The sequence below is a fragment of the Ruegeria sp. BC3 genome (assembly GCF_056539265.1).
Genome location: NZ_JBQFUP010000001.1, coordinates 845596 through 899694, shown reverse-complemented (window position 1 = coordinate 899694; position 54099 = coordinate 845596). Strand labels below are relative to the sequence as shown.

Below are 54099 nucleotides of genomic sequence, written 5' to 3'. Positions count from 1 at the left end.
CTGACCTTCTGGGCTTCGGTCTTCGGAACGCGGGATATTCAACCTGCTCTAGATGCCTTTGAACTGAACGAGTTATCCGACCGCCATGCGGGAAACCTTTCAGCCGGTCAAAAGCGCCGTCTTGGTCTGGCCCGGATGTTGGTCACCGGACGGCCGATCTGGATGCTTGACGAACCAACCGTGTCACTGGACAAGAACGCCGTACAAATGTTTGCCGACGCCGTGCGCGCGCATCTGGGGCAGGGTGGTTCGGCCCTGATTGCGACCCATATCGACCTTGGCCTCGAAGGCGAAGTTCTGGATGTGGGCCCCAACAAGGCCAAGCCAAAGCCCATCGACGATTTTGACGGAGGCTTCCTGTGATCGCCCTTTTGTTGCGCGACCTGAAACTGGCCTTCCGTGCCGGTGGGGGCTTTGGGCTGGGCCTTGCCTTCTTCCTTATCGTGACCGTTCTGGTGCCGTTTTCGGTGGGCCCACAATCCTCGCTGCTATCCACTATCGCGCCCGGCATCCTGTGGCTAGGCGCGCTCTTGGCCTGCCTGCTGTCGCTGGACCGACTGCTTGCATTGGATTGGGAGGACGGATCGCTGGACCTGCTTGCCACGGCTCCGTTGCCGCTTGAGGCTGTCGTGTCAATCAAAGCGCTGGCGCATTGGTTGACGACCGGTTTGCCATTGGTTCTGGCCGCGCCGTTTCTGGGTGTTCTGCTGAACCTGCCGGTACCTGGGTTCTTCTGGTTAGTGATCTCACTGCTGATCGGCACCCCGGCCATGAGCGTGATCGGAACCTTTGGTGCTGCCCTGACCGTGGGCCTGAAACGCGGCGGGTTGCTTTTGTCCCTGCTGGTTCTGCCGCTTTACGTTCCAACACTGATTTTTGGGGCCGAAGTCGCCCGTCGCGGGGCCACCGGGATGGAAACGCAGACACCTTTGCTTATGCTGGGCGGGATCACCGCGGCTACGATTGCGTTGCTGCCGTTTGCCAGCGCCGCAGTGTTGCGGATCAACCTTCGGTGACGCGGTCGCAGTTTGACTGATGTCAATTGAGAACAAGCACGACTCGGACTAAGTAAGGCCCATGTCTATAGCAGCCAAAGCCAACACCCTCTGGGAATACGCCAACCCACGAAAATTCCTGGCAACCAGCGAACGGGTTCTGCCGGTTTTCTGGATTTCGTCCGCCATTTGCCTAGTCGTTGGCCTGGTCTGGGGGTTCTTCTTCACGCCGGATGATTACAAGCAAGGCTCAACGGTCAAGATCATCTACCTGCATGTGCCTGCGGCGCTGATGGCGATCAATTGCTGGCTGATGATGCTGGTAACTTCGCTGGTCTGGCTGGTGCGACGCCACCATGTCAGTGCGCTGGCCGCGCGTGCTGCAGCTCCGGTCGGGATCGTGATGACACTGATCGCTCTGGCAACCGGCGCGATCTGGGGTCAGCCGATGTGGGGCACATGGTGGGCGTGGGACCCGCGTCTGACGTCGTTCCTGATCCTGTTCCTGTTCTATCTGGGCTACGTCGCCCTGTGGGAAGCGATCGAAGATTCTGACACGGCGGCTGACCTGACCTCTGTCCTGTGTCTGGTGGGGTCGGTTTTTGCGCTTCTTAGCCGATATGCCGTGAACTTCTGGAACCAGGGCCTGCATCAGGGGGCTTCGGTGATGCGTGCCGCAGCGGTGACCGGTGCGGATACGGAAGAAAAGGTCTCGAACATCTACTTCTACCCTTTGCTGCTGTGCATGGTCGGGTTTGTTCTGCTGTTCATTGCGCTTGTGCTGTATCGGACCGGAACTGAAATCCGGGCACGGCGGATAAAGGCGCTTTTGGCACGGGAAAGGGTTAGCGGATGATGCCCGATCTTGGAAAATATGCGGACGCTGTCCTGTGGTCTTATGCGGCCTCTCTGGTGCTGTTGGTTGCCCTTGTGGTTTTCTCGGTCCTGCGTGGCCGTAAGGTCCGGGCCGAGATGGAAAAGGTTGAAAACAGGATGACGCGCAATGGCTAAGATTTCACCATTGATGATCGCTCCGCCGTTGATCTTCGGTGCTTTTGCCGTACTGGCGGGGATCGGCATGTTCCGCGAAGATCCCAATGCGCTGCCATCAGCGCGCGAAGGTCAGCCTGCCCCGCCGGTCGTTCTGACCGAGTTTCCGGGAAAGACGCTGTTCGACGATGCCACCTTGCGCGATGGCGAGGTCAAGCTGGTGAACTATTGGGCCAGCTGGTGTGCACCGTGCCGGGCCGAGCACCCAAACCTTGAGGCGCTGTCGGAAGAGGGCATTCCGGTCTATGGCATTAACTACAAGGACCAACTGGCCAATGCGGATGCGTTCCTGACCGAGCTGGGTGACCCTTACGAGGCCATAGGGCGGGATGAGCAGGGTCGCATGGCGCTGGACTGGGGCCTTTATGGCGTGCCCGAGACCTATGTTGTGGACGGAAATGGCACGATCATTTTACGTTTCGCTGGCCCGATCACTCAGCGTGTGATCGAAAACACCATTCGCCCGGCCCTGGAAAAAGCCGGTCAGTAAACCGAACCGTTACTAGGCGGTGCGTGCCTTCGGCACGCGCTCTTTTCTTGGGTCTGGACGTGAGGTCCTGAATGCAAAAGCCCCGGCGCAGAGGCCGGGGCTTTGGTCTTTTAGCCTGCTTTCGCCAGGTTCCTAAGGACGTATTGCAGCACACCGCCGTTTTCGATGTATTCGATCTCGGGCGCGGTATCGATCCGGCATTTCAGCGTGATCGTCTTCTCGGTGCCGTCGCCATAGACGATGGTACAGGGCACCTCTTGCAGCGGTTCGACCGTGTCCAGACCGTGGATCGAGACGGTTTCGTCGCCCTTCAGGCCCAGCGTTTTGCGGGTGTCACCGCCAGTGAATTCCAACGGGATGACGCCCATACCTACCAGGTTCGAACGGTGGATGCGCTCAAAGCTTTCGGCTATCACGGCCTTCACGCCCAGCAGCGCCGTACCCTTGGCCGCCCAGTCCCGCGAAGACCCCGCGCCGTACTGTTCACCGCCGAATACCACCAGAGGAACGCCCTGTTCCTGATACGCCATCGACGCCTCATAGACCGAGGTCTGCTGACCATCGGGGCCTTTGGTGTAGCCGCCTTCGACACCATCCAGCATCTCGTTTTTGACACGGATGTTGGCGAATGTGCCACGCATCATGACTTCGTGGTTGCCGCGGCGCGAGCCGTAAGAGTTGAACTCGCGCGGTTGCACCTGACGGTCGGTTAGATACTTGCCGGCCGGTGTGGTCGTGGCAAACGATCCTGCGGGTGAAATATGGTCGGTGGTGATCATATCGCCGAGGATCAGCAAAACCTTCGCTCCGTCGATATTCGAGATCGTGCCCGGTTCGGCGCCCATGCCCTGAAAGTAAGGCGGGTTCTGGATGTAGGTCGAGGTCGGAGGCCAGTCATAGGTTTCCTGTTGCGGAACTTCGACGCCCTGCCATTTGTCATCACCTTTGAAGACGTCAGCGTATTTGGATTGGAACGCCTCGCGGGTCACGGTTGCTTCGACCAGTTCGGCAATCTCGCTCTGGGTCGGCCAAATGTCTTTCATGAAGACATCATTGCCGTTCTTGTCCTGCCCAATCGGTTCCGATGTCAGGTCGATATCCATCGTGCCTGCCAGCGCATAGACCACCACCAGCGGCGGAGAGGCCAGATAGTTGGCGCGCACGTCGGGAGAGATCCGGCCTTCGAAGTTTCGGTTGCCTGACAGGACCGAAGTAGCGACCAGATCGCCCTCAGAAATCGCCTCGGAGATTTCACGCTGGATCGGGCCGGAGTTACCGATGCAGGTGGTGCAGCCATAGCCCACAAGGTTGAACCCGATGGCGTCCAGATGCTGCTGCAGACCTGCGGCCTCAAGATACTCGGACACAACCTGCGAGCCGGGGGCCAGAGATGTCTTGACCCAAGGCTGACGGTTCAGGCCCAGCTCATGCGCCTTTTTCGCCACCAGACCGGCCCCGATCATCACATAGGGGTTCGAGGTGTTGGTGCAGGAGGTGATCGAGGCGATCACGACCTTGCCCGACTCCATTCCGTATTCTTCGCCTTTGACCTCGACCTGTTTGCCCATCGGGCGCTTGAAGGTCTCGGCCATCTCTTTGGTGAAAGCCGCCTTGGCGTCAGTCAGGGCGACATAGTCCTGCGGGCGTTTGGGACCCGAGATCGCAGGGACGATCGTGCCCATGTCCAGCGTCAGCGTGTCGGTATAGATCGGGGCGTAGTTCTCATCACGCCAGAGACCGTTTTCCTTGGCGTAGGCTTCGACCAGCGCCAGACGCTCCTCATCCCGGCCGGTGTTGCGCATGTAGCGCAGGGTTTCACCGTCGATGGGGAAGAAACCACAGGTCGCGCCATATTCGGGGGCCATGTTGGCAATCGTCGCGCGGTCAGCCAGCGGCAGACGGTCCAGACCTTCGCCGTAGAACTCGACGAACTTGCCGACGACTCCCTTTTCGCGCAGCATTTCAACGACCTTCAGAACAAGGTCGGTGCCAGTAGTGCCCTCGACCATCGAGCCGGTCAGTTCAAAGCCCACAACCTCGGGGATAAGCATCGAGATTGGTTGACCCAGCATCGCGGCCTCAGCCTCGATCCCGCCGACACCCCAGCCCAGAACGGCCATGCCGTTGACCATGGTGGTGTGGCTGTCGGTGCCGACCAGCGTGTCAGGGTAGGCGACCTCATCCCCGTTCTGGTCGGTGTCGGTCCAGACGGTCTGGGCCAGATACTCCAGGTTCACCTGGTGACAGATGCCGGTTCCCGGAGGCACAACGCGGAAGTTGTTGAAGGCCGACTGACCCCATTTCAGGAACTGATAACGCTCCATGTTCCGCTCATACTCGCGGTCCACGTTCATCTGGAACGCGCGCGGGTTGCCGAATTCGTCGATCATGACCGAGTGGTCGATGACCAGATCCACGGGGTTCAGCGGGTTGATCTTTTGTGCATCACCACCCAGCCCTTTGATGCCATCGCGCATCGCGGCCAGATCGACAACGGCCGGAACACCGGTAAAGTCCTGCATCAATACGCGGGCAGGGCGATAGGCAATCTCGCGTGGGTTCTTGCCGCCGTTGGTCGCCCATTCGCCAAAGGCTTTGATGTCGTCGACCGAGACGGAAAAGCCATCATCCTCAAACCGCAGAATGTTTTCCAAGACCACTTTGAGCGCGGCGGGAAGGCGCGCGAAGTCGCCCAAACCTGCCTCTTGCGCGGCGGGGATCGAGTAATAGGAAATGGATTTACCGTTCACGCTTAGGCTGCGGCGTGTTTTGGCAGTATCTTGTCCGACTTTGATGGGCATCTGTGGCCTCCCTCTGAAATGACTTAGGTCTCGGGATTCGCTAAGTGATATCTGCATCACCAAAGCCTTTGGTTCAAGAACCAAGGCGATGCGCTGCGCCTAATGTATACCATTGCACACAGATTTTAAGAGGCGCGAGGGTCGCATGTCTCAAGAAACCTTGATTGGAGGTTGAACGGGCATGCCGCTAAACCAAACTGTGCACCCAGCCAAAAACCTGAGACCCATAATGATCAAATCTGTTCGCGCAACCGCACTTGTTTCCTTTTTCCTCGCCACCGCCGCTGTGGCCGAGAATGACCCGGTTGTGGTCGAACTTTTCACCTCGCAAGGGTGTTCGTCGTGTCCGCCGGCGGATCGGATCATGCATGATCTGGCCAAACGGGATGACGTGATTGGTCTGGCGCTACACGTGGATTACTGGGACTATATCGGTTGGAAAGACGAATACGCTGACCCCGATCACACACTACGTCAGCGCGCCTATGCCCGCGAGGGCGGGCGGTCGATGATCTATACGCCTCAGATGGTGGTGAACGGGCAACAGGACGTGGTCGGGGCGCAATCGCGCGAGTTGGACCGTCTGATCAACGCGCACCTCAAGGCGGCAGCACAGGCTTCGGTCTCGGCAACGCGGTCAGGGGATGATGTGACAGTGAGCGTTACGCCGGTCGAATTGCCTGCCGGTGAAACTTACAACGTGCGGGTCATCCAGTATTCGCCGATGCGCCATGCATCGATCCGGCGCGGAGAGTTGGCTGGGCATGAGCTGGATTATGCCAATGTGGTCGAAGACTGGCATATGGCCGGACAATGGGATGGGGCAACCCCTCAGGCGTTTTCAGTCACGTTGACGTCGGATCTGCCCGCTGTGGTTTTGGTCCAGAGGGCCGGGCATGGCCCGATCGTTGCGGCCACGCGGGTCAAGTGATCAGGGCATGTCCTCGGGCTGAACGCCCAGCCCGTTCCACGTCTTCCAGCGTCGGTGAATCCAGAACCACTGCCCCATGTGCTTCTTCACCATGGCTTCAAGGTCATCATTGGTGAACTGGGTCATTGTCTTGGGGTCCGTGTGCGGAACCGGGTCGTGCAGGACGATTTCAAAGTCCACACCATTGGGCTGACGCACGGCATAGCACGGGATCAGAACGGCGTTGTACTTCATAGCCAGCTCTGCATTCAGCACCGAAGTCACAGCGGGTTTGCCAAAGAACGTCAGTTCTTCGCCACCATGTGCGTGCAGATCCGAGACAATCGCAATGATCTCGTTTTTCTTGAGCGAACGCACCATTTCGACCATGCCGCGGCGGCCCTGTTCGAACATGGGTGAGCCGGTCTTGTAGAACGCCTCGACATACATGTCGTTAAAGTACGGGTTTGCCATGCGCCGGTACAGGCATCCGATTGGTTGGCCGCTGCGCTCTTGCAGGGCGATGCGGGCCGCCAGGTAGTGACCGAAATGCGCCGTGATCATCATGATCGGGCGGCCTTCGGCAATGGCCGCATCAAAGGCCGCAACGCCGGAGCCGCTGACCTTCGCATTGCGCTGGCGCTCGGTGAAACCTTCGGGCGAAAAATGCTCCATGATTGCGCGGCCTGCATTGTCGGGCACGGCGCGGCAAATCCGCTTGACCTCATCCTCGGGGAGGTCCGGGCAAGTCAATTTCAGATTGCTGCGCACCCGCTTGGTGAAGCCAATCAACGGAGACAGACCCCGCGCAATCGCACCCATGGTCGCCAGGCGGGCTTCATAGGGCAGCAGTCGCATGGCCCCGATGACGCCTTTCATGAACAATCCGGTGATGTAGTATTTTCTAAGCTCTTTGCGGCTTAGTTCCGACTTTTCGACGGGCATATTCTGGTCTCACCGGCTGTTGCGATTTGCCGGGTCAGACATACAAGGCAGAAACCACAACCACAAGCGTTGCGAAGCACATGGGTGGAAGTCAGTCTTCACTGTCCTCCTCGATAAGGGTTATGGCCCCTTCATCAACCAGCGTGCGAATAGCGCCAACGATCTGAGTCATGGCGTCCTCAGCCTCGGAGAGTTTGACCTTGCCGCGTTCTGAAATTTCCTCGCGCAGATTGTCGGCCATGCGGCTGGACATATTGGACAGCATGAAATCGACCGCGCCCTTGTCTTCGTCAGTGGCGGCCCCGGCCAGTGCGGTCACAAGATCAGCCTGAACCACACCACGCAGAACCGCGGGGACATCACGTGGCAAGATGCGCGCGGGGATGTGGGCAAAGGTAAAGATTGAACGGCGCACCACGGCGGCAAAATCCGTGTCTTCTTCGTCCAGTGCCGTCAAAAGCCCGTCGCGCGTGGCGGCTGCAGATTGGTTCAGGATCGCCCCGACCCGCACGCCGGGACCATCGCTGAAGGCTGTGGCTGGACGCTGATCAAGTTGCGCCGCCAGCGACCAGCCAATCCGCTCGACCGCTTCGGGGGTGATGTTTGCCGTCTTGGACACCGCATAGGTGATGCGCCGGGCGATGGGGCCGGGCAGATGTCCCAGCAATTGTGCGGCCTTGGCCGTTTCCAGTTTGGACAGCATGACGGCGGCGATCTCGGTGCTTTCGGCCTGCGCCATATCGGCAAGGTCTTCGGTTGGGATTTCGCGTAACCTTTGCCAGGGATCACCGATTTGGCGCACTCCAGCCTCTTTGCGTAACCGGGCCGCAGTTGCAGGGGCGATCCGGTCGCTGACCGCATCCAGCGCTCCGGCCAGCCCATGGGGAAAGGACAGACCGATGCTGTCCAGCGCTTCGGCAAATTCATGCGCGACGGATGCCAGTGTGACCCGGTCCACAAGACCCATCTGCCCAAGCTGATGGGTCAGCTTTTCCTGCAGATTGTCTGGTAATTCCTCCAGGGGAATATCTGCGCCCTCATTCAGCAGAAGGCGTACAACGACGGCTGCCTTTTGCCGATTGCTCAGCGCTTTGGGAATGACACGGGGTGCGTCGACATCCCGACTGTCCGCGACAGGGGCGGATGCCCCCGGCGCAAGTTGTACCAAAGAGTTTGTGTCCTGCATCTGCCTGTGGTGCCAAGATTCTGTTCCACAGGCAGAGTATCGGGAAACGGGTAAAGAAAGGCTGAAGCCTAGTAGCTGTAGGTCAGCCCTGTCTGGATCGCTTCGCGCAGGGATGCTTCGGCCCAGGTACCTTCACCGCCGCGCGCCTTGATTTCGCGCCACTGAGCGATTGCCAGATCGGTTTTGCCTTCGGTCACAAAACCCTGCCCCATGTAGCTGCGGGCCAGCAGGTTGTCGGGGTTCGCCGCAATGGCATCCGAGTAATAGGCGTTTGCCAGATCAAGCTCGCCCATTTTGCGAAAAGTAAAGCCCCAATAGGTCAGAACACGGTCGTCGTTCTGATCCATGACACGCAGGATTTCCTGCGCGTTTTCGAGTTGACCGTCATAGGCCAGTTCGCGCACGGCATCATACAGCTCGTCTTGGGAGAAGTTGGTTTTGTCGGGCTTCACGCAGCGTCCGGCGTCTTTGTCATAGACGCGGCCGAACAGGCACTTCTTGGTGGTGTTGGTCGGTTTTGGCGGGCTGCTGCTGTCACCTCCGGCAGCCAGCGCGACCGGCGCGACGGCAAAGGCCTGAAGGGCGATGGCTGAAGCGAGTACTAGACGCATTTTCCTACTCCGTTTTCGGGGCTTCTTTAAGAAAGCATAGTGCGATCTTCAAAAAAGCTAACAACCGAAGGCTCGCGTTTATTCACGAATAGGAAAATTTTTTCTCAGCTGTTTACAATTTTGGCGCAAGTTTGGGTTTCAGCATCCCAAAATGTGCCAGGCGCGCAGGATTGAGTTTGCTTGGAATGACCACTGCAGGCCAGTGCGACCGAGGCTGAGCAACCAAGGGCCAGTGCGCAGATCAAAGTACGGATCATGTCGGATCTCCTGTATCGGACATTTCCAAACATCATAGCCGGTTTTGCGCGATCTGGCAAAAGAACAAGGCCCGGAACGCGCTGTGCGAACCGGGCCATGCGAACCGTTTGATCAGGCGAGGTTTATTCGCCGAATACCCGGGCGAAGATCGTGTCGATGTGTTTGGTGTGATACCCGAGGTCGAATTTTTCTTCGATTTCTTCAGGGCTCAGCGCAGCGGTGACATCCGGGTCAGCCAGCAGTTCCTCTTTGAAATCGGTGCGGTGTTCCCAAACCTTCAACGCGTTGCGCTGAACCATGGCATAGGCGTCTTCGCGGCTGACACCAGCCTGTGTCAGGGCCAGCAGTACACGCTGGCTCATCACCAGGCCGGGGAACTTGTTCATGTTCTCGAGCATGTTCTCGGGGAAGATCAGCATCTTGTCGATCACACCGGTCAGGCGGGCCAGCGCAAAATCCAGCGTGATTGTAGCATCGGGTCCGATCATCCGTTCAACCGAGGAATGCGAGATATCGCGCTCATGCCAGAGCGCCACGTTCTCCATCGCGGGGATCACGGCAGCGCGGACCATACGCGCCAGACCGGTCAGGTTCTCGGTCAGGACCGGATTTTTCTTGTGCGGCATGGCCGAGGAGCCTTTTTGGCCCATCGAGAAGAACTCGGCCCCCTCCAGCACCTCGGTCCGCTGCATGTGGCGGATTTCGATGGCAATGTTTTCGATGCTGCTGGCGATGACGCCTAGCGTGGCAAAGAACGCTGCGTGACGGTCGCGCGGGATGACTTGGGTGCTGATCGGTTCGGGGACCAAGCCCAGCTGGTCGCAGACATGTTCTTCGACACGCGGGTCTATGTTGGCGAAGGTGCCGACCGCACCGCTGATCGCGCCGGTTGCGATTTCGGCACGGGCATCGCGCATCCGCGACAGGTTGCGGTCCATTTCGGCGTAGAAGCGCGCAAAGGTCAGACCCATGGTGGTGGGCTCTGCGTGGATGCCGTGGCTGCGACCAATACGGACGGTGTCTTTGTGCTCGATCGCGCGGCGTTTTAGGGCGGACAGTAGACCTTCGAGGTCGGCGATAAGCAGATCAGCGGCGCGGGTCAGCTGGACGTTTAGGCAGGTGTCCAGCACGTCCGAAGACGTCATACCCTGATGCACGAAACGGGCCTCTTCGCTGCCGACATGCTCGGCCAAATGGGTCAGGAAGGCGATGACGTCGTGCTTGGTAACGGCTTCGATTTCGTCAATACGAGCGACGTTGAATTCCACGTCCTTGGCTTTCCAGACAGCCTCGGCGTTCTCGCGCGGGATCACGCCCAGATCGGCCATGGCGTCACAGGCATGTGCCTCGATCTCGTACCAGATGCGGAACTTGGATTCGGGCGACCAGATGGCGACCATATCGGGGCGGGAATAGCGTGGAATCATTGGCAGCGGCACCTTATTGTGATTTGGCAGGATGCGATGCGGCGGGGTTTAAACCCGCGCAGGCCAACGAACAAGGCGTGAGTGCGAATATGAGACGGTTTGCCCTGATTTTGGCCCTTTGGCCCGGTTTTCTGACGGCCGAGGAGTTCTGACCGCTGACCGGGGAAGAGATTCTTACGGCATTGACGGGACAAAAGTTGGATTACGGTCAGGGTATTTGGAAAACCTTCGACGACACGATGCTGACACAGTACTTTTCGGGGCGCCCCAGTGCTGGCCGTTGGGCCGTGCGTGAGGATCGCTATTGCTCGCTCTGGCCGCCATCCGATCTTTGGGCCTGCTACGACGTGCAGCAAAGTGGTGATTTGATCCGGTTCGTGGACGATAACGGCGGCACGACGGACGGGGTTTTCACCGACTGAAACAACTGGACAAATCAATGCCGTGCGGGTCAACCTGACGGCGATCAAGCAATTAGGTTATTTCAATATGCGGATACAATTTATCTCGGCGCTGGCTCTTTGCGCCGCGTTTTGGTCGGGTGGAGGCCCGGCTTCAGCGGATACTCCGGTCACTTACACCGACAGCGGTCGTGCATTGTTCAGCTTTTCGGTTCCAGATTTCTGGGCGCTGCGCACAGGTGGCCCGCGCGAGATTGAGGACACTGAACTGGCCGATCCCCGCGCGGTCGCCCGCGTGATGGGGCTGCGGCCCGTCACTGACGATAGCGTCTGGATGGGCTTTGTATCGCCGGTGGGTGTGGCCTCGATCGACGATGGTCTTCGGTATCTGCAGGACATCGACAAGTTTCTGGTCAAAGACCCAACAGTGACCGGGACCAGCACGACGCGGATTGGCGGTTTGCCTGCGCGTGTGATCCGGGGTTCAGGCACGCGGGAAAGGCGAGGCGTGAACTTCACCGCGACTGTAATTGACCTGCCAAACGGCCGGGTGGCCGTTGCCGTCGCGATCCTGCGCGACGGGGCCGATCCGGCTTATGTGGACGACCTGAACGCCGTATTTGCGTCGTTCCGGTCCCTACAGTGAGGAGGCGCAAATGACTCGCAAACTGATCAAGCGCGCAACCCTTGCCCTTGGACTTGGAGCGGCCAGCCTGACACTTTCGGCTTGTGATGGCGTGACCGTTGGCGTGGGGTATGGGTACGACCCGTTCTATGACTCGATGCTGTGGAACGACTACTATCACGACGTCAACGTGGATATTGATATCGACCGCCCGGATCGTCCCCGGCCGCCCGACGGTCGTCCCCCGGCGCGTCCCGTTCCGCCCATTGCGAAACCGCCCAACAGACCGCCGATCTCGCGGCCGCCGAACCGGCCCCGACCGCCTGTTGCACGGCCTCCGGCGGCGAGACCGCCGATCCACCGTCCCGCGGGGCGACGCTGAGGCATCGGGTCAGTCCAGCAGCTCGGTCGTAATCTGGGCTGACCCTTCCAGTGTTCTATGCACCGGGCATTTGTCCGCGATTTCCAGCAGTCGCGCGCGCTGATCCGAGGTCAGCGTGCCTTCAAGACGGATTTTGCGACGGAACTGATCAACCTTGCCTTCGCCAGCAAGTCCGGCGTCCTGCGCGTGGACCTTGTTGTGGCATACATCGACTGTGATGCCCTTAAGGGGCCAGCGTTTGCGCCGCGCGTACATGCGGATTGTCATCGACGTACAGGCACCTAAACCTGAAGACACGAAACCGTAAGGCGACATGCCCCGATCGGTGCCGCCGTAGGACGCGGGCTCGTCCGCGACCGCATGATGCCGTGGACCGGACTGAATGTCTTGCAGAAAGCCTTCGGGGTCCGCTTCGGTTACGCGCACAACGCCCTCTGGTGCGCCCGGAGGCGGGGCTGGCGGGCAAAGTTTGACATAGCGCTTTACCCAGGCCGCAATCACATCCGCCGCGTATTCAGCATCTGAAGCGCGGGTGATCAGGTGATCGGCGTCATCAAGCGTCACAAAGCTTTTGGGGTGTTTGGCCGCCAGGAAAATTGTGCTGGCGTTCTCGATGCTGACGGTCTCATCCCGCGGAGCGTGCAGGATCAGCAAGGCGGCCTTCAGTTCCGCAATCGCCGGGAGCAGGGCCGTCTCGGAGATATCGTCGACGAACGCTTTGCCAATGCGGAACGGACGCCCGCCCAACATGACCTCGGCAGAGCCCGCCTGTTCAATTTCCGGCAGCGCGCCTTCAAAGTGATGGGAGACGTGGCCGGGATCGGCCGGCGCTCCCAATGTCACCACGGCGTTGACGCTGGGAATCCCGGCACGGGCGCGCAGTACTGCAGCGCCACCCAGCGAATGACCGATCAAAAGAGCAGGGGCCATATTGCGGCCCGCGAGATATTGCGCCGCCGCGATCAGGTCTTCGACGTTTGAGGTAAAGGTGGTGTTGGCAAACTCGCCACCGGAATGCCCCAAACCGGTGAAATCGAACCGCAGCACAGCAATGCCCATAGCGGCCAGCCGCGCGGCAATCCGGCGTGCGGCTGGGATGTCTTTGGAACAGGTGAAGCAGTGTGCAAACAAAGCCGTCGCCAGAACCGGCCCATCCGGTAAATCCAGGCGCGCGGCCAGTTGGTTGCCGTCGTGACCGGCAAAGGTAATGCGTTCGGTGGGCATGGCGGTTCCTTACTTGGCGGGATGCCCTAATACTGAGTGCATCCGTATGGGCTCTCAACCCCATTGTAAGACGCGTCACGGGAAGGTGAGGATTGGATACAGGTTTGCGTGTGAAAGTGTGAGCTCGATAAATCAATATTTGTGATGGTTAGTAAAATAAATATTCGTTTCACTTATTTTTAGAACGCCCCCATGTTGCGGTCATGGCACTTATTCAGCTCAGGAGGCTCACATGGCACATACCGTATCTGAACCCAGGGGCGTGGTGCTGCGTCCGGACGTTTTGATAGCGATCGCGCTGACCGGAGTGATCGGGTTTTCGATTGGTCAGAACTGGCCGCTCGCTTCGTCGGGCACAACGGAAATTGCCGCGCCCGTGTCCGAGGACTGGCACGGCAATGTCCGGCGGTCGCATTGGCCCAACTGAGACGTTAGCTCAGCCCCATGAGCTGCGGATCAAAGGGGTAGGTGGTCAGGTTCTCATATCCGTCTTCGGTGATAAGAACCTGATCTTCCAGCTTAATCGAGAAATCGCCACCGACCTCGCCAACGGCGGCTTCGACGCACAGGACCATGCCGGGTTCCAACGGATAGTCGTATGATCCTGCCACTGCCTTGTCCGGATAGGCGACCAGAGGCCACTCGTCACACAGACCGACACCATGCATGAGGCAGCCGTATTTCTGCGCCTGGAATTTGTCATCCAGTTTATGCGCATTGGCCGTCAGCTCGGGGATCATCACGCCGGGTTTCAGCATTTCCATATTGGTCATGATGTGTTCATGCGCGTGTTGCATCGCGTAGACCATGTCCGCACGGGGCTTTTCGTCGCCGATCCACCACGTCCGAGAGATATCAATGCAGATGCCGTAGGACCCGATCAGGTCGGTGTCGAAGGCGATGATCTCATTTTTCTGCGTGATCCGAGGCCCGCATTCCTGGAACCAAGGATTGGTGCGCTGACCCGAAGCCAGCAGGCGGGTTTCGATCCACTCACCGCCGCGACGGATGTTTTCGGCGTGCAGGACAGCCCAGATGTCATCTTCCGAGGTCTTGCCGTCACCCACGTTGGCGCGGGCGAATTTCTCCATCTCGGCAACGGCGGTCTCGCAGGCGTGGTTGGCGCAGCGCATGGCAAGGATTTCATCCGGACCTTTGATGGCACGGGTCTTTTCGGTGAGCTCTTCACCCTCCATGATCTCGAAACCCTGCGCCTCAAGCGATCGCAGGCCGTGCAGCATGATCTTGTCGACAGCCAGACGCTTGTTGCCGCCGCCGTGTTCTTCGATCAGAACGCGCACCTCGTTCGAGAATACATCGGCGGCCACGTCCACTTTGTCGCCGCGATCAAAATAGAACAGATCCGCGCCTGAGCGTTGCTCGCGCACCAGGGGGTTGAACTTGGACAGGAACGGAGAGTTCTTGTAGTCCCAGATCACCATGTACCCGTCGGCGCATAACAAAACCGCGCGGAACGGGTTATGCGTGTTCCACAGCTGCATGTTGGTGCTGTCCGTCGCGTACCGGATGTTGAGCGGGTCAAAGACCAGCAACCCCCCATAGCCGCGATCCACGATGGCCTGGGTCAGCCGTTTCCAGCGGTATTCACGCATGCGCGCCAGATCGGGCAGGGCAAGCCCGGCCTGCTCCCATTCGGAAAACGCCAGCTGGGTCGGGCCGATCTCGATCCGATCATTTTCGTTCGGGGTGCCGTCGCCAAGGGTTGCGCCCTTGGTTGGGTCAATTTTGCGAGTGTCACGGTAATGCTGATTCATGGCGGCCTCCCTGCCTGTACTCAGCGTGGAGAATCAATCGAGCGCCGTCTTGAAAAATTGCGACCGCGCGATCGTCGCTTTTTGACCGACAGGCCGGATTTCTGATGATAGGTCATCTTCATGACCTGCATTCTACAGACCACGATCCCGTTTAACCCATTGGAACAGCGTCCCTTGCCCGGCATTCAGCCAGCCAGCATGGACAGCTGGTTACACTGCGACGACGCGTTCGCCGCACAGATGCAACACCGCGACCGGCTTTTGTCAAGCCGACGTTCGGATGTACTGGCGCAGGATCCTGCTGCAATTCCCGCTGCGCAAGAGCTGTTGGATCTGGTCCTTGCCCAAGTCTATCCAGACAGCACCGATCACGTGACCCGCCCGGACGGGCAGAGCGTGTCGGTGGACCGCGATCGGCCCTTGGAGACGCTCTGTCGACTGGTGCAAGAAGACTTCTGCATCCTCCAAAAACATGGCGACGAACATGTGCTTACAGGTGCGATTCTTTGTTTTCCCGCCAGTTGGACATTGTCCGAAAAGTTCATGCGGCCCCTCATCGACATTCATATCCCCGTGGACAGCTATGACGAGAACATTGCCCGACGCGTTCAGCGGCTGTTTGACGGGATACAACCGGGGCGCCCGTTGTGGCGCTTCAATGCGCTTTGGTACGAGGATGCTGAGCTGCATCAGCCGCGTAGCGCAAATGAACGTCGCGACCCGCAGACCGCCAGTTCGGCGAAGTATCTACGTAGTGAGCGGCAGACACTGCTGCGCCTGCCGCAAACGCAGGCGGTTGTGTTTTCCATTCATACCTATGTGCTTTCAGCGGAGCGGGTGGCCCAAATGGAAAACCCCGCCTGACGGCGGGGCCTCCAAGGAGGGTCATTGATAACTGGGCTAGAGGCCCAGAGCGCCGGCGACGCCCGCGAGTGCTCCGCTTGTGCTGAGAGCGGAGATCGCGACCGTATACGCCAGCACCTGAGTATTCAGGCGAAAGTCTTCGCCCTTGATCAGGTTTACAGCGGCCAACGAGACCGCAATCGGGACCGACACGCTTGCCACGGCACCCGTCAATCCCCAGCTGGATAGCCGGAGAATGTCACTGGGTCGCTCATGGTCGAGGGGGGGCGTGTCGTCCCGATCGGTATTCTGCTCGATAGGTTCTGTCCGAAAAGCGATGCTGAGCAACTGCTCATCCGACAGCTGGATCGGCCGGGCTACTGGTTTCAGCGCCTGTTTTTCTGGCTCATCCAGGTCTTCTGCGTCAGTAACGTCCAGCCCGGCAAACGGGCCTGTCACTGCCTCGAAAATCTGCTTTCTGTTGCGCGGCTTGCTGGGGGTCAAAGAGTCAAACGCGCTCATGAATTGTTCGATGGTCAAAACGGTGTTGGGCGACAGCCATTCAACACGCTGCGTCGCACAAACGTCGACCATTCGGTAGAGGATCACCACCAGCATCAGTTCAGAGACTTCGCTGTCATCCAGTATGGGGGATACCGGAGTTACGGTGATTGTCAGTCGGTTCTTCGGAAGCGTTACGACGGGCTTTGGGATCGTCTTCAGGCCGGCCGCGCGGTTAAGGCGTTCGTACCGGTCTTCGGTATCCACAACGCGAGTGTCCAAGGTCAGGCGTACCAGATACTGACTGGAAACGATGCTGGCTTCGGTGCTGTTCAAAAGGGTTTTGCGCTCGATCAGGTGACCGTAGTCCTCAAGGGTCTTGGCAACGATATCGCTGAACCGCTCAATGGCGTCTTCGGCCTTACCGCTGAATTGCAGACCACCGTGATAGCTGTGCTTCGGAGTCACTGCGCTGTCCTTTGTCGCATCCTGTCGTGGAAACAATCTAACAAGCGATCTGGGGCAGATTTGGGCAAAAATGGAAAAAAATGAGAAATCGCCGGGATTGATTACGCTATGGAAACCTAGGCTTTTTAGGGGCCGTTTAATGTCTGTGGCGACAATGTGGCCGAAATCTGCCGCAATTGCCCGATTGTCTGGGCTGCCTCAACCGTCGATTCGGGCGGCCATAATTGCGATGGATTGCTGGTAAACCGAGGCTGCGTTCCACTGTTGTATCACGGCAAAGTTTGGCTGACCCGGTTGATAGCCACGTCCCGGTTTCCACCCCTTCTTACGTAGAAAATTGGCGGTCGAGGCCAATGCATCGGTCATATTGTAAAAATCCACGCGACCATCGCCTGTGGCATCAACACCGTATTTCATCGCGTTGCCGGGCAGAAACTGGGTGTGCCCAAGTTCGCCATGTTTTGCCCCTTTTGTGGCGGTCGTAATGCTGCCTTGATCGACCAGTTTCAGCGCCCCGATCGCGTGGGGGATAAAGAAATCGGACCGTCGGCAGTCATAAGCGAGTGTTGTGATTGCGGAAACAACCTGACTGTCGCCCATGAAGTTCCCGAACCCCGTTTCCATCCCGTGAATGGCGATCAGAACCCCGGCAGGAACTCCATACTGGCGTTCAAGCGCCGCATAGAATTGCGGGTTGCGCGCCTTTCGTTTGCGCCCTTGCGCCACGATCGTATCTGCACCGCGAACACGCATGAACTTATCCAGAGAATACTTGAAGCTTTTCTGGTTTCTGTCGGCTGCAATCGTGCGCGTGGCATATTGCGTCTGCGCCAAAGCCTGCAGCCCCTTCTTTTTTACACCCGCACGCTTGGCCTGCCTGGCAAAGTCGCTTTTCCATGCCTCGAACCCGCTGCCGGTATTGCCACAGGTGGCGGCTGTACCGAGGGTCGGCGTGGCCAAAAGGAAAGCAATCAGAACAGCAGGGCGTAGCATGGGGTCCTCAATCTTTGCAGTTACAAGCGGTTTATAATGCGCGTTGGAGGTCAGCCGACGTTAACACAGGTTGGATTTCGATGCTTGCATCCAGCGCGGCAAACAGCGGTTCGTTGATAGAAGGCATGCGGGCCTGATCGGTTTCTTCAAAAATGACGATCCCCATGCGTTTGCCATTTTCAAGCGCGAAATAGGCAGCTTCGGCATTCACCTGTTTTACCAAAGCGTCAATCGCCGGGCCAAGCGTGCCGTCTTTTTCGGCCTGATTACCCTTTTCGACCGGTATCGTGAATTTCAGCGTCAGGCGCATTGTCCCCTCCCGCTTTGAGCTCCATCGAAGGCTCTGACGTTATTGCGCGCCAGTCAAGCGGCGGCGGGGCGGGGAAGCGAAAAGGGGCGCCCACTGGGCGCCCCTTCAAGAATATCCTTCGGAAATTCTTGTTTAGCAGCTGTAGTACATGCCGTACTCAACAGGGTGCGGCGTGTGCTCGTAGGTTTCGACCTCTTCCATCTTCAGTGCGATGTAGCCGTCGATCTGGTCTTTGGTGAACACGTCGCCCTGCAGCAGGAAGTCGTGATCGGATGCCAGAGCTTCCAGAGCTTCACGCAAGCTGCCGCAAACGGTCGGGATGTCGGCCAGTTCTTCGGCAGGCAGATCGTACAGGTTTTTGTCCATGGCTTCGCCCGGATCGATCTTGTTCTTGATGCCGTCCAGACCAGCCATCAGCAGAGCGGCAAACGCCAGGTAGGGGTTTGCGGCTGGGTCGGGGAAGCGAGCCTCGACGCGCTTGGCTTTCGGGCTTTCGGTCCACGGAATACGGACACAACCCGAACGGTTACGGGCCGAATAGGCGCGCAGAACAGGTGCTTCAAAGCCCGGGATCAGACGCTTGTAGCTGTTGGTCGACGGGTTGGTGAAGGCGTTCAGGGTCTTGGCGTGCTTCAGAACACCGCCGATGAAGTACAGCGCTTCGTCCGACAGGTCGGCGTATTTGTCGCCAGCGAACAGAGGCTTGCCGTCTTTCCAGATCGACATGTTCACGTGCATACCGGTGCCGTTGTCACCTGCGATCGGCTTCGGCATGAAGGTGGCCGATTTGCCGTAGGCGTGTGCCACGTTGTGGATGACGTACTTGTACTTCTGCAGCTCGTCCGCCTGCTTGGTCAGGCTGTCAAAGATCAGACCCAGCTCGTGCTGACAGGAGGCAACCTCGTGGTGGTGCTTGTCGACCTTCATGCCCAGACGCTTCATGGTGGACAGCATTTCCGAACGCAGGTCTTGTGCTTCGTCGATCGGGTTGACCGGGAAGTAACCGCCCTTGACGCCCGGACGGTGGCCCATGTTGCCCATCTCGTACTCGGTGTCGGTGTTCCACGACGCGTCGGTTGCATCAACTTCGTAGGATACCTTGTTGATGCTGTTCGAAAAACGGACATCGTCGAACAGGAAGAATTCAGCTTCGGGGCCCATGTAGGCAACGTCACCGATACCTGATGCTTTCAGGTAAGCTTCGGCCTTCTGAGCGGTGCCGCGCGGGTCACGCTCATAGGCTTCGCCGGTGTCGGGCTCAACAACCGAGCAGTGAATGCAGATGGTCTTTTCCGCGTAGAACGGATCGATATAGGCGCTGTCGGTGTCGGGCATCAGTTTCATGTCCGACGCTTCGATCGACTTCCAGCCCGCGATGGACGAACCGTCGAACATAAAGCCTTCTTCCAGGAAGTCTTCATCAACCTGATCGGCCATGATGGTCACGTGCTGAAGCTTGCCGCGCGGGTCGGTAAAGCGGATGTCGACGTACTCGGCGTCCTCATCCCGGATCAGCTGAAGAACTGCGTCCTTGCTCATGTTTTTCTAGTCCTCTGGTTTGAGATTGTTCGATTACAGCGCATCCGGGCCGGTCTCACCGGTCCGGATGCGAATGGCTTGTTCGACAGGCGAGACAAAGATCTTGCCGTCGCCGATCTTGTCGGTTTTGGCTGCCGCAACGATGGCGTCGATGGCCGCATCGACCTGATCGTCATCCAGGACGACCTCGACCTTCACCTTGGGCAGGAAATCTACGACGTATTCCGCGCCGCGATAGAGTTCGGTGTGACCTTTCTGACGGCCAAAGCCTTTGACTTCGATCACGCTGAGACCCTGGACGCCGACGTCCTGCAGCGCTTCTTTCACTTCATCGAGTTTGAACGGCTTGATGATCGCTTCGATCTTCTTCATCCCGGGCTCCCTTTAACTCTTGTCAGTTTGGCACTGACCACGTCTAAATTCGGTCGGCAATGTGATTGCGAAATTGGCCATGGTCGGGCGCTTAGAAAACAGGCGGTAGGTCAAATTTTGATCGAGTTGCGCAAAAAGTAAGCGAAATTGAATCGCTGAGGGAAATAAAATGACGGAATTGCTGACTGCAGCGCAGATGCGGGCCATCGAACAGGCCGCGATCAAGTCCGGTGAGGTCACCGGTCTGGAGCTGATGGAACGGGCTGGCCGCGGCGTTGTTGAGGCAATTTTCGAAGAATGGCCGGAACTGGCAAAAACCTCTGGTCGCGCGGTGGTTCTGTGCGGCCCGGGTAACAATGGCGGCGACGGGTTCGTCGTTGCGCGGTTGCTGAAAGAGTGGGGCTGGGAGGTCGAGGTATTTCTGTATGGCGATCCCGACAAGCTACCCCCAGACGCGCGAGCGAACTATGAGAGATGGAACGCACAAAACAAGGTCGCAGTTCATAAGCTCAATCCACCTCCTTTTGTCGATGACTACCTAAAATTTCCGCCGGAATTTGATCTTCTTGTTGATGGATTGTTCGGAACCGGTCTGACGCGTCCTTTTCAGGGGGTTTTCACGCTATTGGCGTCTGAAGACGCAAGGCACCTGATGCGGAGCCACGGCGCACGCGTTGTCGCAATCGATATCCCAAGTGGATTATGCGCCGATAGTGGCCGAGTTCTTGGGAATACTATCGCAGCTGACCTCACTGTTACGTTCCATGACAAAAAGGTCGGCCACATGATCAGCGACGGCCCCGTAAATTGCGGCCGAGTTCGAACCAAGCCAATCGGGCTTCAATCCAATATGTCCAGTGACGTGGCTCGGCTTGTTTCCAGAGAGTTTTTTCCATGGGCCAAGACAACAAAGGACCACAAATACTCTTACGGGCACTCATTGATACTGTCGGGTGGTTCGGGAAAGACCGGAGCAGCACGTTTGGCTGCCCGGGGCGCATTGCGTATCGGGGCTGGGCTGGTGACGCTTGGTGTTCCTCCGGCGGCCCTGCTGGAAGTCGCGACGCAAGTCACGACGATCATGCTGCAGCGAACTGAAAATGCGGATGCGCTGTCAGAAATCCTTGAAGATGAGCGCCTGAATGCTCTGTGTCTTGGTCCGGGAATGGGTCTTGCGCGGGCGCGCAGTCTCGTGCCTGTGGCCCTTGGGGCTGGGCGCTTAACCCTTCTGGACGCGGATGCGCTGACGGCTTTTGCGGATGATCCTGCCGATCTGTTTGATCAACTGCATGAGAATTGTGTTTTGACACCGCATGGGGGTGAGTTTGCGCGGCTGTTCCCGGATGTTGCTGAACAGTTGGCTGCTGTACCAACCAACGGCCCGGCCTATTCCAAGGTCGACGCGACACGCGAGGCCGCCAAGCGGGCAGGGTGCGTGGTTCTGTTCAAAGGGTCGGATACGGTAATTGCGGCACCGGATGGGCGCTGCGCGATCAATTCGGCCCACTACGAGCGTTCCGCTCCGTGGCTTGCGACGGCGGGGTCGGGTGATGTGCTGGCCGGGTTCATCACAGGGCTGCTGGCACGGGGCTTCGGCCCAATGGAAGCAGCAGAAACAGCGGCGTGGTTGCACGTGGAATGCGCGCGTCTGTTCGGGCCGGGATTGATTGCCGAGGATTTGCCCGAACAATTGCCCGAAGTCTTCCGAAATCTGGCCAAGTAACGCATGGGCGGAATTTGGCCGCTTTTTTGAGCGTTCGGCAAGAATTAGCCATACATATCCACATAAATGCATGTCATTCTTTTTGAAACGCATTCCACAGAGTGGCAGACTTGAAAAAAGAATCTCCGGCCAATCAGAGCCCTGGGGGTCAATTTATTGATAAAATTGGAAATTACGTTCTGCCAATTTGAGCCGTGAGGCAGAAGTCCTGAGTGCGAGTTATTCGGTTCTTTGGGTCGTGGGCTGTCACATTGACTTCTCTTTTTGGCGGTATCCACAACCGTAACGTTGATGGTGAAGAAAATGACAGTGAAATTGAAAGTTTTCCCGGTGGCTGCGGTTTTGTCAGCGACCACTGCGATCCCCGCCTTTGCTGATTTAAAATACCAAAACAACAGCGGTGGTTCAGTCGAGCTATATGGTCAGTTCGACCCGGTGATCGTCTCGGTCGACGATGGGCAGCAAACCGAGACCCGTTTGCTGGACAACGACCTATCCAACAGCCGCGTGGGCCTGCGCGTCATGCAACCCTATGGCAGTAATGAGTTCATGTTCCGGTTCGAGACGGGCCTGGGGCTTCCAAGTACTGCCACAGCAAACCAGAACGGAACCAACACCAATGGTTGGACACGGTCGGATATCCGTCATGTCGATTTCTCGCTCAAGGGCGGGTACGGCAAGTTCTCGGCTGGTCAGGGCAGTATGGCCTCGGATGGGGCTGCGGAAACTGATCTGTCCTACGTCGGGACGGCGCTCTATTCCTTCACGAACGACGAAAACGGTGCCTTCTTCTATCGCGGTGCAGACGGCGTTCTGAGTGATATTACCGTGGGCGACTCGTCCAGTAACTTTGACGGTGGCCGCCGGGGTCGGATCCGGTACGATACGCCGGATTTCAACGGCTTCTCGGCCGCGATCGCCTATGGTCAGAACATCCTGTCCAGCAGCGACGATGATGACTACTACGACATCGCCTTAAATTACGGGAACACTTTCGCAAATGGCATCGAGTTCGCGGCCAGTCTGGCCTATGCCGTCAGGGATTTTGACGACGGTTCAGGCGAACAGAGGGATACGATCGGGTCCGCTTCGGTCCTGTTGCCGAGTGGTTTCAGCTTTACCGCGGCTTTGGGGTCGCGGGACAATACCTCAGCCGGTGCCAGTGATCCGGATTATTGGTACACCAAGCTGGCCTATGAAGGTGACTGGGTGTCGTGGGGGAAAACCGGCATAGGTATCGACTATTTTGACGGTTCCGATTTCGAAAATCAGGGCTCCAGCACCAAATCCTGGGGCATTGCCGTTGTTCAGCGCATCGATGCGATCAACACGGATGCTTACCTAAAATACCGTAACCACGATTTCGACGACACGGTCGATTTCGACAAGAACGAAGCCTGGGTGCTGGGTGCGCTCTGGAAGTTCTGACAACATTTCCCACGAGACTGGACGCCCCGGCCTTGGTCGGGGCGTTTTTTTGTTCAAATCGGCGGCAAAACAAGGCTGATCCGGCCATTGCCCCTTGCACGTGGGCGGCTGGGCAAATAGAAGGCGTCAAATTTGCCCGGCGCGCCGTTTTGCGCGCCCCGAATCCTATGGGGACTACCATAATGCAGGTTACCGAGACGCTGAACGAAGGTCTGAAACGCGGCTACAACATCGTCGTATCCGCAGCTGAGCTGGACGACAAAGTTAACGAGAAACTGGTCGAAGCGCAGCCGGAAATCGAGATGAAAGGTTTCCGCAAAGGCAAAGTGCCTATGGCTCTGCTGAAAAAGCAGTTCGGCCAGCGCCTGTTGGGCGAAGCGATGCAGGAAAGCATCGACGGCGCCATGAACAAGCACTTTGAAGACAGCGGTGACCGTCCTGCGCTGCAGCCGCAGGTCAAAATGACTAACGAAGACTGGAAAGAAGGCGACGACGTACACGTCGAGATGTCCTATGAGGCTCTGCCTGCGATCCCGGAAGTTGACCTGAAATCGGTCGAGCTGGAAAAGCTGGTTGTCAAAGCAGATGACGCGGCCATCGAAGAAGCGCTGAACAACCTGGCCGAAACCGCTCAGGACTTCAAAGCGCGCCGCAAGGGCTCCAAAGCCAAGGATGGCGATCAGGTTGTGATCGACTTCGTTGGTAAAGTGGACGGCGAAGAGTTCGAAGGTGGCTCGGCCGAAGACTATCCGCTGGTTCTGGGCTCGAACAGCTTCATCCCCGGCTTCGAAGAGCAGCTGGTTGGCGTGAAAGCCGAAGAAGTAAAAGACGTCGAGGTGAAGTTCCCTGAAGAGTACGGCGCCGAGCACCTGGCCGGTAAAGACGCAGTCTTCACCTGCACCGTGAAAGAAGTGAAAGAGCCGGTCGCAGCCGAGGTCAATGACGAGCTGGCCACGAAGTTTGGCGCAGAAGATCTGGAAGCCCTGAAGGGTCAGATCGCCGAGCGTCTGGAAGCGGAATACGCCGGTGCTTCGCGCGCAGTCATGAAGCGCGGTCTGCTGGACGCGCTGGATGAGAAAGTCTCCTTCGACCTGCCGCCGTCGCTGGTTGAGGCCGAAGCCAAGCAAATCGCACACCAGCTGTGGCACGAAGAAAACCCGGAAGTCGAAGGCCACGACCACGCCGAGATCGAGCCGACCGACGAGCACAACAAATTGGCTGAGCGCCGCGTCCGTCTGGGCCTGCTGCTGGCTGAACTGGGTCAGAAAGCCGAGGTTGAGGTCACCGATGCCGAGATGACTCAGGCGATCATGAACCAGGCGCGTCAGTACCCGGGTCAAGAGCGTCAGTTCTTTGAGTTCGTGCAACAGAACGCTCAGATGCAGCAGCAGCTGCGCGCACCGATCTTCGAAGACAAGGTCATCGACTACATCGTCGAACTGGCGCAGGTTGCCGACAAAGAAGTCAGCAAAGACGACCTGCAGAAAGCCGTTGAGGCACTGGACGAGGAGTAATCCTCGTCTGCCCATCGCGTGATGGGCAAAAAAATACGGAGCCGTCTGAAATAAGACGGCTCCGCTTTTGTGGCTTTAACTTATGAGGTGAGGGGGTCAGGCCTCATGAGCAAAAGCACGGGGGGAACTGAGCAGAGCATTCTTTTGCTCTGGTGTGAACCGGTCAGAAAGCGCTTCGATCAGCTTCAGGACTGATGCAACTTCATCTTTCGAAGTCGCCGCATTCATTTGTTCTACAAAGTACTTCTCCAGCTGGCTCAAGGGCTGGTGATCGTAGTTTGCGGCGCTTGCATTGGCCTTCGACCGCTCGAACAGCTCTAGGGCCTGATCTTCGGTCAGAAAGACATCGTGTTCGATGCCCGCATAGTCGCGAATTCCGGAAATACGTTCCTCTGAGCAGTCCATAAGAGCGGCCATTGCCACCACCTTGCCCATGGGCTTTGCGGTGCCAAGGTAATCATACGGAGCGTTGCCCGAACGTTGCAAAACGCGGTTCATCACCGGATCGATCACGGCGATCGAGTCCAACACGCCGGCCGTCTTCGCATATTCGAAGGATCCGATCATGACTTCGCTGGTGACATAGGAAACTGAGTTCACGCCTCGACCACGACCGAGTTTCTTTGTGTCGACGCAAAAACGGGTCGCTTCCCAGACTTGGGCACTGCGGATTGGCGCCTCGCCATCCAGAATCGAATGGAATACGTCCGATAGCATATGTGGCCCGGTTGTCTGCAGTAGTCTCATGCACCCAACGACGTTCCCCTCGTCGTTGATGCTGACTACGTGTGCAGGATGAAGATCGTCAAAATGGTCACGCTCGCGCCCGTCAACGATATTCACGTCCCAGCCAAGCCGATCCCCAAACACACGCGCGCGCAGTTTGTGCATCTCATCCAAGACGTCTTTGAACTTATGTTGGTTAATACCATCAATTACGATGATCATTTCCATCCCCCTACAGTCTGGTTACCGTAAGGATTAGGTTAACCAAGTTTTGAACTGAAACTATTGGGGGTTTCCCGTATTTTTTATCTTTTTTGATTATCCAGGGGCAATTAGACCAAGACCAATCGCGCGACCAATGGCCTGAGGTGTTGTCAAAGCACCCAGTTTTTCGCGCCCTGAACGCATGTGAACCTCAACAGTTCGGTGCGAGATTGACAGGATGTCACCAATATCTTGCTGAGATTTTCCGTCGGCGACCCATTGTAGAATCTCTTTTTCGCGCGTCGACAGGGTTGGAAGATACAGTGCCTTGGCCAATAGGCCAGACTGCATCACAGTATCATGCGCCGTAACTGCAGCCATCTGCAGGTCCCCCATGACATGTTTTTTCAACTTCTCCCACTCGGAATCCGAGCAATTGCGGGTCACATTCAGCAGGCCGCATTCCCCGTAGGGCCCGCGTACCGGGACGGTCAGACCGCGGGATGTAATGCCAAAGTCATGGGCATCCCGAAAAACCGAATGGAACTTTTCGTCATGATCAAACCTACCCCAGTCCACTGGCGCGATACTTAGCGCGGATTGGTACAGAGTAGGGTCGAAATGGTGAAAGCCTTGACTTCCATAGTGAATTTTCCATTCATCGGGATAGTTCGCATAACCCTGAACATCACCTTTGACAGGGTTAAAGGTGGCATAGGACGCGTAATCAAAGCCAAGCTCTTCGCAGACAGCATTAATGATGTCGGCTGCCGACTTCTCTTCGTGGTCGATCGCGGCCAAGTCTATTAGTTTCACCTGTCCAACCCTTGCGGAAGGCATCTCTTTCCCCAAAGAAATGCCAAATCTGTCCATTTCAGTGTGTACGTTGCGTCAACTTTGGTGGCCGACGCAAGGTATTTGTTCAAAACGCTTAGGCATATTGCGTGGTTCCGGCAACATAGTACCCGAGCAAACAAATAAGATACACGTTAATATTGTGTTCATATTTGTGTTGGGATTTCAAGTCTGCGTTATTCCGACCTTAAGCCTGTTTCAACCAACATTCCGCGTGCTTTTGCCTCGGGGTAGTAGCCTTTAGCGTAGAGGAAAATGGCGCGATTCTGGTCGCCATCTGACAAGAGCCAAGCGCCTCGCAGGTACTTTCCTGCAAATTCCAGATTGGTGTCTGCGTCCAGCAACCCCTTCGGTGTTCCGGTGTACCCCATCGAGCGCGCCGTGGCAGGCAGGATCTGGAGCAAGCCGTAATAAGGGCGATTCACCGCCCAGGGCCGGTGCGTGCTTTCGCGAATGGCCAGCTTGTGCACCAACTCTCTGGGCAGTTCATAGTGATCCGCCCATTTGTTGATCGACGCGCGTAGTTCTGGCGTCTCATTGGGATAAAGTGGCGGGTCGAATGTCGCTTCCCGGGTGCTGGGCTCGCCGCCACAAGCGGCCAGCGTGGGCAGGGCCAAAAGTGTAACGAGCAAGGTGCGACGCGTGTATTGGGGCATTTGTAGTCTCCGATGGGGGTCGCAATATGATAAACCAGCCATGTGCAACCGCAAGCTGACCAGTTGCGTACGCGCTGAATTACGCCGGGTAGTGAGTCATATTCGTCCCGAATTGACGCCGCATTTATAAACCGTGGGCAGTCACACTTCGACCTGAAACCATAGAACGATGTCTGCGAGCCAGATTTTGTTTTCGGTGGCGCGGAACTGAAAGGTGTTGTTGATACCCGGGTTCAGAACAGTACCTGGGAAGGCCTCCCATAACCCGCGGGTGTCGCCGCCTGACATCCAGGGGCTTTCGATCAAGGTGTCGTTGATCTCGATCTGGAATGTCCCACCAGACGGCGTGGCCCAGGCTTTATAGGCGAGGATCGGTTTGGCGCGGTTGGTTCCGATAATCAGGTTCGAGGGGATCGGGTCGCTGAATGTTTCGCTTTCGCCGGGTTCCAGGGAAAACGTACCGTCATTCACGACGATGTAGTCGCACAAAGATGCCATGATGGAGTCTCCTGTCGGATCGCGGTGCGCCCAGGTGCGCGATCAAGAAAATTTCTAAAGTAATCAGACTTAAAATAATGCGGCGTCGGGCGGCAGGGGCCGCGTTCGCCTAAGATAGCACATTATTGACAGGATTTCTGCGACAGGCCCTGGACAGGTCATTCCTGTCGCAAAACAAAAAAAGGGCCGCACCCTTCGGCGCGGCCCTTAGAATATTCCAAGATAACCAAATCAGGCTTTGGCTTCGTCTTCTTCAGCCGGAGCTTCTTCGGCGACCAGGTCGTCATCTTCAGAAGCGGCGGAACCGATATCGTCGAACAGCTCGGCGATTTCGAATTCTGCGGCTGCTTCTTCTTCAGCGGCCAGTTCCTGGATCGACTTGCCCGAAGCCTGCAGTTCGGCTTCTTCTTCCGAACGGGCAACGTTCATCTTGATTTCAACTTCGACCTCGGGGTGCAGTTTGACTGCCAGCGAGTGCAGACCCAGTTCCTTGATCGGAGCGATCAGGGCGATCTGTTTCTTGTCGACGGTGAAACCAGCCTCAGTAGCAGCGTCTGCGGCGTCACGCGGGGTGACCGAACCGTACAGAGCGCCGGCATCCGATGCCGAGCGGATCACGATGAACTGCTGACCGTCCAGCTTTTCAGCCAGTGCTTCAGCTTCTTTCTTGGTTTCCAGGTTGCGCGCCTCAAGCTGTGCTTTCTGGGCTTCGAACGACGCGATGTTGGCGTCCGATGCGCTCAGGGCTTTGCCTTGGGGCAGCAGGAAGTTGCGGGCGTAGCCGGGCTTGACGTCAACGACGTCGCCCATCTGACCCAGTTTCGCAACGCGTTCCAGCAGGATAACTTGCATATCAGTCTCTCCTTACTTCACAGCGTAGGGCAGCAGGGCGAGGAAGCGGGCGCGCTTGATAGCACGGGCCAGTTCACGCTGCTTTTTTGCCGAAACGGCGGTGATGCGCGAAGGAACGATCTTGCCGCGCTCAGAGATGTAGCGCTGCAGCAGACGGGTGTCTTTGTAGTCGATCTTCGGCGCGTTGTCGCCCGAGAACGGGCAAACCTTGCGGCGGCGGAAAAATGGTTTTGCGGCCATGGTAAATGTCCTTTCGTCAGGCTTAGATCAGCGGCGCTCGCGGCGGCCTTCGCGCTCATCGCGCTTCTGCATCTGGACCGAGGGGCCCTCGGCATGCTCGTCGACCTTGATGGTCAGAACGCGCATAACGTCGTCATGCAGGCGCATCAGGCGTTCCATTTCCTGAACGGCGCCAGCAGGGGCGTCGGTCTTCAGGAAGGCATAGTGGCCTTTGCGGTTCTTGTTGATCTTGTAGGCCATCGTCTTGACGCCCCAGTACTCGCTTTCAACAACGTTGCCGCCGTTGTCCGCCAGAACGGTGCCGAAATGTTCGACGAGGCTTTCTGCCTGCGCGTTGGACAGGTCCTGACGCGCGATCATTACATGCTCATACAGTGGCATGTGCACTCCTGTTTCTATCAAGGCGCATTTCAAAGGCAGGGTCATTCAACCCTCCGCGACCCGGCCACGAGAGGCTGCGCGATTCATAACTCTTGCGAAGGATGGCCTCATATACACCATCCGGCAGGGGGGGCAAGCCCTGCGTATATGCCTCGGTGAAGTCGCGCTATTAACATCCAATTAACATTGCGCTGCCCAATTCCTGACGCTTTTCGGCTCAAAGTTGTTTTGCATACCGGGAACTAGCCGGAACGACCAAACAAAGGCGGCAACCTTAAACAAGGTACAGTGATATGACGGCGACGAACACGAATACCTTCGACAAGTCTGCAAAGAATGCGACTTACGACCAATCGGTTCCAGTTCTTGTGGCATTCGCACCGAATTGGCAGGCCAGAACCATTCTGGCGCGCTTTGTCGGAGCGTTCCTGATCGTGATGGCGTTTTCCATGTGGCTGATGCCCGGCGCTGTCATGGCGACTGAAGTTTGGCCGATCAAACTGGCAGCGTCTTTGATGTTCCTGCTGATCGGGGTCAGCCTGCTGACCGTTCAGGTTCTGGATCAGCGCCCTGATGCGTATTTCGATCCGATCCGCCGCGAGGTTCGCGTGCTGCAGAAGAACGAAAACGGCCGCCCGCAGACGGTTCTGCGCCGCAGCTATGACACCTTGGGCGGTGCGCGGTTTACGGACGATCAGGTGGAGCTCTTTGACGTGGACGGTAGCTTGCTGATGAAACTGCCGCTGCAATCGGCGGATGTTGGCCGAGCGCTCAAGGGCCAATTGAGTGGAAGTGTAACAATCTTCGCCTAAATTCTATTCTGTTCACCTGAGAACAGAAAGTGTGAGCGAATATGGCTTGTGTGCTGCCTCAGGGCGGCACATTTTCGTTACCGAGCATGCCGATTGGTTTGCATCCACAATAACTTTGGAGATTGTCATGAAATCCACCCTTCTTGCTGCTGCACTGGCCGTATCGGCGACCTCGGCACTTGCCAGCGCCGAGAAATACGTTCTGGACCCCAGCCACAGCCAGGTCATCTTTAGCTACAACCATCTTGGGTTTTCGACCACCTACGGCATGTTCTCGGGCTTTGAGGGCGAGATCATGTTCGATCAGGAAGATCCTGCTGCCTCCAGCGTGACCGTGTCGATGCCGGTTGTTGAAATGATCACCGGCTGGAAGCCGCGCGAAGATCACTTCATGACCGAAGACTTCTTTGGCGTCAAAGAGGGCGACCTGATCACCTTTACTTCGACTGGTATCGAAGTCACCGGCGACAACACCGCGAACATCACCGGCGATCTGACCATGAACGGCGTCACCAAATCGGTCGTTCTGGACGCGAAGCTGAACCAAGTCGGTGATCACCCGATGGCAAACAAGCCATGGGCGGGTTTTGACGCGACCACCACACTGGTCCGCAGCGATTTCGATCTGGGTCAGTTCGCACCCTTCGTGGGCGATGAGGTCGAGGTTCGTATCTCGGTTGAGGCTCAGAAGGCCGACTAAGTCGACCTGACGTGACAAAAAAGAACCGCCGGGATCGAGAGGTCCCGGCGGTTCTCTATTTGGTTGCTCACTTATTCCTGCGATTGGCTGGCCGTCAGCTCAACATTCACTGTGACTCCAAAGGCCAGAGAGTCTTCGGTCGGTTGCGACGTGCCAATATCGAAGTCCAAGCGATTCAAATCGAGCGCACCTTGCATTTTGGCTGTGCCGTCCTGCATGTCCAACTCGAACGGCAGGACGACGTCCATCGACTTGTCCCGGATGGTCAAAATGCCGCGCGCTTCGTAAACCAGATCGGTTTTGAAAAGATCGGCGGTGAACTTCGCGGTCGGAAACTGTGCGCTGTCAAAGAAGTCCGCCCCCAGCGCTTGTTGCGTCACAGTGCCTATGGTCAAAGAGCCGATCGCCACGGTCACATCGACAGACCCGGCAGGGCCCGGTTCAGCAGGTTCGTCAAAGGTGATCGCAGCGGTCCAGTCCGAAAACCCGCCAGACACAGGGCTGCCCAATTGGGTGATGGTGATACCCAACGTGCCGTCCTCAACTTGCCAGTCGGATTGGACGGCATCCAGCTCGGCCGAGGCGTGATCGTCAGCCGGGTGTGCCGAATAGGCCCCGTCAAACCATCCGATGCCAAGCGCTGCAGTCCAGATCACAACAGCCGCAACGGCGGGAACTGGTGAGTGCCACTGTTGGGGCGGCTCTGGCAGATCAACCCGGCCAGGAAGCATGCGGCGCAGTGTGCTGTCCTTGTCGACTACGTGATGCTTGAGTGCACCGGCGATGTGCAGAACCAAAGCTCCGACCAGAACCAGCATCAGAACAAAGTGCAAACCACCCGTCGCTTCGGCCAGCGCAGGGGATTTGGGCACGAAAGGCAAGTTTTGCCCGAACGGCCAGAGGATCGGTGCGAACCCTTCCGTCGCCGCATGGTGGATCCAGCCGGTCAGGGGAACCAGCACAAGCGAGCCATACAGCAGCCAATGTACGGTTTCGGCCGCGAATGCCTCGGGCTTGTTTTCGGCGTTCAGCAGGCCGGGCTTGGGCTGACTGAACGCCCACAGAATGCGGGCAAGCGCAACAAAGAACACCGTGACGCCGATTGTTTTATGCAATGAAAAAAGTTGGGCCGCCTGCTGCAGATCCTCGGGCGTCGTTGGGATGGCCGGGTCCTCGATGGCATGGGCCAGCCGGGTCGCGAACCAGCCGATCGGAAGGGCCGTCAGAATAAGCAGGGCCGTCAGCCAGTGGAAGGTTTTTGAAATACCTCCGTAGCTTTGGGCTGAATTTGCAAGGGACATTGGTTTCAGGCTCCGGTCTGTTTGCTGCTGCCACCCTAATTATAGGGGGGGCGGACACAATAGCTTCTGACGCACAGGATGCGTGTTCGGATGCAGAGCTTGTGCCGCTCGTTCACTCGGTTTACACCCCGTCGCAACCTAACGTCATCCAAGAGGTTGCAATGACACGCGCGTTCGTTTTCCCGGGGCAGGGCGCCCAAACCATCGGCATGGGCAAAGCACTGGCCGAGGCTTACCCGGCCGCACAGGCCATTTTCGATGAGGTTGACGATGCGCTGGGCGAAAAGCTGAGCAACCTGATTTGGGAAGGCGATATTGCCGAATTGACGCTGACACAAAATGCGCAGCCCGCGTTGATGGCGACCTCGATGGCCGCTATGCGCGCGTTGGAGGCCGAAGGCGTTTCGATCACAGACGCGGCTTTTGTGGCGGGGCATTCGCTGGGCGAATACTCGGCGCTGGCAGCCGCCGGTGCGCTGTCGGTCGCGGATACGGCGCGCCTGTTGCGGACCCGTGGACAGGCCATGCAAAGCGCGGTTCCCGTGGGCGAAGGCGCGATGGCTGCTATCCTGGGGCTGGACCTTGAAGCCGTTCGCGCCGTTGCAGACGAAGCCGCACAGGGCGAGGTCTGTCAGGCTGCGAACGACAACGATCCTACTCAGGTCGTTGTTTCGGGCGCGAAGGCTGCTGTGGAACGTGCCGCTGAGATCGCAAAGGAAAAAGGCGCGAAGCGCGCTGTGATGCTGCCCGTTAGTGCTCCGTTCCATTGTGCGCTGATGCAGCCTGCGGCGGATGTGATGGCCGAGGCTCTGGCCGCGGTTGAAATCAAGGCCCCGGCGGTTCCGCTGGTCGCCAATGTGCGCGCCGAGGCCGTGAGCGATCCGGACCTGATCCGGCAATTGCTGGTCGAGCAGGTAACCGGGTCCGTGCGCTGGCGCGAGAGCGTTCAGTACATGGCCGCGCAGGGCGTCACTGAGACGTGGGAGATTGGCGCGGGCAAGGCGCTGTCGGGCATGATCCGTAAGATCGACCGCGCGATTGCGGGTAAGGCTGTTGGCACGCCGGACGACGTGCAGAATGTGGTTCAGAACGAATCGTAAGAACAACGTGCGACGGAAGTTGCGCTGCAAAAGGAAGATCGAATGTTTGATTTGACAGGGAAGAATGCGCTTATCACCGGTGCATCCGGCGGGATTGGTGGCGAGATCGCGCGCGTGCTGCACGGGGCAGGGGCAACCGTTGCGCTGTCCGGTACACGGGTCGAACCGCTTGAAGCACTGGCCGCTGAGTTGGGTGAACGCGCCCATGTTCTGCCGTGTAACCTGAGCGATGGCGAGGCCGTTTCGGCGCTGCCCAAGCAGGCAGCCGAGGCGATGGGGTCCGTTGATATTCTGGTCAACAATGCTGGGATTACCCGCGACAACCTGTTCATGCGGATGTCGGATGAGGAATGGCAGAGCGTGATCGATGTGAACATGACCTCGACCGCTAAGCTGTGCAAAGGCGTGCTGCGGGGCATGATGAAGGCTCGCTGGGGTCGGATCATCAACATCTCGTCCGTGGTCGGTGCCACCGGTAACCCCGGTCAGGCAAACTATGCCGCATCCAAGGCGGGTATGGTCGGCATGACCAAATCGCTGGCTTACGAGGTTGCGAGCCGTGGCATTACAGCCAACGCGGTTGCGCCGGGTTTCATCACCACGGCCATGACCGACAAGCTGACGGACGATCAGAAAGCTGGCATTCTTGGGCAGGTTCCCGCCGGGCGTATGGGCGATGCATCGGAAATTGCTGCGGCAGTTCTGTATCTTGCCAGCCCCGAAGCAGGATATGTTACCGGAACCACCTTGCATGTTAACGGCGGTATGGCCATGTTGTGAGCGCGGACCAAGGCAGATGCGAAAGCGTTTGCCTTGCGCGTTGTCTATGCTATAGGCGGCGCATAAATGCTGAGGTCGACCAAACGGTCGGCCTTCTACTTTCCCGGTCAGCCGGGACCCAACCGCCCGCACCGGGCAAATCAAAGCCAGCCTGAGCGGGCAAGGGCAGAACCGGGCACTAGGCCCTGAAAACGGAATGAGGAATAGACATGAGCGACGTCGCAGATCGCGTTAAAAAGATCGTTGTTGAGCACCTGGGTGTTGAAGAAGACAAAGTGACCGAAAACGCGTCCTTCATCGACGATCTGGGCGCAGACAGCCTAGACACTGTTGAGCTGGTTATGGCCTTCGAAGAAGAGTTCGGCATCGAGATCCCTGATGACGCAGCCGAGACCATCCAGACATTTGGCGACGCCGTCAAATTCATCTCGGAAGCTTCCTAATAGCTTCAAAATCCTTAAAAAGCGGCGCTTCCGGGCAACGGAGGCGCCGTTTTTTGTGTCTGCAACGAATTCAGGCTTGCAAGGTGCCGGTTTCGTTCGCACGCTCTTGCCCGAGGCACATAATTCAGAGCGGGCAGGGCATGATACGATCCACCCCGATGATAAATACGGCACGTTTGACGCTGTGCGCCATGCGGCCAGAGGATTTTAACAGGTTCGCCGAGATCTGGCGGAACCCATGTATCGTGCGGCATATCGGCGGCAAGCCACGTTCGCGCGGGGAAGCATGGGATTCATTTCTTCGCAACGCGGGGCACTGGCAGATGGCTGGGTTCGGTCAATGGGCTGTAGTCCAGCAATCGAATCGGCAGATGATTGGTCAGGCCGGTTTTTTTTACGGCAATCGTTCGATTGGCGAGGACTTTGACACATTCCCCGAAGCCGGTTGGATTCTGGTCCCAGAGGCACAGGGGCAAGGGTTAGGGTATGAGGCTGCGCAGGCCGCGCATGACTGGTTTGACCGGATCATGCCGGGGCCATTGGTCGCGATGGTGAACTCCGCCAACTCTGCTTCGCAAAAGCTGGCCGACAAGCTGGGCTACATGCCGATGCGTGAATGCGAGTTCAACGGCAGCGAAGTCACGCTGCTGCGCCGCAACGGGCCTCCGCCGCGCCACTAGCAATCTGAGACTTCAAGAATGCCGCAAACTGAGCGTGGTTTGCCGATCCCGGTCAAAACGGGCCGATCTTGCGCGTGTATGGTACTCTGGTTTGCAGAGCGATTGAGCGGAGGAGAAAGCTCATGAGGATTTACCCCACGATGGAATTGCAGAACGGCCGGTGTGTCACACTGGACAAGGGCCGTCTGGAGGACGCGATGATCTGGCATGTGAATCCGACGGAAACGGCGCGCAGCTGGTCTACGGCCGGGGCCACCTGGATGCACTTGACGGATTTCGACGCGATCGAAGGCCGTGATACCAACGCCGAGTTGGTCGAGGATATCATCCGCACGTCCGAGATGTCGGTGCAACTGGCTGGTGGTATGCGGACGCGGGAACAGGTCGAATACTGGATCGACAAGGGCGCGGGACGCATCGTGATCGGCACGCTGGCAGCTTGGGATCCGAACCTGGTCAAGGAATTGGCCAAGCTGTATCCCGATCAGATCGTGCTTGCCGTGGATGTTTGGCAAGGGCAGGTCATGACCGAAGGCTGGCGCAGCCAGAGCGCGTTCACGCCCGACGCCTTCATCAAAGCGTTTGAAGGCACGCCATTTGCTGCCATTCTGGTGACCGACATCGACAGCGATATTGAAGACGTTGATGCTCAACTGGGTCTGATCTCAGGCATTGCAGAGCTGTCGCGGACGCCAGTGATCGCCAGCGGAGTCGTTCGAACCTCGGATGATATTTCACGGCTGGCCTATGTGCATAACATCTCGGGCGCGTTGGTCGGACGCGCATTGTTCCGCAAAACGATTGATTTGGCCGACGCGCTTGAAGTTGCAGCGCAGGCTCATGAGCCGGTGGCCGAATTCCAGTAATTCGACTAGGCAACCCCTTGCCCCGCCGCTTTCAAACAAAGAAGGCGGGCGGGGCATTTTCTTTCCGTATAAAGCACGTGGTTCGCTCACCCGGCAGAATGGTGCCGGTGCGGAATGTGCTGTTGCTCTTGCCCCCGGACCCCGGGCCGGGGTATGAGCGGTTCTCAAATAGGAAGCAGGCAAGAGGCATTTCATGCGCAGAGTCGTTGTAACCGGTCTGGGATTGGTCACTCCTTTGGCCAGCGGGGTCGAGGAATCTTGGTCACGGCTGCTGGATGGAGAATCCGGTGCGGGCCCGATCACGCAGTTTGATGCCGAAGCAAGCGGCGTCACCACGACCTATGCCTGCGAAGTTCCGCGCGGTGATGGCACCGACGGAACATTCAACCCCGACGATTGGATGCCGCCGAAAGAGCAGCGCAAGATCGAAGACTTTATCCTGTATTCTATCGCTGCGGCCGATATGGCCTGTCAGGACGCCAACTGGCTGCCTGAGGATGAAGAGGATCGCCTGCGTACGGGCGTGTTGATCGGTTCCGGTATTGGCGGACTGGGTTCCATTGCCGAAACGGCGAACCTGATCCGCGACAAGGGGCCGCGCCGCGTGTCACCGTTCTTTATTCCCGGTGCGCTGATCAACCTGGCTTCCGGTCAGGTTTCGATCCGTCATGGGTTTAAGGGACCGAACCACTCGGTGGTGACTGCTTGCTCCACCGGCGCGCACGCCATTGGCGACGCGAGCCGCATCATTCGCGCAGGTGACGCGGACGTCATGGTTGCAGGTGGCGGCGAGGGCTGCATTTGCGAGATCGGTATCGCGGGATTCAACGCTTGTAAGGCGCTGTCGACCAAGTATGCAGACGATCCGAAGAAAGCGAGCCGTCCGTATGATGTAGACCGTGACGGATTCGTCATGGGTGAGGGCGCAGGCATCGTTGTTCTTGAAGAGTACGAGCACGCCAAAGCGCGCGGCGCAAAAATCTATGCGGAAGTGCTGGGCTACGGTATGTCGGGCGACGCCTACCATATCACTGCGCCGTCCGAGGATGGCGATGGCGCCGAGCGTTCGATGAAAGCCGCGTTGCGCAGCGCCGGTCTGGAGCCAAAAGATTTGGATTACATCAACGCGCATGGCACGTCGACCATGGCGGATACCATAGAACTGGGTGCCGTGGAGCGTTTGCTGGGTGACCATGCGGGCAACGCAACGATGACCTCGACCAAATCGGCCACCGGTCACCTGCTGGGGGCTGCTGGCGCGATCGAGGCAATCTTCTCGATCCTTGCGATCCGTGATCAGGTCGCTCCACCGACGATCAACTTGGACAACCCGGCCGTTGAAACGCCGATTGATCTGGCTCCGAACGAAAAGCGCGAGCGTGAGATCAACGTGGCGCTGTCGAACTCGTTCGGCTTTGGCGGCACCAATGCCAGCGTGATCTTTGGAAAGGTCAGCTAAATGTGGCGGGCTCTTGCTTCGAACGCGCTGACCCTGTTGATCGTTGGTCTGTTCCTGATGGGCGGGCTGATCGTGTGGGGGCAGTCGCAGTATAAGGCCGAGGGTCCGCTGGAAACCGCCATTTGCCTGCAAGTTAGAAGCGGGTCGAACATGACCCGCGTCAGCAATGAGCTGGCCGATCAGGGCGCGATCACGAACGCGACCATCTTCCGTATGGCGGCGGACTATACAGATAAGTCCCAGCAGCTTAAGGCGGGCAGCTTTCTGGTGCGCGAAGGCGCGTCGATGGAGCAGATCATCGACGAAATTACCAGCAGCGGCGCAAGCACCTGCGGGTCTGAGATCGAGTATCGCATTGGTGTCACCCGTATTCAGACGCGTGTCCGCGAACTGGATCCGGCAACGCTGGATTTCGTGGAAATTGCATCCTTTGACGTAACCGACGAAGAAACCCCTGCGGAATACACCCAAAAGCGTGAGGAGGCCGACACTCGCTATCGCGTATCGGTGGCCGAAGGCGTTACGTCGTGGCAAGTCGCGCAGGGCCTGCAAGCAATCGATGCGTTGACTGGCGAGATCGCGGAGATTCCCGCTGAAGGTATGCTAGCGCCCGACAGCTATGAGCTTACCCCCGGTGATGACCGGACTGCTGTCTTGCAAGAGATGCAGGATAAGCAGCAACTGCGCATCAATGCCGTTTGGGAAAGCCGTCAGGATGACCTGCCCATCAGCAACCCAGAAGAGATGCTGATCCTTGCGTCGATTATCGAAAAGGAAACCGGCGTACCAAATGAGCGTGGTCAGGTCGCCAGCGTCTTTGTTAATCGCCTTGAGCAAGGCATGAAGCTGCAGACAGACCCAACGGTGATTTATGGCGTCACAAAGGGTCAGGGCACGCTTGGTCGTGGTCTGCGCCGGAGTGAACTACGTCGGGCAACGCCATGGAATACCTACGTGATCGACGGTTTGCCGCCGACTCCGATTGCAAACCCTGGACTGGCCAGCCTTGAGGCTGCCGTCGCACCGGAAGAGACCAACTTTATCTTCTTTGTTGCAGACGGTACCGGGGGTCACGCATTCGCGGAAACTCTGCAGGAGCATAACCGCAACGTCGCCAAGTGGCGTGAAATTGAGGCGGAAAGAAACAGCTCGAGCAACTAAGAAAAAAGGGCCGCGTCGGAAAAACGCGGCCCTTTTTCTATGGCTTACGCTGCGGGACGACGGCGCGGCCTGCGGCGTTTGGATGCGCCGGGCTTTGATGCTCCGTTCGCGGCTTTTCGCTTGATCCCGCGCCCGCGGAAACCACCGCGTTTGCGGGGCTTCTTGGGTTCGGCCTCAGCGGGCATGGTTCCGCTTGCCACTGGAATTTCGATCTTCATCAGTTTTTGAATCTGGATGAACTGATCCAATTCATCGGGGGCGCAGAACGCGATGCCTTCGCCCTCACGCCCGGCGCGCGCGGTACGTCCGATGCGGTGAACATAGTTGTCCGGCACTTCGGGCAGGTCATAGTTGATCACATAGGCCACGTCGGGAATGTCGATGCCGCGCGCGGCGACATCAGTGGCGACCAGCACGTTGATCTCACCGGCGCGAAACGCCTTGATGGCGCGGTCACGCTGGCCCTGACTTTTGTTGCCGTGGATTGAGGCCGCATTGAAGCCGTCTTTGACAAGATCTTTCATCAGGCGTTCCGCACCATGTTTGGTGCGCGCAAAGACCAGGGTCAGTGCGCCCATGTCCGCGGACAGGACCTCACGCAGCTTGGCAGGTTTCTCGGCGCGGCTGAGAAAGTGTACGGATTGCGCGATCTTGTCTGCCGCTTTGCCCGGAGGCGAGACCTGCACGCGGTGCGGGTTTGTCAGATAGGCCTGGCTGATCTCTTCCATCTGCTTGGGCATGGTTGCCGAGAACAGCATGGTTTGGCGCGGGGTGCCCAGCTTGGGAGCGATTTTGCGCAGCGCGTGAATAAAGCCCATGTCCAGCATCTGGTCGGCCTCATCCAGAACCAGATGGCGTACCTGGCTGAGGTCAACGGCTTCACGCTCCATCAGGTCGATCAAGCGACCTGGGGTGGCAACCAGAATGTCAGTCCCGCGCGACAGGAACGAGATTTGCTTGCCGATGGATTGCCCGCCAACCACTGTGGCAACGCGCAGCTTGGTCTTTTGGGTCAGGTTGCGCAGGCTTTCCGCGATCTGGTTGACCAGTTCGCGGGTTGGCGCAAGGATCAATGCCTTTGCGGTTTTAGGGGCCGGTTTGCCGGGCTGCGCCAGCAAGTGGTCGATCAGCGGCAGGCCAAAGGCCAGCGTCTTACCTGTGCCGGTCTGCGCCAGCCCAAGAATATCATGGCCGTTCAGCGCCAACGGAATGGCCTGGTTCTGAATCGGTGTCGGTTGAGAGAAATTGGCGCGTTTCAACGCGTCATTCAGGGCCGGGGCGAGGCCCAGCATGTCAAAGTCGAACAAGTAACTATCCTTTGTAATCCACAAGGCTTTGGCCCTGCAGACATCTTTTGTTGGGCCACGCATCGCGTGACCGGCCGGGTTGCTGCGAGACCTCGGGACGGGCAGGCGGTTCCTGCGGCATCCGGCCTTCGCATCAAGAACCCTGCGTGATGGGGAACTGGAGAATGGTAGGGGCGCTGTGGGGTCGATGGCGACCGTCGATGTTCACGCTTTAGCGCTGTGTTGGGGGCCACATGCGGTTTGCCAAGAGAATTGTCAAGTGTTCATTGGAGTTTCGGAACGCCGTGCATGACTGCCATTGCCTTCCCACGTCTTTGGGCGCCGGAATCAGGGCTTGGTGGTGCGCGGCGGCTGTTTGCCGACTAGTTGCAGAGGTTTGGCGCTCTCCTTTTGGCTGCTCGATGTCTGGTGGGTATTCGAAAAACCCGGCAATTGAATTGCCAGACGTCCGCAAATTCAGACGAATTTAACGCAGCGCGTACGGTGCCTGTTGCGTGAGTGTTGCGCAAAGCTTTGACATTACGGTCTTTCTCGCGTATAAGTTGTGTCATGCTAGAAGAAGTGGGCAAACGGCCCCGGGGCGACCCGGTGGCCGTTTTTCGTTTCTCTCGTGCGGAGAAAACTCACGCATGAGGTCACAGGCAAACATGACTTTGATTACCCCGGAAGAGCGGATGTCCCAGACGGCAGAACTATTGCAGTCGCTTGAGACATCCATTCGCGGTTTGCGCCAGGCAGCGGAAGAACTGCGCAGGCAAATCGGAACCGGGGAGGATGCAGACCTGGCTGGTTCAGCCAAACAACTCGGGCAGTTAGAGGGGCTGATCCGAAGTTGTCAGAAAGTGGAGACAAGCTTTGTCGAACAACATCACAGACAAGCCGGAATTGCCCAAGGGGGGTATGCGCTCGACCTCGAGCGCGCTCGATTTGAAGTCGGGTGCAGGCTGGCTCGCCTCCGCGCCTGCTGCGGTTCGGGACCGATTTCTGAGTGAGATCGGGGAGGGGGGGCTGTGTGCCCTCCCTTTCCTGTTTGAGTTCTGGGCATTGCCGCATCAGTTGCCGCCTGAGGGCGACTGGCGATCCTGGGTGATCATGGGCGGGCGCGGCGCTGGTAAAACGCGGGCTGGGGCCGAGTGGGTGCGGTCAATGGTCGAGGGGGCGAAACCTTTGGATAGAGGTTTGGCCAGCCGGGTGGCGCTGGTTGGCGAGACGTTCGATCAGGTGCGCGACGTGATGATTTTTGGGGATAGCGGGATTTTGCAATGCTCGCCGCCGGATCGGCGGCCGCAATGGAAGGCATCGGAACGCAAGCTTATCTGGCCCAATGGGGCCGAGGCGCAGGCGTTTTCGGCGCATGATCCCGAGGGGCTGCGCGGTCCGCAGTTCGATGCAGCCTGGGTGGATGAGTTGGCCAAGTGGAAGAAGGCGGGTGAGACCTGGGACATGCTGCAGTTTTCGTTGCGGCTGGGGGATCGCCCTCGGGTCTGTGTGACCACGACGCCGCGGAATGTGAAGGTTTTGAAGGATTTGCTGGCGTCTCCGTCCACCGTGCAGACCCATGCGCCGACTGAGGCGAACCGGGCCAATCTGGCGGACTCCTTCTTGCAGGAGGTGCGCGCGCGTTACGCAGGCACGCGGCTGGGGCGGCAGGAGTTGGACGGGGTGCTGCTGTCGGATGCTGAAGGCGCGCTCTGGACGGGCTCGATGCTGGATGCAACGCGCTGTGCGCAGGTAACCGCGTTGGATCGCATCGTCGTGGCGCTGGACCCAGCGGTGACAGCTGGGTCGGACGCCGATGCCTGCGGGATCGTGGTCGTGGGCGCTCAGCTACAGGGGCCGCCCGAGGAGTGGCGGGCGTTTGTGCTGGCCGACCGCACGGTGCAGGGCGTCGGTCCGGCGGGCTGGGCGCAGGCGGCGATTGACGCGATGGACGAGTTCGGGGCCGAGCGGCTGGTGGCCGAGGTCAATCAAGGCGGGCAACTGGTGGAAGAGGTGGTGCGGCAGGTGGACCCTCTGGTCCCGTTCCGCGCCGTGCGGGCCTCACGCGGCAAGGTCGCGCGGGCGGAGCCTGTGGCGGCCCTGTACGAACAGGGGCGGGTGGCGCATGTGGCCGGGCTGGACGCGCTGGAGGAGCAGATGTGTCAGATGACCGCGCGGGGGTTCGAAGGACAGGGCTCGCCCGACCGGGTCGACGCGCTGGTCTGGGCGCTGCATGAGCTGGTTGTGGGCCCTGCTGGGGTGTATCGGCGGCCGAGGGTGCGAGCGTTGTGATGGTTCAGGGCGCAGGTGGGAAGTGCGCATCCGGCTCAGTCTGCGCCAGACGATTGAAACTGTTTGTAAAGTGACAATGCGCAATCTCGGCGACAATTGCGACCAGTTGCGCGTTATCGAAGCCGTCGGAATGGGCTTGAGCCAGTTGTTCATCGGTCAAATTTCCACCAGACTCCACAAGGTTACGGGTCAACTGCTGAAGCCTCGCAGCGCGGCTGTTGCCACCCAGAGTTTGACCTGAAGCAATTTTCCCGATCATTTCCATGTCGATTCCACGGGCCTCGGCCATGTTCAAATGGGCCGGCACGCAATAGTGACAGCCGTTTCGAACGGCCATTTCCATGCAGATCACTTCGCGGTCTTCATGTGACAGACCGCATTTATCGAGTGCGGTCCAAAATGCCAAAAAACCTTCCAAAACTTCCGGACTATGTACCATCGCATCACTGATGTTCAGGTCACGGCCCCAGGCCGCGCGCACCTTGTTTAGTGCAGACTTTTGGGCAGGAGTTTGCGTGTCCGGTGAAACAGGTGGAATTCGTTGTGCCATTTGAAGTCTCCAGGGTCGAGCGCTTTAACCCCGTAAAGATGCTGGGCGGCAGGTTCAATTGGTAAGCCGTTCTGACCATGGGAACAATTTGTTGATTTGAGTGGCGTTGCCCCCCCTCCGTACGCCCCATTCCCGAGGCTTAAACTTCTTTCCCTCATAACTCCTTTCAACAAGCCGGGCATAGCGGCGGCAGAAAGGAGCACAGATGGTATTCGATTTCTTGCGTCGTGGATCGGCTGAGGCGGCGCCCGAGGCGAAGGCGAGCGCGGCGGGGCCAGTGGTGGCGTGGCAGACGGGCGGGCGCGTGGCGTGGAGCCCTCGGGATGCGGTGTCGCTGACGCGGACGGGGTTTTCGGGGAACCCGGTGGGGTTTCGATCCGTCAAGTTGATTGCCGAGGCGGCGGCGGCCCTGCCTTTGGTGCTTCAGGATCAGGCGCAGCGCTACGACGTTCATCCGATCCTGTCCCTGATGCGCCGCCCGAATGCGGCGCAGGGTCGGGCGGAGTTGATGGAGGCCTTGTTTGGGCAGTTGTTGCTGTCTGGCAATGCCTATGTTGAGGCGGTGCAGGCTGATGAGGGCCTGCCGGTTGAGTTGCATGTGTTGCGTTCCGACCGGATGAGCGTGGTGCCGGGCGCGGATGGTTGGCCCAAGGCATATGACTATGCTGTGGGTGGCAAAAAACATCGCTTCGCGGCGGAAAACATCTGCCATATCAAATCATTCCACCCTCAGGACGACCACTACGGGTTCTCGCCGATGCAGGCGGCGGCGATGGCGATCGATGTGCATAACAGCGCGTCGCGGTGGTCGAAATCGCTGTTGGATAACGCGGCGCGGCCTTCGGGCGCGCTGGTGTGGAAGGGCGATGGTCACGGGGTGATGGCCGAGGATCAGTTCCGGCGTCTGTCGGATGAGATCGAACAGAACTATCGCGGGGCGCGGAATGCGGGGCGGCCGATGGTTCTGGAAGGGGGGCTGGATTGGAAGCCGATGGGCTTTTCGCCCTCGGACATGGAGTTTCAAAAGACCAAGGAAGCCGCCGCCCGCGAGATCGCGCTGGCCTTTGGGGTCCCGCCGATGCTGCTGGGGATCCAGGGCGACGCGACCTATTCGAACTATCAGGAGGCCAACCGGGCGTTCTATCGCTTGACCGTTCTGCCCCTGGTGACGCGGGTGGCGGCGGCGGTGTCCGAGTGGCTTTCGGGGTTCACGGGCGAAGAGATGATGCTGAAACCCGATCTGGATCAGGTGCCTGCCCTGTCGGCGGAGCGCGATGCGCAATGGGCGCGGGTCAGCCGGGCGGAGTTCCTGACCGAGGCGGAAAAACGCGCTCTGCTGGGGTTGCCGGCGTTGGCGGATGGCGCGGATGGCTGAGGGGTATCCCCCGTTTGATTGCGCGCCGGGCCTGCGCCTGGCTGCGCATGAGAGAGTGGCCGAGATTCAGCATGCACATCTGTGCAGGCGCTTGGATCAGATCGAAGAGATGATGGAGCGGCTGGAGCGACGGCTATGGCTGACGGTTTACGGCGTGGCGGCGGTGATCCTGGCGCAGGCGTTCCAGTCATTCCTGACGGTAACGCCATAAGTTCAGCGGGTTACATGGAGAAGTTTATGGATTTGGAACATAAATTCGCGCGGTTTGGCGAGGGCTTGTCGGTTACCGAAGACGCGGTGATCGAAGGCTATGCCAGCCTGTTCGGACAGGTCGATCAAGGCCGCGATGTGGTTCAGAAAGGGGCCTATCACGCCTCACTGGCCGGGCTGAAAAAGGCGGGTCAGCGGGTCAAAATGCTGTGGCAGCATGACCCGGCGCAGCCCATCGGCGTCTGGGATGAGGTGCGTGAGGATGACCGTGGCCTGTGGGTCAAAGGTCGCCTGCTGGAAAGCACCCAAAAGGGCCGCGAGGCAGCCGAGCTGATCCGTGCGGGGGCGATGGACGGGCTGTCGATTGGGTACCGCACGAAACGGGCCTCGAAGAATGACAAGGGCCAACGGGTCCTGACCGAACTGGAGCTGTGGGAGGTGTCTTTGGTGACCTTCCCGATGCTGCCCAGTGCGCGGGTGGCGGCCAAGGGCGTGGACCCTGAGGCCGAGAACACCTGGCGCAGTATTGCCGAGGCGTTCAACGACGCCCGGCTGGAGCTGGCGCGACCCTAGCGCGCCTCAAACTCACCCAAGAAATGGAAGTGCTGATGAGCAAGACCGAGACCCCGGCCTTGACCGGAGAGGGTGCGCCCCTGGTTCAGGAGGTGAAGCAGGCGATGGCTGGCTTCGTGAATGAATTCAAGGGCCTCAAGGCTGAAGTTAAAACCCAACTGCAACAGACAGAAGAGCGACTGACTATGCTGGATCGTAAATCAACAATCGCGGCGCGCCCGCATCTTGCGGCCTCGATCGAGGACGGTGCCCCGCACCAGAAGGCCTTTGATGCCTATGTGCGCTGCGGAGACGATGACGGGCTGCGCGCTCTGGAAATGGAAGCCAAGTCGCTGTCGAGCGCAGTTAACAGTGACGGCGGGTATCTTGTCGATCCGAAGACGGCCGAGATGATCAAGTCGGTGCTGAAGTCCACCGCCTCGATCCGTTCGATCGCTTCGGTGGTGAACGTCGAGGCGAACTCGTTCGACGTGCTGATCGACCATACTGATGTGGGGGCAGGCTGGGCGGATGAGAATGCCGCGGCAACCGAAACCGCAACACCGTCGATTGACCGTATCTCGATTGCGCTGCACGAACTGAGCGCGCTGCCGAAAGCCTCGCAACGTTTGCTGGATGACAGCGCGTTTGATGTCGAACGCTGGTTGGCAGGTCGCATCGCCGACAAGTTTGCCCGCGCCGAGGCGGCTGCCTTCATCTCGGGCGATGGCGCGGACAAGCCCAAGGGCATTCTGGACCACGCCAAGGTCGACAATGATGTCTGGACCTGGGGCAATATCGGCTATGTGCCCACGGGTATTGCGGGCGGCGTCGAGGCGGACGCGATTGTCGATGTGGTCTATGCGCTGGGTGCGCAGTACCGCGTAAACGGCACCTTCGTGATGAATTCGAAAACCGCTGGTTTGATCCGCAAGCTGAAGGACAGCGATGGCCGCTTCCTGTGGTCCGACGGCCTGGCCGCCGGAGAGCCTGCACGGCTGATGGGCTATCCGGTGCTGATTGCCGAGGACATGCCGGATGCAGGCACCGACAGCTTCTCGATCGCGTTCGGCGACTTCCAGGCCGGGTACACCATCGCTGAGCGTCCCGATCTGCGTGTTCTGCGCGACCCGTTCAGCGCCAAACCGCATGTCTTGTTCTACGCGACCAAGCGTGTGGGCGGCGACGTGAGCGACTTTGCTGCAATCAAGCTGGTGAAATTCGGCACCGCCTAAGCGGTGACGGATCCGGGAGGCCGCTGGCCCCTCGGGCGGCGGGCGCGAGCCGGGGTGAGATCCCCCGCGTTGTCTAGCTGCTCCCCTCCGTCCGAGCAACGTGGGGCGGCGCGGGCCCGCCAATTTCCTGAAGTGACGACCCCCGGAGGGGGCCGAGATTGCGGAGTGAATGGATGATGTTGATCGAAGAAACCGCCATCGCGGATACGGCGCTGCCGGTGGATCAGTTCAAGGCGCATCTGAGGCTGGGCACGGGATTTGCCGAAGGCAGCGTGCAGGACGAGGTGCTGAAAGGCTTTTTGCGGGCGGCGATCGCGGCGATTGAGGCGCGTACGAGCAAAGTGCTGATCGAGCGCGAGTTTTCCTGGAGCGTTAACGTTTGGCGTGACCAATCGGGTGAAGTGTTGCCAGTGGCTCCGGTCTCGCGGGTCGAAAGCGTGACGTTGGTTGATGCAGACGGTGTTCAGACAAGCATGGAAGCAGACGCGTACCGTGTCGAAAAAGACAGTCAGCGTCCCCGGCTGCGGCCAAAGGGAACGTCGCTGCCCAAGATCGCCAAAGGCGGGTCGGTCAGGATTGTCTTCACCGCTGGTATGGCCGTGGATTGGGGCAATTTGCCCGCCGATTTGGGTCAGGCGGTCCTGCTGCTGGCCGCGCACTACTATGAATATCGCGACGAAACGGCGCTGGGCGCGGGGTGTATGCCTTTTGGGGTCACCAGCCTGATCCAGCGTTACCGCACCGTGCGGTTTGGCGCAGGGGTGGCGCAATGAAGACGCCACGACTGAACCGAAAGCTCGTTTTGGAAGAACCTGTCCGCGTTGCGGATGGTTCGGGTGGGTACACCGAGACTTGGACGGCGATTGGTACCCTCTGGGCCGAGGTCACCGCGCGAAGCGGCACCGAGCGTCAAGTGGCTGGTGTTCCGGTCTCGCGGGTTGGCTATCGCATTGTGGTGCGTGGCGCTCCGCAGGGGTCCAGTCTGCGCCCATCCCCGGATCAACGGTTCACCGAAGGCGCGCGCCGCTTTGTGATCCGGGCAGTCGCCGAGCGTGACCCGCGCGGTCAGTACCTGACCTGTTTCGCAGATGAAGAGGTGGCGGCATGAGTTATGGCGTTTCAGCGGCTTTGCAGGCGGCGGTGTTCCAAAAGCTGTCAGATGACGCAGAGGTCAACGCCTTGTCGGGTGGCGCGATCTATGACGCTGTTCCGGCAGGTGCGGTGCCACAGACCTATTTGACGTTGGGACCGGAAGAGGTGCGCGATGCGTCGGACCGCTCAGGCGGGGGCGCAGTGCACCGGTTCACGGTGTCTGTCGTGTCAGAGGCTGCAGGGTTTGGCGCTGCCAAGACTTTGGCAGGTGCCGTGTGTGACGCACTGGAAGGCGTAATGCCCAGTCTGGGCCGGGGGCGTTTAGTGGGCCTGTGGTTCGAGCGGGCCTCGGCCCGACGCACCGGAACCGGCGGCGCGATCCGCCAGATCGACCTGAGATTCCGCGCCCGCGTGGAAGACGACTAACCAATCAACGGAGAGAACCTATGGGTGCCCAAAACGGCAAGGACCTTTTGGTCAAAGTGGATATGAACGGCAGCGGTCTGTTTGAAACCATCGCGGGACTGCGCGCCACGCGGGTCAGCTTCAACGCGGAAAGTGTGGATGTCACCAGCCTGGAAAGCCAGGGCGGCTGGCGTGAGCTGCTGTCAGGGGCCGGTGTCAAATCGGCGTCGATTTCCGGCTCGGGCGTGTTCAAGGATGCCGGTACGGATGAGCGCGCGCGGCAATTGTTCTTTGATGGAGAAACGCCTGATTTTCAGGTCATCATCCCGGACTTTGGGATTGTCGAAGGGGCGTTTCAGGTCACGGGCATCGAATATGCGGGTTCGCATAACGGTGAGGCGACCTATGAGATGAGCTTGGCCAGCGCTGGCGCGCTGAGCTTTGCGGCGCTTTAAATCCGATGGCCAATCCGTGGACGGGCGAGGTGGCTTTGACCATCGATGGAGAGCGGCGGGTGCTAAAGCTGACCTTGGGTGCATTGGCGGAACTGGAAACGGAACTGGGCACCGGCTCGCTGGTGGATCTGGTTCAGCGGTTCGAGGGCGGGGCTTACTCCAGCCGTGATGTGCTGGCGCTGATCGTGGCCGGGCTGCGCGGCGGTGGTGCCGATGTGGCCCGTGCCGATCTGCTGCGGGCCGAGATCGAGGGTGGCCCGATGGCGGGTGCGCGGGCGGCGGCGGAACTGCTGGCGCGGGCCTTCATGGTGCCAGAGCAGTGAGCGGGTTCAACTGGACTGTATTGATGCGGGCCGGGATGACCGGCCTGCGTCTGACGCCGGATCAGTTCTGGCGACTGACACCAGCCGAGCTGCAACTGATGCTGGGACAGGGCGCAGGCATGCCCGCGATGAACCGTGCGGGCCTGGATGCCTTGTTGGCGACCTACCCGGACACAACACAAGGAGAGCGTGATGACGGATCGTGACGGGTTGGACGACCTGCAGGAACGCGGCGAGGCGCTGGGCGACTCGTTGGGGGATGCGGCCTCGATGGCGGCGGCTTTTGACAGCCAGATGAAACGGATCAGCGCCGCGTTTGAAGAAACCGGCAAGGACGTCGCCACACTGGAACGCGGCATGTCCAGCGGATTGCGCAGAGCGTTCGATGGCGTGGTGCTGGATGGGATGAACCTGTCGGATGCGCTGGATGTGCTGAAAAACTCGATGATCCGTACGGCCTATTCGGCGGCGATCAAACCGGTGACGGATCATTTCGGCGGCATGCTGGCGGGCACAGTTGGTGGGTTGGTGCAGGGGCTGTTGCCCTTTGCCAAAGGGGGCAGCTTTTCACAGGGACGTGTCATGCCTTTTGCCAATGGCGGCGTTGTCAGTAGCCCGACCATGTTTCCCATGCGCGGCGCGACGGGACTGATGGGCGAAGCTGGTCCCGAGGCGATCATGCCTCTGGCGCGCGGGCCCGACGGAAAGCTGGGCGTGCGCAACTCAGGCGGCGGGCGCGCCGTTAACGTGGTGATGAACATCACCACACCTGACGTTCAGGGGTTCCGCCGCAGCCAAAATCAGATCGCCGCACAGATGAGCCGCGCGTTGGGGCGCGGCAGTCGCAACAGGTAAAACAGGGAGCAGGTCATGAATTTCCACGAGGTTAGATTTCCAGCCAGCCTGAGCTTTGGCTCGGTTGGTGGCCCCGAACGGCGCACGGATATCGTGACGCTGGCCAATGGGTTCGAAGAACGCAACACGCCCTGGGCCCATTCCCGTCGCCGTTACGACGCCGGATTGGGGATGCGGTCGCTGGACGATATTGAGACGCTGATCTCGTTCTTCGAAGCGCGTCAGGGACAGATGTTCGGGTTTCGGTGGAAGGATTGGTCGGATTTCAAATCCGGCGCCGCGACAGCCGAGGTCGACAACGCCGACCAGACGATCGCGCGTGGCGATGGCAAGACGACGGAGTTTCAGCTGATAAAGACCTACAGCTCGGGCGGGTTCAAATATGTGCGACCGATCATCAAGCCGGTGCTCGGCACGGTGAAGATTGGCCTTGAGCAGGACGAAATGCGCGAGGGCGTGGATTTCGAGGTGGATTTGGCGCATGGCCGCGTTTCATTCACAAATGCGCCGCCGCGGGATGTCGAGATTACCGCAGGGTTCGAATTCGATGTGCCGGTGCGATTTGACACCGACAAGATTCAAACCAGCGTGGCCAGCTTTCAGGCGGGCGACGTGCCGAATGTCCCGGTGGTCGAGGTGCGCGTCTGATGAGCGGTGATCAAAACGGATTTCAGGCGCATCTGCAAAGCGGCGTTACAACCACGTGTCGGTGCTGGGCCATTCAGCGTTCGGACGGGCAGGTCTACGGGTTCACTGATCACGATATGGAGCTGCGCTTTGACGGGCTGACGTTCAAGGCCAGCACGGGCCTGACCGCTGCGGCAATCGAACAGGCCACAGGGCTTTCGATTGACAACTCCGAGGCGATGGGGGCGCTGTCGGATGCGGCGATCACAGAAGATGACATCGAGGCCGGTCGGTTCGACGGTGCGCAGGTCCGCGCATGGTTGGTCAATTGGGCTGACACAGATCAGAGGGTTCTGCAGTTTCGCGGCTCGATCGGTGAAATGCGGCGTGGCGGCGGGGCATTCCATGCCGAGTTGCGCGGGTTGACGGATCTGTTGAACCGCCCCTTGGGCCGCATCTATCAGAAACCATGCACAGCAGTTTTGGGCGACGCGTCCTGCCGGTTCAAGGTGACCTCTTCGGGCTTTCAGGCTGAAGCCGAGATTGTCAGCCTGTCAGCGGGCAGTGTGCTGCAACTACGCGGGGCCGAGGCGCCTGATGCAGCCTGGTTCGAACGTGGTCGTCTGGACGTCATTACCGGTAACGCGGTCGGGCTTTGGGCGTCGGTCAAACAGGACGAACGCATCGCGGGCGGGCGCAACGTAACCTTGTGGGCCGGCATCAGCGGCGGTTTGGCCAAAGGTGACCGCGTTCGGTTGACGGCTGGTTGCGACAAACGCATGGAAACCTGCCGCAAGAAGTTCAACAACCTTATCAATTTTCAGGGGTTTCCTGACCTGCCGGGCGAGGACTGGGTGATGGCTGTTCCCAAGAAAGACAATCCGAACAAGGGGGGCAGCAGACGATGAACGTCGCCAGACAAGACATAGTGAGCGAAGCCCGTGGTTGGCTGGGTACACCTTATGTGCATCAAGCGTCCGTCAAAGGCGCAGGCACAGACTGCCTGGGGCTGCTGCGCGGTATCTGGCGCGCGCTTTTTGGGGCAGAGCCTGAGGCAGTGCCGAGCTATAGCATGGACTGGTCCGAGCCGCAGGGCGAAGAACGCATGTGGGCAGCCGCGCGCCGCCACCTGACGGCCAAACCGCCCGAAAACTTGGAACCCGGGGACGTGTTGCTGTTCCGAATGCGCGACGGTGGCGTGGCCAAGCATGTAGGCGTTGTCAGCGAGACCGGAGCAGTTCCCCGCTTCATTCACGCCTATTCCGGGCACGGCGTCGTCGAAAACGCCCTGAGCGACCCTTGGCAACGCCGGATTGTCGCTTGTTTCGCATTTCCGCTGGAGGTCAGGTAAATGGCTACGATTGTTCTTTCTGCAGCCGGAGCTGCCATAGGCGGCTCGATCGGTGGAACCGTCGCCGGTCTGTCTACCGCGATCATCGGCCGGGCCGTTGGCGCGACCTTGGGCAGGGTCATTGATCAGAGGCTAATGAGCCAGTCCGTTATGGGCGGCGGCAGCGAGGTCGTGGAAACTGGACGCTTGGACCGTTTCCGCCTGACCGAAACCGGCGAAGGATCTCCGGTCACGACCGTTTTCGGCCGGATGCGGGTAGGAGGCCAGGTGATCTGGGCCTCGGACTTTTTGGAGACCCGCAGCACCAGCACGACGACGCAATCCACGCGCGGCGGCAAGGGCTCGCGACGGCCAAGCTCGGCCACTACGACCACGACGACCCATACCTACAGTTACTCGATCTCTCTGGCTATTGCAGTCGGCGCTGGGCAGATTTCCGATGTCGCACGTATCTGGGCCGATGGCGAAGAGCTGGAGCGTTCTGGTCTGAACATGCGCATCTACAAAGGCACTGGTGACCAGTTGCCTGATCCGCTGATCGAAACGGTCGAAGGCACGGGGCAGGTTCCGGCCTATCGGGGCACGGCCTATGTGGTGATCGAAGATTTTCAGCTGGCCGCGTTCGGGAACCGGGTCCCACAGTTTTCCTTTGAAGTCGTTCGACAGGAACAGCCCGGCTTACCGGATACGCCGGGTGCCGTTTCCAATATCGTGCGCGGTGTGGCGATGATCCCGGGGACCGGAGAATACGCACTGGCCAGTAAGCAGGTGAATTATTCCAAGGGTCAGGGGCAAAACTGGGCCGCGAATGTCCATTCGGCCTCGGGTGTTGCGGATCTGGTGACCTCGACCCGCGCGCTAAGCGCCGAACTGCCATCCTGTGATGCGGTATCACTGGTCGTGTCGTGGTTTGGCGACGATCTGCGCTGTGGTCAGTGCAAGGTGCAGCCGAAGGTTCTTCATAAAGAGTTCGACGGTGAGAACATGCCTTGGAACGTATCCGGTGTCTCGCGCGCCGCGGCACCAGTAGTGCAGTTCGAAAATGACAGGCCAGTTTACGGGGCCACGCCTGCCGACGCCTCGGTTGTCGAGGCGATCCGGCACCTGAAAGCCTCGGGCAAGCGGGTGATGTTCTACCCGTTCATTCTGATGGACCAGCTAAAGGGCAATGGCCTTCCGGACCCTTGGTCGGACGCCACTGACCAAGCGCACCTGCCATGGCGTGGGCGAATAACGCTCAGCGAGGCGCCGGGGCGCGCTGGTTCGCCTGACAAGACCGCCAAGGCAGACGCACAGGTTGCGCAGTTCTTTGGGCAGGCACGCGCAAGCGATTTCTCTGTGAGCGATGGCACCGTCACCTATACCGGCCCGCAGGAATGGGGGCTGTTCCGCTTCATCCTGCACTATGCTGCGCTGTGTAAGGCAGCGGGCGGCGTTGCATCGTTCTGTATTGCATCCGAGATGCGAGCCCTGACCCAGATCCGCGGCGCGACCGGGTTTCCGGCGGTCGCGCAGATGCGCACGCTTGCCTCTGAAGTTCGCAAAATCCTGGGGCCGGATACCAAGATCGGATATGCCGCCGACTGGAGCGAATATTTTGGCTATCAGCCCGCTGATGCGCGCGGAGACCGGTACTTCCACCTCGACCCGCTTTGGGCCGATGACAACATCGATTTTGTCGGCATCGACAACTACATGCCCCTGTCAGATTGGCGCGACGGAGAGGATCACGTGGACGTCAAGGCTGGCGCACCTGCGATCTACGATCTGGACTACCTGCGCAGCAATGTTGAAGGCGGTGAAGGTTTCGACTGGTTCTATGCCTCGCCCGAGGAGTCCAAAGCGCAGATACGCACGCCCATCAAGGATGAGGCCCACAATGAGCCGTGGATCTGGCGGTACAAGGACCTGCGCAACTGGTGGTCGCAACCCCACCATGAACGGATCGGTGGTGTGCGGCAAGCCGACCGAACAGCTTGGGTGCCCAAGTGCAAGCCCATCTGGTTCACTGAACTGGGCTGTGCCGCCATCGAAAAAGGGACCAATCAGCCGAACAAGTTTCTGGACCCGAAATCCTCGGAATCCAAACTGCCTCGATACTCGAATGGCCTGCGCGATGACTTCATGCAGGTGCAGTACCTGCGGGCAGTTCTGGGCTACTGGTCCGAAGGGAAAAACAACCCGGTTTCAGAGGCCTATGGCGGCAGGATGATCGACCTATCCAACGCTTACGTCTGGGCGTGGGATGCGCGGCCTTATCCGATTTTTCCCAACCTGCAACAGCAGTGGAGCGACGGCGAAAACTATCCGCGCGGCCATTGGCTGAACGGCCGGTCCGGAGCGCGAACGCTGGCCTCGGTGGTGACCGAGATTTGCCATGGGGCAGGTGTCACCGACATTGACACTTCGCGCCTTTATGGCGTTGTACGCGGCTACGCGATCGAGCAGGTCTCGGACGCGCGATCCGCGTTGCAGCCGCTGATGCTGCGCTATGGGTTCGATGCGATCGAACGGGACGGGGTATTGCGATTCCAGATGCGTCAGGGTCAGCGCGCCACATCCTTGGACCCAGATAAGCTGGCGCTGAGTTCGGATATCGAAACGGGGATCGAGCACCGCCGCGAGGCCGAAGCCGAAATGACCGGCCGCGTGCGCCTGCGCTTTGTGCAGTCGGACTCGGACCACGACATCGTGGCCGAGGAAGCCGTCTTGCCCGATGCGCGCACGCATTCAGTGTCCGTCAACGAAATGCCCCTCTCGATGACGCGGGCAGAGGGTCGCCAGACCGTTGAACGTTGGCTGAGCGAGGCGCGCGTTTCGCGCGAGACCGTCCGCTTTGCGCTGCCGCCATCCCTGGCCCATATCGGTGCGGGGGATGTCATCACTCTGGACGGGGAAGAGCAGGGCGTTCGGTTCCGCATCGATCGGCTGGAGCAAGCCGAGATGCAGTTGGCCGACGCGGTTCGGATCGAGCCGGGGATATACGCGCCTTCAGATTTGCCTGAA

Annotated in this window: 61 protein-coding genes (2 of these 61 cut by a window edge); 39 read left to right on the top strand and 22 right to left on the bottom strand. The window is 58.9% G+C overall.

Going from position 1 to position 54099, the window contains the following annotated elements:
- From ccmA to ACR0MV_RS04445, 5 genes are all read left to right on the top strand, one after another.
- Positions 1-363, top strand: partial view of a heme ABC exporter ATP-binding protein CcmA gene (gene ccmA, locus ACR0MV_RS04465; protein ID WP_480701101.1) — the 3' portion only. Its footprint begins 252 nt before the window's first position; 363 of the gene's 615 nt are visible here — the last part of the coding sequence; its start codon lies off the left edge, out of view; its stop codon occupies positions 361-363.
- Positions 360-1016 (top strand): heme exporter protein CcmB, encoded by a 657-nt coding sequence (gene ccmB, locus ACR0MV_RS04460; RefSeq protein WP_170468630.1) that lies wholly within the window; start codon positions 360-362, stop codon positions 1014-1016. Before ccmA ends, ccmB begins: the two co-directional genes overlap by 4 nt.
- Positions 1017-1077: 61 nt before the next feature.
- Complete coding sequence (locus tag ACR0MV_RS04455; RefSeq protein WP_480701100.1) at positions 1078-1851, top strand: heme ABC transporter permease; 774 nt, start codon at positions 1078-1080, stop codon at positions 1849-1851.
- Positions 1848-2006, top strand: a complete 159-nt coding sequence (ccmD, locus tag ACR0MV_RS04450; protein ID WP_170428156.1) for a heme exporter protein CcmD — start codon at positions 1848-1850, stop codon at positions 2004-2006. The genes ACR0MV_RS04455 and ccmD overlap by 4 nt, the downstream gene beginning before the upstream one ends.
- Positions 1999-2535, top strand: coding sequence for a DsbE family thiol:disulfide interchange protein (locus ACR0MV_RS04445; RefSeq protein ID WP_480701099.1), 537 nt, complete (start codon positions 1999-2001; stop codon positions 2533-2535). Before ccmD ends, ACR0MV_RS04445 begins: the two co-directional genes overlap by 8 nt.
- Before the next feature lie 110 nt (positions 2536-2645).
- Here ACR0MV_RS04445 and acnA read toward each other — a convergent pair whose 3' ends face one another.
- The gene (gene acnA / locus ACR0MV_RS04440; RefSeq protein WP_480701098.1) at positions 2646-5336 is read right to left on the bottom strand and encodes an aconitate hydratase AcnA; all 2691 of its coding nucleotides are present in this window, start codon (positions 5334-5336) and stop codon (positions 2646-2648) included.
- Positions 5337-5565: 229 nt separating this feature from the next.
- On the opposite strand from acnA, the gene ACR0MV_RS04435 reads away from it, so the two are divergent.
- Positions 5566-6267, top strand: coding sequence for a DUF1223 domain-containing protein (locus ACR0MV_RS04435; RefSeq protein ID WP_480701097.1), 702 nt, complete (start codon positions 5566-5568; stop codon positions 6265-6267).
- Here ACR0MV_RS04435 and ACR0MV_RS04430 read toward each other — a convergent pair whose 3' ends face one another.
- From ACR0MV_RS04430 to purB, 4 genes are all read right to left on the bottom strand, one after another.
- Complete coding sequence (locus ACR0MV_RS04430; RefSeq protein WP_480701096.1) at positions 6268-7191, bottom strand: lysophospholipid acyltransferase family protein; 924 nt, start codon at positions 7189-7191, stop codon at positions 6268-6270.
- A 91-nt stretch (positions 7192-7282) separates the two neighbouring features.
- Positions 7283-8377 carry a flagellar motor switch protein FliG gene (locus ACR0MV_RS04425; protein WP_480701095.1) on the bottom strand — a complete coding sequence of 365 codons (1095 nt, stop codon included), beginning with the start codon at positions 8375-8377 and terminating at the stop codon, positions 7283-7285.
- Between the two features lie 68 nt (positions 8378-8445).
- On the bottom strand, positions 8446-8988 hold the full coding sequence (locus ACR0MV_RS04420; protein ID WP_480701094.1) for a tetratricopeptide repeat protein: 543 nt from the start codon (positions 8986-8988) through the stop codon (positions 8446-8448).
- Between the two features lie 380 nt (positions 8989-9368).
- Positions 9369-10673 (bottom strand): adenylosuccinate lyase, encoded by a 1305-nt coding sequence (gene purB / locus ACR0MV_RS04415; protein WP_480701093.1) that lies wholly within the window; start codon positions 10671-10673, stop codon positions 9369-9371.
- A gap of 182 nt (positions 10674-10855) precedes the next feature.
- Here purB and ACR0MV_RS04410 point away from each other — a divergent pair, with 182 nt between their 5' ends.
- The 3 genes from ACR0MV_RS04410 to ACR0MV_RS04400 all read left to right on the top strand — a co-directional run bounded on the left by ACR0MV_RS04410 (position 10856) and on the right by ACR0MV_RS04400 (position 12081).
- Entirely contained in the window at positions 10856-11095 is a 240-nt protein-coding gene (locus ACR0MV_RS04410; protein ID WP_480701092.1) for a hypothetical protein, read from the top strand.
- Between the two features lie 67 nt (positions 11096-11162).
- Positions 11163-11720 carry a hypothetical protein gene (locus tag ACR0MV_RS04405; protein WP_480701091.1) on the top strand — a complete coding sequence of 186 codons (558 nt, stop codon included), beginning with the start codon at positions 11163-11165 and terminating at the stop codon, positions 11718-11720.
- Positions 11721-11730: 10 nt separating this feature from the next.
- The gene (locus ACR0MV_RS04400; protein WP_170428127.1) at positions 11731-12081 is read left to right on the top strand and encodes a hypothetical protein; all 351 of its coding nucleotides are present in this window, start codon (positions 11731-11733) and stop codon (positions 12079-12081) included.
- Positions 12082-12090: 9 nt separating this feature from the next.
- Here ACR0MV_RS04400 and ACR0MV_RS04395 read toward each other — a convergent pair whose 3' ends face one another.
- A complete protein-coding gene (locus ACR0MV_RS04395; protein WP_480701090.1) occupies positions 12091-13305 on the bottom strand; it encodes a bifunctional alpha/beta hydrolase/OsmC family protein in 1215 nt (404 codons plus the stop codon).
- A 232-nt stretch (positions 13306-13537) separates the two neighbouring features.
- Between ACR0MV_RS04395 and ACR0MV_RS04390 the strand changes: the two genes are divergently transcribed.
- On the top strand, positions 13538-13732 hold the full coding sequence (locus ACR0MV_RS04390; RefSeq protein ID WP_480701089.1) for a hypothetical protein: 195 nt from the start codon (positions 13538-13540) through the stop codon (positions 13730-13732).
- Positions 13733-13736: 4 nt separating this feature from the next.
- Here the strand turns inward: ACR0MV_RS04390 and dddP are convergent, their stop codons facing one another.
- Positions 13737-15080 carry a dimethylsulfonioproprionate lyase DddP gene (gene dddP / locus ACR0MV_RS04385; RefSeq protein WP_170468604.1) on the bottom strand — a complete coding sequence of 448 codons (1344 nt, stop codon included), beginning with the start codon at positions 15078-15080 and terminating at the stop codon, positions 13737-13739.
- Between the two features lie 120 nt (positions 15081-15200).
- On the opposite strand from dddP, the gene ACR0MV_RS04380 reads away from it, so the two are divergent.
- Positions 15201-15944, top strand: coding sequence for a heme-dependent oxidative N-demethylase family protein (locus ACR0MV_RS04380; protein WP_480701088.1), 744 nt, complete (start codon positions 15201-15203; stop codon positions 15942-15944).
- Between the two features lie 36 nt (positions 15945-15980).
- On the opposite strand, the gene ACR0MV_RS04375 is transcribed toward ACR0MV_RS04380, so the two are convergent.
- The 5 genes from ACR0MV_RS04375 to ACR0MV_RS04355 all read right to left on the bottom strand — a co-directional run bounded on the left by ACR0MV_RS04375 (position 15981) and on the right by ACR0MV_RS04355 (position 20106).
- Positions 15981-16892, bottom strand: a complete 912-nt coding sequence (locus ACR0MV_RS04375) for a hypothetical protein (protein WP_475202468.1) — start codon at positions 16890-16892, stop codon at positions 15981-15983.
- A gap of 198 nt (positions 16893-17090) precedes the next feature.
- Positions 17091-17885 (bottom strand): lytic murein transglycosylase, encoded by a 795-nt coding sequence (locus ACR0MV_RS04370; RefSeq protein ID WP_480701087.1) that lies wholly within the window; start codon positions 17883-17885, stop codon positions 17091-17093.
- Positions 17886-17916: 31 nt separating this feature from the next.
- Positions 17917-18195 (bottom strand): hypothetical protein, encoded by a 279-nt coding sequence (locus tag ACR0MV_RS04365; protein ID WP_480701086.1) that lies wholly within the window; start codon positions 18193-18195, stop codon positions 17917-17919.
- Between the two features lie 132 nt (positions 18196-18327).
- The gene (glnA, locus tag ACR0MV_RS04360; protein WP_170428102.1) at positions 18328-19734 is read right to left on the bottom strand and encodes a type I glutamate--ammonia ligase; all 1407 of its coding nucleotides are present in this window, start codon (positions 19732-19734) and stop codon (positions 18328-18330) included.
- Positions 19735-19767: 33 nt separating this feature from the next.
- The gene (locus ACR0MV_RS04355) at positions 19768-20106 is read right to left on the bottom strand and encodes a P-II family nitrogen regulator (protein WP_170428099.1); all 339 of its coding nucleotides are present in this window, start codon (positions 20104-20106) and stop codon (positions 19768-19770) included.
- Positions 20107-20275: 169 nt separating this feature from the next.
- On the opposite strand from ACR0MV_RS04355, the gene ACR0MV_RS04350 reads away from it, so the two are divergent.
- The 3 genes from ACR0MV_RS04350 (at position 20276) to tig (ending at position 24771) form a co-directional block, all read left to right on the top strand.
- The gene (locus tag ACR0MV_RS04350) at positions 20276-21829 is read left to right on the top strand and encodes an NAD(P)H-hydrate dehydratase (RefSeq protein WP_480701085.1); all 1554 of its coding nucleotides are present in this window, start codon (positions 20276-20278) and stop codon (positions 21827-21829) included.
- Between the two features lie 303 nt (positions 21830-22132).
- Entirely contained in the window at positions 22133-23257 is a 1125-nt protein-coding gene (locus ACR0MV_RS04345) for a porin (protein WP_480701084.1), read from the top strand.
- Between the two features lie 182 nt (positions 23258-23439).
- On the top strand, positions 23440-24771 hold the full coding sequence (gene tig / locus ACR0MV_RS04340; protein WP_170428090.1) for a trigger factor: 1332 nt from the start codon (positions 23440-23442) through the stop codon (positions 24769-24771).
- 96 nt (positions 24772-24867) lie between these two features.
- Here the strand turns inward: tig and ACR0MV_RS04335 are convergent, their stop codons facing one another.
- From ACR0MV_RS04335 to rpsF, 7 genes are all read right to left on the bottom strand, one after another.
- Positions 24868-25719, bottom strand: coding sequence for an acyl-homoserine-lactone synthase (locus tag ACR0MV_RS04335; protein WP_170428087.1), 852 nt, complete (start codon positions 25717-25719; stop codon positions 24868-24870).
- Between the two features lie 96 nt (positions 25720-25815).
- On the bottom strand, positions 25816-26517 hold the full coding sequence (locus ACR0MV_RS04330) for a helix-turn-helix transcriptional regulator (RefSeq protein WP_170428085.1): 702 nt from the start codon (positions 26515-26517) through the stop codon (positions 25816-25818).
- Positions 26518-26732: 215 nt separating this feature from the next.
- Positions 26733-27212, bottom strand: coding sequence for a transglycosylase SLT domain-containing protein (locus ACR0MV_RS04325; RefSeq protein ID WP_170428082.1), 480 nt, complete (start codon positions 27210-27212; stop codon positions 26733-26735).
- 141 nt (positions 27213-27353) lie between these two features.
- Positions 27354-27710, bottom strand: a complete 357-nt coding sequence (locus ACR0MV_RS04320; RefSeq protein ID WP_170428079.1) for a hypothetical protein — start codon at positions 27708-27710, stop codon at positions 27354-27356.
- Positions 27711-27941: 231 nt separating this feature from the next.
- A complete protein-coding gene (rplI, locus tag ACR0MV_RS04315; RefSeq protein ID WP_170428076.1) occupies positions 27942-28562 on the bottom strand; it encodes a 50S ribosomal protein L9 in 621 nt (206 codons plus the stop codon).
- Between the two features lie 12 nt (positions 28563-28574).
- A complete protein-coding gene (gene rpsR / locus ACR0MV_RS04310) occupies positions 28575-28802 on the bottom strand; it encodes a 30S ribosomal protein S18 (RefSeq protein WP_005982441.1) in 228 nt (75 codons plus the stop codon).
- A gap of 27 nt (positions 28803-28829) precedes the next feature.
- Complete coding sequence (rpsF, locus tag ACR0MV_RS04305; protein ID WP_155151103.1) at positions 28830-29183, bottom strand: 30S ribosomal protein S6; 354 nt, start codon at positions 29181-29183, stop codon at positions 28830-28832.
- 293 nt (positions 29184-29476) lie between these two features.
- Between rpsF and ACR0MV_RS04300 the strand changes: the two genes are divergently transcribed.
- Both ACR0MV_RS04300 and ACR0MV_RS04295 read left to right on the top strand, forming a co-directional pair.
- Complete coding sequence (locus ACR0MV_RS04300) at positions 29477-29995, top strand: hypothetical protein (protein ID WP_170428073.1); 519 nt, start codon at positions 29477-29479, stop codon at positions 29993-29995.
- Between the two features lie 127 nt (positions 29996-30122).
- Complete coding sequence (locus tag ACR0MV_RS04295; RefSeq protein WP_480701083.1) at positions 30123-30695, top strand: YceI family protein; 573 nt, start codon at positions 30123-30125, stop codon at positions 30693-30695.
- Positions 30696-30766: 71 nt separating this feature from the next.
- Here the strand turns inward: ACR0MV_RS04295 and ACR0MV_RS04290 are convergent, their stop codons facing one another.
- Positions 30767-31996, bottom strand: a complete 1230-nt coding sequence (locus ACR0MV_RS04290) for a cytochrome b/b6 domain-containing protein (protein ID WP_480701082.1) — start codon at positions 31994-31996, stop codon at positions 30767-30769.
- 161 nt (positions 31997-32157) lie between these two features.
- Between ACR0MV_RS04290 and fabD the strand changes: the two genes are divergently transcribed.
- The 7 genes from fabD to mltG all read left to right on the top strand — a co-directional run bounded on the left by fabD (position 32158) and on the right by mltG (position 38485).
- Complete coding sequence (fabD, locus tag ACR0MV_RS04285) at positions 32158-33096, top strand: ACP S-malonyltransferase (RefSeq protein WP_480701081.1); 939 nt, start codon at positions 32158-32160, stop codon at positions 33094-33096.
- Between the two features lie 42 nt (positions 33097-33138).
- On the top strand, positions 33139-33876 hold the full coding sequence (gene fabG / locus ACR0MV_RS04280; RefSeq protein WP_170428060.1) for a 3-oxoacyl-[acyl-carrier-protein] reductase: 738 nt from the start codon (positions 33139-33141) through the stop codon (positions 33874-33876).
- Between the two features lie 209 nt (positions 33877-34085).
- The gene (locus ACR0MV_RS04275) at positions 34086-34319 is read left to right on the top strand and encodes an acyl carrier protein (RefSeq protein ID WP_005982462.1); all 234 of its coding nucleotides are present in this window, start codon (positions 34086-34088) and stop codon (positions 34317-34319) included.
- 140 nt (positions 34320-34459) lie between these two features.
- Complete coding sequence (locus ACR0MV_RS04270; protein WP_170428057.1) at positions 34460-34999, top strand: GNAT family N-acetyltransferase; 540 nt, start codon at positions 34460-34462, stop codon at positions 34997-34999.
- A 122-nt stretch (positions 35000-35121) separates the two neighbouring features.
- Complete coding sequence (locus ACR0MV_RS04265; RefSeq protein ID WP_480701080.1) at positions 35122-35865, top strand: 1-(5-phosphoribosyl)-5-[(5-phosphoribosylamino)methylideneamino]imidazole-4-carboxamide isomerase; 744 nt, start codon at positions 35122-35124, stop codon at positions 35863-35865.
- Positions 35866-36058: 193 nt separating this feature from the next.
- Positions 36059-37324, top strand: a complete 1266-nt coding sequence (gene fabF / locus ACR0MV_RS04260) for a beta-ketoacyl-ACP synthase II (protein ID WP_170428051.1) — start codon at positions 36059-36061, stop codon at positions 37322-37324.
- On the top strand, positions 37325-38485 hold the full coding sequence (gene mltG / locus ACR0MV_RS04255) for an endolytic transglycosylase MltG (protein ID WP_480701079.1): 1161 nt from the start codon (positions 37325-37327) through the stop codon (positions 38483-38485).
- Between the two features lie 44 nt (positions 38486-38529).
- Here the strand turns inward: mltG and ACR0MV_RS04250 are convergent, their stop codons facing one another.
- Positions 38530-39792: a DEAD/DEAH box helicase gene (locus tag ACR0MV_RS04250; RefSeq protein WP_480701078.1), complete on the bottom strand. Its 1263-nt coding sequence runs from the start codon at positions 39790-39792 to the stop codon at positions 38530-38532.
- A gap of 900 nt (positions 39793-40692) precedes the next feature.
- Here ACR0MV_RS04250 and ACR0MV_RS04245 point away from each other — a divergent pair.
- Positions 40693-42063, top strand: coding sequence for a DNA-packaging protein (locus ACR0MV_RS04245; protein ID WP_170428290.1), 1371 nt, complete (start codon positions 40693-40695; stop codon positions 42061-42063).
- 4 nt (positions 42064-42067) lie between these two features.
- Here the strand turns inward: ACR0MV_RS04245 and ACR0MV_RS04240 are convergent, their stop codons facing one another.
- Entirely contained in the window at positions 42068-42613 is a 546-nt protein-coding gene (locus tag ACR0MV_RS04240) for a carboxymuconolactone decarboxylase family protein (protein WP_170428043.1), read from the bottom strand.
- A 205-nt stretch (positions 42614-42818) separates the two neighbouring features.
- On the opposite strand from ACR0MV_RS04240, the gene ACR0MV_RS04235 reads away from it, so the two are divergent.
- The 15 genes from ACR0MV_RS04235 to ACR0MV_RS04165 all read left to right on the top strand — a co-directional run.
- The gene (locus ACR0MV_RS04235; protein ID WP_170428041.1) at positions 42819-43988 is read left to right on the top strand and encodes a phage portal protein; all 1170 of its coding nucleotides are present in this window, start codon (positions 42819-42821) and stop codon (positions 43986-43988) included.
- A complete protein-coding gene (locus ACR0MV_RS04230; protein WP_170428039.1) occupies positions 43981-44199 on the top strand; it encodes a GTA head formation protein, RCAP_rcc01685 family in 219 nt (72 codons plus the stop codon). The genes ACR0MV_RS04235 and ACR0MV_RS04230 overlap by 8 nt, the downstream gene beginning before the upstream one ends.
- Positions 44200-44225: 26 nt before the next feature.
- Positions 44226-44771, top strand: a complete 546-nt coding sequence (locus tag ACR0MV_RS04225) for an HK97 family phage prohead protease (RefSeq protein ID WP_480701077.1) — start codon at positions 44226-44228, stop codon at positions 44769-44771.
- A 35-nt stretch (positions 44772-44806) separates the two neighbouring features.
- Positions 44807-45985 (top strand): phage major capsid protein, encoded by a 1179-nt coding sequence (locus ACR0MV_RS04220; RefSeq protein ID WP_480701076.1) that lies wholly within the window; start codon positions 44807-44809, stop codon positions 45983-45985.
- A gap of 173 nt (positions 45986-46158) precedes the next feature.
- Positions 46159-46758: a head-tail connector protein gene (locus ACR0MV_RS04215; RefSeq protein WP_170428030.1), complete on the top strand. Its 600-nt coding sequence runs from the start codon at positions 46159-46161 to the stop codon at positions 46756-46758.
- A complete protein-coding gene (locus ACR0MV_RS04210) occupies positions 46755-47093 on the top strand; it encodes a phage head closure protein (RefSeq protein ID WP_480701075.1) in 339 nt (112 codons plus the stop codon). Before ACR0MV_RS04215 ends, ACR0MV_RS04210 begins: the two co-directional genes overlap by 4 nt.
- Entirely contained in the window at positions 47090-47503 is a 414-nt protein-coding gene (locus ACR0MV_RS04205; protein WP_480701074.1) for a DUF3168 domain-containing protein, read from the top strand. The genes ACR0MV_RS04210 and ACR0MV_RS04205 overlap by 4 nt, the downstream gene beginning before the upstream one ends.
- A 20-nt stretch (positions 47504-47523) precedes the next feature.
- Positions 47524-47937 carry a phage major tail protein, TP901-1 family gene (locus ACR0MV_RS04200; RefSeq protein ID WP_170428020.1) on the top strand — a complete coding sequence of 138 codons (414 nt, stop codon included), beginning with the start codon at positions 47524-47526 and terminating at the stop codon, positions 47935-47937.
- Between the two features lie 5 nt (positions 47938-47942).
- Complete coding sequence (locus tag ACR0MV_RS04195; protein ID WP_170428017.1) at positions 47943-48260, top strand: gene transfer agent family protein; 318 nt, start codon at positions 47943-47945, stop codon at positions 48258-48260.
- Positions 48257-48466 carry a rcc01693 family protein gene (locus ACR0MV_RS04190; protein ID WP_480701073.1) on the top strand — a complete coding sequence of 70 codons (210 nt, stop codon included), beginning with the start codon at positions 48257-48259 and terminating at the stop codon, positions 48464-48466. Before ACR0MV_RS04195 ends, ACR0MV_RS04190 begins: the two co-directional genes overlap by 4 nt.
- Positions 48453-49115 (top strand): phage tail tape measure protein, encoded by a 663-nt coding sequence (locus tag ACR0MV_RS04185; protein WP_170428011.1) that lies wholly within the window; start codon positions 48453-48455, stop codon positions 49113-49115. Before ACR0MV_RS04190 ends, ACR0MV_RS04185 begins: the two co-directional genes overlap by 14 nt.
- A gap of 15 nt (positions 49116-49130) precedes the next feature.
- Positions 49131-49763 (top strand): phage distal tail protein, Rcc01695 family, encoded by a 633-nt coding sequence (locus ACR0MV_RS04180; protein WP_480701072.1) that lies wholly within the window; start codon positions 49131-49133, stop codon positions 49761-49763.
- The gene (locus ACR0MV_RS04175) at positions 49763-50650 is read left to right on the top strand and encodes a DUF2163 domain-containing protein (protein WP_480701071.1); all 888 of its coding nucleotides are present in this window, start codon (positions 49763-49765) and stop codon (positions 50648-50650) included. Before ACR0MV_RS04180 ends, ACR0MV_RS04175 begins: the two co-directional genes overlap by 1 nt.
- Positions 50647-51093: an NlpC/P60 family protein gene (locus ACR0MV_RS04170; protein ID WP_480701070.1), complete on the top strand. Its 447-nt coding sequence runs from the start codon at positions 50647-50649 to the stop codon at positions 51091-51093. The genes ACR0MV_RS04175 and ACR0MV_RS04170 overlap by 4 nt, the downstream gene beginning before the upstream one ends.
- On the top strand, positions 51094-54099 hold the 5' portion of the coding sequence (locus tag ACR0MV_RS04165) for a baseplate multidomain protein megatron (RefSeq protein ID WP_480701069.1). Its footprint extends 963 nt past the window's final position; 3006 of the gene's 3969 nt are visible here — the first part of the coding sequence; the start codon lies at positions 51094-51096; its stop codon lies off the right edge, out of view.

What these genes read in the sequence shown, in the direction of transcription:
- ACR0MV_RS04455 (WP_480701100.1), top strand. Translation starts at nt 1,078, where the DNA reads ATGTCTATAGCAGCCAAAGCCAACACCCTCTGGGAATACGCCAACCCA.
- ccmD (WP_170428156.1), top strand. Translation starts at nt 1,848, where the DNA reads ATGATGCCCGATCTTGGAAAATATGCGGACGCTGTCCTGTGGTCTTAT.
- ACR0MV_RS04445 (WP_480701099.1), top strand. Translation starts at nt 1,999, where the DNA reads ATGGCTAAGATTTCACCATTGATGATCGCTCCGCCGTTGATCTTCGGT.
- acnA (WP_480701098.1), bottom strand. Translation starts at nt 5,336, where the DNA reads ATGCCCATCAAAGTCGGACAAGATACTGCCAAAACACGCCGCAGCCTA.
- ACR0MV_RS04435 (WP_480701097.1), top strand. Translation starts at nt 5,566, where the DNA reads ATGATCAAATCTGTTCGCGCAACCGCACTTGTTTCCTTTTTCCTCGCC.
- ACR0MV_RS04430 (WP_480701096.1), bottom strand. Translation starts at nt 7,191, where the DNA reads ATGCCCGTCGAAAAGTCGGAACTAAGCCGCAAAGAGCTTAGAAAATAC.
- ACR0MV_RS04425 (WP_480701095.1), bottom strand. Translation starts at nt 8,377, where the DNA reads ATGCAGGACACAAACTCTTTGGTACAACTTGCGCCGGGGGCATCCGCC.
- ACR0MV_RS04420 (WP_480701094.1), bottom strand. Translation starts at nt 8,988, where the DNA reads ATGCGTCTAGTACTCGCTTCAGCCATCGCCCTTCAGGCCTTTGCCGTC.
- purB (WP_480701093.1), bottom strand. Translation starts at nt 10,673, where the DNA reads ATGATTCCACGCTATTCCCGCCCCGATATGGTCGCCATCTGGTCGCCC.
- ACR0MV_RS04405 (WP_480701091.1), top strand. Translation starts at nt 11,163, where the DNA reads ATGCGGATACAATTTATCTCGGCGCTGGCTCTTTGCGCCGCGTTTTGG.
- ACR0MV_RS04400 (WP_170428127.1), top strand. Translation starts at nt 11,731, where the DNA reads ATGACTCGCAAACTGATCAAGCGCGCAACCCTTGCCCTTGGACTTGGA.
- ACR0MV_RS04395 (WP_480701090.1), bottom strand. Translation starts at nt 13,305, where the DNA reads ATGCCCACCGAACGCATTACCTTTGCCGGTCACGACGGCAACCAACTG.
- ACR0MV_RS04390 (WP_480701089.1), top strand. Translation starts at nt 13,538, where the DNA reads ATGGCACATACCGTATCTGAACCCAGGGGCGTGGTGCTGCGTCCGGAC.
- dddP (WP_170468604.1), bottom strand. Translation starts at nt 15,080, where the DNA reads ATGAATCAGCATTACCGTGACACTCGCAAAATTGACCCAACCAAGGGC.
- ACR0MV_RS04380 (WP_480701088.1), top strand. Translation starts at nt 15,201, where the DNA reads ATGACCTGCATTCTACAGACCACGATCCCGTTTAACCCATTGGAACAG.
- ACR0MV_RS04370 (WP_480701087.1), bottom strand. Translation starts at nt 17,885, where the DNA reads ATGCTACGCCCTGCTGTTCTGATTGCTTTCCTTTTGGCCACGCCGACC.
- ACR0MV_RS04365 (WP_480701086.1), bottom strand. Translation starts at nt 18,195, where the DNA reads ATGCGCCTGACGCTGAAATTCACGATACCGGTCGAAAAGGGTAATCAG.
- glnA (WP_170428102.1), bottom strand. Translation starts at nt 19,734, where the DNA reads ATGAGCAAGGACGCAGTTCTTCAGCTGATCCGGGATGAGGACGCCGAG.
- ACR0MV_RS04355 (WP_170428099.1), bottom strand. Translation starts at nt 20,106, where the DNA reads ATGAAGAAGATCGAAGCGATCATCAAGCCGTTCAAACTCGATGAAGTG.
- ACR0MV_RS04350 (WP_480701085.1), top strand. Translation starts at nt 20,276, where the DNA reads ATGACGGAATTGCTGACTGCAGCGCAGATGCGGGCCATCGAACAGGCC.
- ACR0MV_RS04345 (WP_480701084.1), top strand. Translation starts at nt 22,133, where the DNA reads ATGACAGTGAAATTGAAAGTTTTCCCGGTGGCTGCGGTTTTGTCAGCG.
- tig (WP_170428090.1), top strand. Translation starts at nt 23,440, where the DNA reads ATGCAGGTTACCGAGACGCTGAACGAAGGTCTGAAACGCGGCTACAAC.
- ACR0MV_RS04335 (WP_170428087.1), bottom strand. Translation starts at nt 25,719, where the DNA reads ATGATCATCGTAATTGATGGTATTAACCAACATAAGTTCAAAGACGTC.
- ACR0MV_RS04325 (WP_170428082.1), bottom strand. Translation starts at nt 27,212, where the DNA reads ATGCCCCAATACACGCGTCGCACCTTGCTCGTTACACTTTTGGCCCTG.
- ACR0MV_RS04320 (WP_170428079.1), bottom strand. Translation starts at nt 27,710, where the DNA reads ATGGCATCTTTGTGCGACTACATCGTCGTGAATGACGGTACGTTTTCC.
- rplI (WP_170428076.1), bottom strand. Translation starts at nt 28,562, where the DNA reads ATGCAAGTTATCCTGCTGGAACGCGTTGCGAAACTGGGTCAGATGGGC.
- rpsR (WP_005982441.1), bottom strand. Translation starts at nt 28,802, where the DNA reads ATGGCCGCAAAACCATTTTTCCGCCGCCGCAAGGTTTGCCCGTTCTCG.
- rpsF (WP_155151103.1), bottom strand. Translation starts at nt 29,183, where the DNA reads ATGCCACTGTATGAGCATGTAATGATCGCGCGTCAGGACCTGTCCAAC.
- ACR0MV_RS04300 (WP_170428073.1), top strand. Translation starts at nt 29,477, where the DNA reads ATGACGGCGACGAACACGAATACCTTCGACAAGTCTGCAAAGAATGCG.
- ACR0MV_RS04295 (WP_480701083.1), top strand. Translation starts at nt 30,123, where the DNA reads ATGAAATCCACCCTTCTTGCTGCTGCACTGGCCGTATCGGCGACCTCG.
- ACR0MV_RS04290 (WP_480701082.1), bottom strand. Translation starts at nt 31,996, where the DNA reads ATGTCCCTTGCAAATTCAGCCCAAAGCTACGGAGGTATTTCAAAAACC.
- fabD (WP_480701081.1), top strand. Translation starts at nt 32,158, where the DNA reads ATGACACGCGCGTTCGTTTTCCCGGGGCAGGGCGCCCAAACCATCGGC.
- fabG (WP_170428060.1), top strand. Translation starts at nt 33,139, where the DNA reads ATGTTTGATTTGACAGGGAAGAATGCGCTTATCACCGGTGCATCCGGC.
- ACR0MV_RS04275 (WP_005982462.1), top strand. Translation starts at nt 34,086, where the DNA reads ATGAGCGACGTCGCAGATCGCGTTAAAAAGATCGTTGTTGAGCACCTG.
- ACR0MV_RS04270 (WP_170428057.1), top strand. Translation starts at nt 34,460, where the DNA reads ATGATACGATCCACCCCGATGATAAATACGGCACGTTTGACGCTGTGC.
- ACR0MV_RS04265 (WP_480701080.1), top strand. Translation starts at nt 35,122, where the DNA reads ATGAGGATTTACCCCACGATGGAATTGCAGAACGGCCGGTGTGTCACA.
- fabF (WP_170428051.1), top strand. Translation starts at nt 36,059, where the DNA reads ATGCGCAGAGTCGTTGTAACCGGTCTGGGATTGGTCACTCCTTTGGCC.
- mltG (WP_480701079.1), top strand. Translation starts at nt 37,325, where the DNA reads ATGTGGCGGGCTCTTGCTTCGAACGCGCTGACCCTGTTGATCGTTGGT.
- ACR0MV_RS04245 (WP_170428290.1), top strand. Translation starts at nt 40,693, where the DNA reads ATGCGCTCGACCTCGAGCGCGCTCGATTTGAAGTCGGGTGCAGGCTGG.
- ACR0MV_RS04240 (WP_170428043.1), bottom strand. Translation starts at nt 42,613, where the DNA reads ATGGCACAACGAATTCCACCTGTTTCACCGGACACGCAAACTCCTGCC.
- ACR0MV_RS04235 (WP_170428041.1), top strand. Translation starts at nt 42,819, where the DNA reads ATGGTATTCGATTTCTTGCGTCGTGGATCGGCTGAGGCGGCGCCCGAG.
- ACR0MV_RS04230 (WP_170428039.1), top strand. Translation starts at nt 43,981, where the DNA reads ATGGCTGAGGGGTATCCCCCGTTTGATTGCGCGCCGGGCCTGCGCCTG.
- ACR0MV_RS04225 (WP_480701077.1), top strand. Translation starts at nt 44,226, where the DNA reads ATGGATTTGGAACATAAATTCGCGCGGTTTGGCGAGGGCTTGTCGGTT.
- ACR0MV_RS04220 (WP_480701076.1), top strand. Translation starts at nt 44,807, where the DNA reads ATGAGCAAGACCGAGACCCCGGCCTTGACCGGAGAGGGTGCGCCCCTG.
- ACR0MV_RS04215 (WP_170428030.1), top strand. Translation starts at nt 46,159, where the DNA reads ATGATGTTGATCGAAGAAACCGCCATCGCGGATACGGCGCTGCCGGTG.
- ACR0MV_RS04210 (WP_480701075.1), top strand. Translation starts at nt 46,755, where the DNA reads ATGAAGACGCCACGACTGAACCGAAAGCTCGTTTTGGAAGAACCTGTC.
- ACR0MV_RS04205 (WP_480701074.1), top strand. Translation starts at nt 47,090, where the DNA reads ATGAGTTATGGCGTTTCAGCGGCTTTGCAGGCGGCGGTGTTCCAAAAG.
- ACR0MV_RS04200 (WP_170428020.1), top strand. Translation starts at nt 47,524, where the DNA reads ATGGGTGCCCAAAACGGCAAGGACCTTTTGGTCAAAGTGGATATGAAC.
- ACR0MV_RS04195 (WP_170428017.1), top strand. Translation starts at nt 47,943, where the DNA reads ATGGCCAATCCGTGGACGGGCGAGGTGGCTTTGACCATCGATGGAGAG.
- ACR0MV_RS04185 (WP_170428011.1), top strand. Translation starts at nt 48,453, where the DNA reads ATGACGGATCGTGACGGGTTGGACGACCTGCAGGAACGCGGCGAGGCG.
- ACR0MV_RS04180 (WP_480701072.1), top strand. Translation starts at nt 49,131, where the DNA reads ATGAATTTCCACGAGGTTAGATTTCCAGCCAGCCTGAGCTTTGGCTCG.
- ACR0MV_RS04175 (WP_480701071.1), top strand. Translation starts at nt 49,763, where the DNA reads ATGAGCGGTGATCAAAACGGATTTCAGGCGCATCTGCAAAGCGGCGTT.
- ACR0MV_RS04170 (WP_480701070.1), top strand. Translation starts at nt 50,647, where the DNA reads ATGAACGTCGCCAGACAAGACATAGTGAGCGAAGCCCGTGGTTGGCTG.